At 59.7% G+C, this 45,866-nt stretch carries 42 protein-coding genes and 2 pseudogenes; 26 read left to right on the top strand and 18 right to left on the bottom strand.

Going from position 1 to position 45,866, the window contains the following annotated elements; all coding sequences use genetic code 11:
* Positions 1-35: 35 nt before the first annotated feature.
* The gene (locus EXQ56_07985) at positions 36-980 is read right to left on the bottom strand and encodes a magnesium transporter CorA (protein MSO20391.1); all 945 of its coding nucleotides are present in this window, start codon (positions 978-980) and stop codon (positions 36-38) included.
* A gap of 193 nt (positions 981-1,173) precedes the next feature.
* Between EXQ56_07985 and EXQ56_07980 the strand changes: the two genes are divergently transcribed.
* From EXQ56_07980 to EXQ56_07965, 4 genes are all read left to right on the top strand, one after another.
* A complete protein-coding gene (locus EXQ56_07980; protein ID MSO20390.1) occupies positions 1,174-2,616 on the top strand; it encodes a hypothetical protein in 1,443 nt (480 codons plus the stop codon).
* Between the two features lie 244 nt (positions 2,617-2,860).
* Positions 2,861-3,058: a hypothetical protein gene (locus EXQ56_07975; protein MSO20389.1), complete on the top strand. Its 198-nt coding sequence runs from the start codon at positions 2,861-2,863 to the stop codon at positions 3,056-3,058.
* Positions 3,059-3,082: 24 nt separating this feature from the next.
* Positions 3,083-4,942 (top strand): hypothetical protein, encoded by a 1,860-nt coding sequence (locus EXQ56_07970; protein ID MSO20388.1) that lies wholly within the window; start codon positions 3,083-3,085, stop codon positions 4,940-4,942.
* A 153-nt stretch (positions 4,943-5,095) separates the two neighbouring features.
* Positions 5,096-5,686 (top strand): hypothetical protein, encoded by a 591-nt coding sequence (locus EXQ56_07965; protein MSO20387.1) that lies wholly within the window; start codon positions 5,096-5,098, stop codon positions 5,684-5,686.
* Between the two features lie 554 nt (positions 5,687-6,240).
* Here the strand turns inward: EXQ56_07965 and EXQ56_07960 are convergent.
* Complete coding sequence (locus EXQ56_07960) at positions 6,241-6,813, bottom strand: NUDIX domain-containing protein (protein ID MSO20386.1); 573 nt, start codon at positions 6,811-6,813, stop codon at positions 6,241-6,243.
* A 263-nt stretch (positions 6,814-7,076) separates the two neighbouring features.
* Here EXQ56_07960 and EXQ56_07955 point away from each other — a divergent pair, with 263 nt between their 5' ends.
* From EXQ56_07955 to EXQ56_07910, 10 genes are all read left to right on the top strand, one after another.
* The gene (locus EXQ56_07955; GenBank protein ID MSO20385.1) at positions 7,077-7,343 is read left to right on the top strand and encodes a hypothetical protein; all 267 of its coding nucleotides are present in this window, start codon (positions 7,077-7,079) and stop codon (positions 7,341-7,343) included.
* An 82-nt stretch (positions 7,344-7,425) separates the two neighbouring features.
* On the top strand, positions 7,426-7,890 hold the full coding sequence (locus EXQ56_07950; protein MSO20384.1) for a carboxypeptidase regulatory-like domain-containing protein: 465 nt from the start codon (positions 7,426-7,428) through the stop codon (positions 7,888-7,890).
* 117 nt (positions 7,891-8,007) lie between these two features.
* Positions 8,008-8,745, top strand: a complete 738-nt coding sequence (gene purQ, locus EXQ56_07945; GenBank protein ID MSO20383.1) for a phosphoribosylformylglycinamidine synthase subunit PurQ — start codon at positions 8,008-8,010, stop codon at positions 8,743-8,745.
* Positions 8,746-8,885: 140 nt separating this feature from the next.
* Positions 8,886-11,201: a phosphoribosylformylglycinamidine synthase subunit PurL gene (gene purL / locus EXQ56_07940; GenBank protein MSO20382.1), complete on the top strand. Its 2,316-nt coding sequence runs from the start codon at positions 8,886-8,888 to the stop codon at positions 11,199-11,201.
* Between the two features lie 52 nt (positions 11,202-11,253).
* A complete protein-coding gene (locus EXQ56_07935) occupies positions 11,254-12,723 on the top strand; it encodes an amidophosphoribosyltransferase (protein ID MSO20381.1) in 1,470 nt (489 codons plus the stop codon).
* Between the two features lie 160 nt (positions 12,724-12,883).
* Complete coding sequence (locus tag EXQ56_07930) at positions 12,884-14,077, top strand: Fic family protein (GenBank protein MSO20380.1); 1,194 nt, start codon at positions 12,884-12,886, stop codon at positions 14,075-14,077.
* A gap of 17 nt (positions 14,078-14,094) precedes the next feature.
* Entirely contained in the window at positions 14,095-15,132 is a 1,038-nt protein-coding gene (locus tag EXQ56_07925; GenBank protein ID MSO20379.1) for a phosphoribosylformylglycinamidine cyclo-ligase, read from the top strand.
* A 138-nt stretch (positions 15,133-15,270) separates the two neighbouring features.
* Positions 15,271-15,876 carry a phosphoribosylglycinamide formyltransferase gene (locus EXQ56_07920; protein MSO20378.1) on the top strand — a complete coding sequence of 202 codons (606 nt, stop codon included), beginning with the start codon at positions 15,271-15,273 and terminating at the stop codon, positions 15,874-15,876.
* A gap of 249 nt (positions 15,877-16,125) precedes the next feature.
* Complete coding sequence (locus EXQ56_07915) at positions 16,126-16,572, top strand: hypothetical protein (GenBank protein MSO20377.1); 447 nt, start codon at positions 16,126-16,128, stop codon at positions 16,570-16,572.
* Entirely contained in the window at positions 16,569-17,111 is a 543-nt protein-coding gene (locus tag EXQ56_07910; GenBank protein MSO20376.1) for an N-acetyltransferase, read from the top strand. Before EXQ56_07915 ends, EXQ56_07910 begins: the two co-directional genes overlap by 4 nt.
* Positions 17,112-17,144: 33 nt before the next feature.
* On the opposite strand, the gene EXQ56_07905 is transcribed toward EXQ56_07910, so the two are convergent.
* Together EXQ56_07905 and rlmB are read right to left on the bottom strand one after the other, a co-directional pair.
* A complete protein-coding gene (locus tag EXQ56_07905) occupies positions 17,145-18,158 on the bottom strand; it encodes an ABC transporter substrate-binding protein (protein ID MSO20375.1) in 1,014 nt (337 codons plus the stop codon).
* A 67-nt stretch (positions 18,159-18,225) separates the two neighbouring features.
* Complete coding sequence (gene rlmB / locus EXQ56_07900) at positions 18,226-18,954, bottom strand: 23S rRNA (guanosine(2251)-2'-O)-methyltransferase RlmB (protein ID MSO20374.1); 729 nt, start codon at positions 18,952-18,954, stop codon at positions 18,226-18,228.
* Between the two features lie 115 nt (positions 18,955-19,069).
* Between rlmB and EXQ56_07895 the strand changes: the two genes are divergently transcribed.
* Both EXQ56_07895 and EXQ56_07890 read left to right on the top strand, forming a co-directional pair.
* Entirely contained in the window at positions 19,070-20,401 is a 1,332-nt protein-coding gene (locus tag EXQ56_07895) for an MFS transporter (protein ID MSO20373.1), read from the top strand.
* Between the two features lie 306 nt (positions 20,402-20,707).
* On the top strand, positions 20,708-20,905 hold the full coding sequence (locus EXQ56_07890) for an AbrB/MazE/SpoVT family DNA-binding domain-containing protein (GenBank protein MSO20372.1): 198 nt from the start codon (positions 20,708-20,710) through the stop codon (positions 20,903-20,905).
* Here EXQ56_07890 and pyrE read toward each other — a convergent pair.
* The 3 genes from pyrE to purS form a co-directional block, all read right to left on the bottom strand.
* On the bottom strand, positions 20,874-21,443 hold the full coding sequence (gene pyrE / locus EXQ56_07885) for an orotate phosphoribosyltransferase (GenBank protein MSO20371.1): 570 nt from the start codon (positions 21,441-21,443) through the stop codon (positions 20,874-20,876). The genes EXQ56_07890 and pyrE overlap by 32 nt on opposite strands.
* A gap of 62 nt (positions 21,444-21,505) precedes the next feature.
* Positions 21,506-23,377, bottom strand: coding sequence for a glutamine--fructose-6-phosphate transaminase (isomerizing) (glmS, locus tag EXQ56_07880; GenBank protein ID MSO20370.1), 1,872 nt, complete (start codon positions 23,375-23,377; stop codon positions 21,506-21,508).
* A gap of 118 nt (positions 23,378-23,495) precedes the next feature.
* Positions 23,496-23,741: a phosphoribosylformylglycinamidine synthase subunit PurS gene (gene purS, locus EXQ56_07875; GenBank protein ID MSO20369.1), complete on the bottom strand. Its 246-nt coding sequence runs from the start codon at positions 23,739-23,741 to the stop codon at positions 23,496-23,498.
* Between the two features lie 201 nt (positions 23,742-23,942).
* Between purS and EXQ56_07870 the strand changes: the two genes are divergently transcribed.
* On the top strand, positions 23,943-25,175 hold the full coding sequence (locus EXQ56_07870) for an iron transporter (protein MSO20368.1): 1,233 nt from the start codon (positions 23,943-23,945) through the stop codon (positions 25,173-25,175).
* A gap of 3 nt (positions 25,176-25,178) precedes the next feature.
* On the opposite strand, the gene larE is transcribed toward EXQ56_07870, so the two are convergent.
* From larE to gyrA, 3 genes are all read right to left on the bottom strand, one after another.
* Positions 25,179-26,006: an ATP-dependent sacrificial sulfur transferase LarE gene (gene larE, locus EXQ56_07865; protein ID MSO20367.1), complete on the bottom strand. Its 828-nt coding sequence runs from the start codon at positions 26,004-26,006 to the stop codon at positions 25,179-25,181.
* Positions 26,007-26,174: 168 nt separating this feature from the next.
* On the bottom strand, positions 26,175-26,372 hold the full coding sequence (locus EXQ56_07860; protein MSO20366.1) for a DUF2283 domain-containing protein: 198 nt from the start codon (positions 26,370-26,372) through the stop codon (positions 26,175-26,177).
* 73 nt (positions 26,373-26,445) lie between these two features.
* Positions 26,446-28,980 (bottom strand): DNA gyrase subunit A, encoded by a 2,535-nt coding sequence (gyrA, locus tag EXQ56_07855; GenBank protein MSO20365.1) that lies wholly within the window; start codon positions 28,978-28,980, stop codon positions 26,446-26,448.
* Between the two features lie 313 nt (positions 28,981-29,293).
* Between gyrA and EXQ56_07850 the strand changes: the two genes are divergently transcribed.
* On the top strand, positions 29,294-30,013 hold the full coding sequence (locus EXQ56_07850) for an orotidine-5'-phosphate decarboxylase (protein ID MSO20364.1): 720 nt from the start codon (positions 29,294-29,296) through the stop codon (positions 30,011-30,013).
* Between the two features lie 226 nt (positions 30,014-30,239).
* On the opposite strand, the gene gyrB is transcribed toward EXQ56_07850, so the two are convergent.
* The 3 genes from gyrB to dnaA form a co-directional block, all read right to left on the bottom strand.
* Positions 30,240-32,717 carry a DNA topoisomerase (ATP-hydrolyzing) subunit B gene (gene gyrB, locus EXQ56_07845; protein ID MSO20363.1) on the bottom strand — a complete coding sequence of 826 codons (2,478 nt, stop codon included), beginning with the start codon at positions 32,715-32,717 and terminating at the stop codon, positions 30,240-30,242.
* Between the two features lie 83 nt (positions 32,718-32,800).
* Positions 32,801-33,937 carry a DNA polymerase III subunit beta gene (locus tag EXQ56_07840; GenBank protein MSO20362.1) on the bottom strand — a complete coding sequence of 379 codons (1,137 nt, stop codon included), beginning with the start codon at positions 33,935-33,937 and terminating at the stop codon, positions 32,801-32,803.
* Between the two features lie 261 nt (positions 33,938-34,198).
* Positions 34,199-35,536 (bottom strand): chromosomal replication initiator protein DnaA, encoded by a 1,338-nt coding sequence (gene dnaA / locus EXQ56_07835; GenBank protein MSO20361.1) that lies wholly within the window; start codon positions 35,534-35,536, stop codon positions 34,199-34,201.
* A gap of 345 nt (positions 35,537-35,881) precedes the next feature.
* On the opposite strand from dnaA, the gene EXQ56_07830 reads away from it, so the two are divergent.
* The 6 genes from EXQ56_07830 to EXQ56_07805 all read left to right on the top strand — a co-directional run bounded on the left by EXQ56_07830 (position 35,882) and on the right by EXQ56_07805 (position 40,119).
* Positions 35,882-36,328, top strand: coding sequence for a hypothetical protein (locus tag EXQ56_07830; protein MSO20360.1), 447 nt, complete (start codon positions 35,882-35,884; stop codon positions 36,326-36,328).
* On the top strand, positions 36,328-36,840 hold the full coding sequence (locus tag EXQ56_07825) for a hypothetical protein (protein ID MSO20359.1): 513 nt from the start codon (positions 36,328-36,330) through the stop codon (positions 36,838-36,840). Before EXQ56_07830 ends, EXQ56_07825 begins: the two co-directional genes overlap by 1 nt.
* A 71-nt stretch (positions 36,841-36,911) precedes the next feature.
* A complete protein-coding gene (locus EXQ56_07820) occupies positions 36,912-37,199 on the top strand; it encodes an AbrB/MazE/SpoVT family DNA-binding domain-containing protein (protein MSO20358.1) in 288 nt (95 codons plus the stop codon).
* Positions 37,196-37,624: a PIN domain-containing protein gene (locus EXQ56_07815; protein ID MSO20357.1), complete on the top strand. Its 429-nt coding sequence runs from the start codon at positions 37,196-37,198 to the stop codon at positions 37,622-37,624. Before EXQ56_07820 ends, EXQ56_07815 begins: the two co-directional genes overlap by 4 nt.
* A gap of 537 nt (positions 37,625-38,161) precedes the next feature.
* The gene (locus EXQ56_07810) at positions 38,162-39,169 is read left to right on the top strand and encodes a DEAD/DEAH box helicase (GenBank protein MSO20356.1); all 1,008 of its coding nucleotides are present in this window, start codon (positions 38,162-38,164) and stop codon (positions 39,167-39,169) included.
* Positions 39,166-40,119, top strand: a complete 954-nt coding sequence (locus EXQ56_07805; protein ID MSO20355.1) for a serine/threonine-protein phosphatase — start codon at positions 39,166-39,168, stop codon at positions 40,117-40,119. Before EXQ56_07810 ends, EXQ56_07805 begins: the two co-directional genes overlap by 4 nt.
* A 16-nt stretch (positions 40,120-40,135) precedes the next feature.
* Here the strand turns inward: EXQ56_07805 and EXQ56_07800 are convergent, their stop codons facing one another.
* The 3 genes and pseudogenes from EXQ56_07800 to EXQ56_07790 all read right to left on the bottom strand — a co-directional run bounded on the left by EXQ56_07800 (position 40,136) and on the right by EXQ56_07790 (position 41,095).
* Positions 40,136-40,603: a VOC family protein gene (locus tag EXQ56_07800; GenBank protein MSO20354.1), complete on the bottom strand. Its 468-nt coding sequence runs from the start codon at positions 40,601-40,603 to the stop codon at positions 40,136-40,138.
* 63 nt (positions 40,604-40,666) lie between these two features.
* Positions 40,667-40,893, bottom strand: a pseudogene (locus EXQ56_07795) (addiction module toxin, HicA family).
* Positions 40,886-41,095: a type II toxin-antitoxin system HicB family antitoxin gene (locus EXQ56_07790; protein MSO20353.1), complete on the bottom strand. Its 210-nt coding sequence runs from the start codon at positions 41,093-41,095 to the stop codon at positions 40,886-40,888. Before EXQ56_07790 ends, EXQ56_07795 begins: the two are co-directional and overlap by 8 nt.
* 149 nt (positions 41,096-41,244) lie before the next feature.
* Between EXQ56_07790 and argG the strand changes: the two genes are divergently transcribed.
* Complete coding sequence (argG, locus tag EXQ56_07785) at positions 41,245-42,588, top strand: argininosuccinate synthase (GenBank protein MSO20352.1); 1,344 nt, start codon at positions 41,245-41,247, stop codon at positions 42,586-42,588.
* Between the two features lie 24 nt (positions 42,589-42,612).
* Here argG and EXQ56_07780 read toward each other — a convergent pair whose 3' ends face one another.
* Positions 42,613-42,933 (bottom strand): GYD domain-containing protein, encoded by a 321-nt coding sequence (locus EXQ56_07780; GenBank protein ID MSO20351.1) that lies wholly within the window; start codon positions 42,931-42,933, stop codon positions 42,613-42,615.
* Positions 42,934-43,131: 198 nt separating this feature from the next.
* Positions 43,132-44,407, bottom strand: a pseudogene (locus EXQ56_07775) (site-specific DNA-methyltransferase).
* Positions 44,408-45,163: 756 nt separating this feature from the next.
* On the opposite strand from EXQ56_07775, the gene EXQ56_07770 reads away from it, so the two are divergent.
* Positions 45,164-45,673 carry a hypothetical protein gene (locus tag EXQ56_07770; protein ID MSO20350.1) on the top strand — a complete coding sequence of 170 codons (510 nt, stop codon included), beginning with the start codon at positions 45,164-45,166 and terminating at the stop codon, positions 45,671-45,673.
* Positions 45,674-45,866 lie beyond the last annotated feature (193 nt).

Genomic DNA, 45,866 nt, shown 5'->3' with positions numbered 1-45,866 from the left:
CGCGCCACCGGTGATCCGGGCACCCCTTGCTCGAGCTACAGCCAGTCCATGCGCTTGAGCAGGGCCAGCAGGGCGGCGGTGGTGGTGGCCATCAGGGCGATGGCCAGCCAGCCGCCGAGGGGGTGGTCGGCCCAGGGGAGGCCGTGCAGGTTCATGCCATAGATGCCGGAGATGGTCAGGACGGGCAGGGCGATGGTGCCCAGGATGGTCAGAACTTTCATCACCTGATTGGTGCGCTGCGCCTGCGAGGAGAGATAGATCTCCATCGCCCCGCTGAGCAGATCGCGCTGGACTTCGACCGTGTCCAGATTGCGCGCCACGTGGTCGTAGATGTCGCGCAGGAAGGGCCACAGATCGCGGCCAATTAAATCGCTTTCGGTGTGTTGCAGGTGCAGGGCGACGTCGCGGGTGTTGGCCAGCACGCGGCGCAGCTCGATCAGGCTGCGCTTGGCTCCGAAGATGCGGTCCAGCGCGCCGGGCGAGGGGTCTTGCAGAACCTCTTCATCGAGAGAATCGCTTAGGTCATAGAAAAAATCGAGGGCGGGCAGGTAGGCATCCACCACGCCGTCGGCGATGCGGTAGAAAAGCTGATCGGGGCGCGATGCAGAATCTCCGGCGGGAACGTGATGCGGACGCAGCGCCAGGCTGGGGTCAGGCTGCTGCCCGTGAAGGGAACTTGGCCGGCCTGCGGCGCTGTGCAACTGATCGAGTAGCGTGCGTACCGGCTGGCACGCCGACTCCTGCACGGTGATCAGAAAATCGGGACCAACGAATAGATCGAGATCGGAGAACTCCAACTCCCCCTGCGCGCCGATCTCGACGGGCTTCAGCACGACGAATAAATAGCCGGGCTGCTCTTCGAGTTTGGCATTCTGCCCGCCGTGACGGCAGTCTTCAATGTGTAGAGAGTGCAAACCGTAGCGCTCGGCCAGCCGGTCCAGCTCCGGGTCGTTCGGGTCGCAGATGTCATGCCATTCCATAGTCGGCTATTCCCTGGCGATCCTCTCAGCAAATGCTCGCGTCAGTATAACCCAGCCACGGACGGACCGTTGCCTGGGAACGAAATTAGGACAACTTGGAGATGGTAAATATGGTCTAAGATATTGATGCCCCGCGCGCACCATCGGCAAACTGCATCCAGCCGATTGTTGTCGGGTCCGAAGGAGCGAACCAATGAGCGAACCAATGTCCCGACTCACCCGGAATCATCTTCGCCTGAATCCACCCCCGCAGGGCGAATCCGCCGGACGCGCGGCGGTGGCGGTCTTCATGGCCGGCGTGATGCTGCTGACCACCGCGCTGCCCGCCGAGGCGCGGGTAAACATCAAGCCGGGATACAACTCCTTTTCGCCGGACCAGGATATCGAGATGGGTCGCGAGGCAATCAAGGAAATCGAGAAGGAAATCGAGCTGGTCAATAATGCCGAGTTGAATGATTACATCAATCGGCTGGGACGCAAGCTGGTGGGCTTCGCTCCAGGACACAAGTTTCCATACACCTTCAAGCTGGTCAACAACAAAGAGCTGAACGCCTTCGCGCTGCCCGGCGGACCCATCTACATTCACACCGCCATCATCGCCGCCGCCAACGAAGCGCAACTGGCGGGCGTGATGGCTCACGAAATTTCGCACGTGGCCATACGGCACTCCACCAATCAGGCGTCCAAAGCCATGCTGGCGCAGGCGCCGCTGGCCATCCTCGGCGGCGTGCTCTCCGGCGGTGGAGTCGGCGGACAATTGGCGGCGATGGGCATTGGCTTCGGGCTGCAGTCCACGTTTCTGAAATTCTCACGGGGCGCCGAGAAGCAGGCCGATGAGCAAGGCGCGCAGATTCTCTACGATGCCGGGTACGACCCGAAAGCGATGGCCGACTTCTTCGCGGTGCTCGAACAGCAAGGCGGGCGCGGCGGCCCGGAGTTTTTCGCGAGCCACCCCAATCCGGGCAACCGCAAAAACGATGTGGCCAAGTTGGTTCCTTCACTGGGAGCAGCGAAGCAATTTGCGTCCGACAGCCCGGAGTTCGCAACCATCAAAGCGCGGGTGGGTGGACTGCCCGCTCCGGCGGTTCGCCCGCCCACCGCTCCCGCGGCCAATACCAACGGAGCGCGGCCCGGCGCGCCCTCCAAAAAGCTGCGCGCGCTGAACACGGAACAGTTCAATCTGCAGTATCCCGATAATTGGCAAGTCTATGGTGAAGGAACGTCGACCATCACGCTGCTGCCTCCGGAAGGCGTGGTGCAGGCCGGCCCCAACTCGCAGCCGGCACTGGCTTACGGCGCGCTCATCAGCATCTTTGAGGCTACTCCCGAGGCCGGGCGTCGTCTGACTCTGGAAGCCGCCACGGGGCAGTTGGTGCGCGATCTGCAAAAGAGCAACGCCGACTTGAAAGTGGTCGGCAAGCCGCGCACGTTCCGCGGCAATGACAATCAGGAGATGATGTCGGTGAGCGCAACAGGCCGTTCGCCGCTACAAGGGGAAAATGAATCAAACTTGATCGTTACCTCCTTCCGCCCGGAAGGCCTTTGGTACGTGGTCTTCATCGCGCCGGAATCGGATTACAAAGCCTGGGAGCCGAGCTTCCAACAGATGCTCAGTTCGCTGCGCTTCCCGCGCTAGCGCGGCGAACAGGTCTTTTGCAAACCGAGCCGCGTTGGGACATCCGGGACACCCCGGCTCTGTTTGCCTCCTCCCCACGCTAGTAACCTATACATTACACGCGGAAGATCGGGGTCTAATGGGCCTTGGCGGGATGTTGCAGTAGCATTATCTTCGTGTTTGACTAGCGGGATACTCTACTTGTGTTTCTAGTGAGAAATCAGGCCTTGGGACAAAATTCGTGGCCACTTCGAGGGAGAAAGCAATGCGCAACCCATCATGGTTGAGTGCGGTTTTGGCGGCAATACTATTCGTAGGCGTGGCCCAAGCTCAGAGCGGGCCTAACGTCGGTAGCGGCGGGGTGCTGAACGCAGCCAGCCTGGCCTCCGACCCCACGAATGTGGCGGCGCCCGGAAGCATCATTACGATATTTGGTCAGGGCCTGGGCAACACCACGGCTTAGGCGGGCAGTTTCCCGCTGCCGACGGTGATCGGCAACTCGGCCGTGCTGCTCGGTGATAGCTTTATCCCACTGCTGTTTGTCTCTCCCAATCAGATCAACGCGCAAGTACCTTTCGAGACTCCCACGAATGGCCCGTCCCAAATGACGGTCTGGGTGGGAGGGCAGCCGAGCGCAACGGTATTCGTTACCGTTCGACCGACAGCGCCTGGCGTGTTCACGGCCAACTCTTCCGGTGGCGGGGCGGCCTTGGTTTTCAACACAGCCAACAGACTGATCAACAGCACCAATCCGGCGCAGATCGGTCAGGAGATACAGGTACTGACGACCGGCCTGGGAGCCACGATCTCCGCAGGCGGAGTCGCGCTGGTAACCGGTGGACCGGGCGGCGATCAGCCGACGCTGTTCGTCCCCACAGCCAGCATCGGCGGCACCCCGGCAGCTGTGGTATCCGCCCGCGCGGTAAGCGGACAAGTGGGACAATACATGGTTCGCATGATTGTTCCTGATGTTCCCGTAGGAGACCATGTGGTCAGCATCACTTCCGATGGGCGGTCCTCACGCGCCTCCACCACGGTTCGCGTCGGCCTCTCCGAGACCAGCAGCCCCATCAGTCCGTTGATCTTTACTGGGCAAGTTTTGAATGGCGCCAGCTTGGCTTTGTCTCCGGACAGGACCGCCGCGCCGGGCAGCATTATTTCCATCTTCGGCAGCAATCTGGCTTCGGGCTCCGCCGTGAGCGCAGGCGCTCCGCTTCCCCGGCAGCTTCTAGGCACCTCGGTAACCATTGGAAATATACCGGCTCCCTTGCTGTTGGTTTCGAGCGGTCAGATTAACGCTCAGGTGCCGTTTGAAATTCAACCCGGCTCGTCCGTGAATATTGTGGTGCGGACCGAGAACGGAATCAGCAGGGCCGAGCCTTTGCAAGTGGTGACGGCTGCCCCGGGAATTTATACCGTGGACGGCGGAGGAGCAGGTTCAGTGCTGGCATTTCACGCCAATGGAACCCTCGTGGGTGAGGCATTTCCCGCACTTCCTGGTGAGGCGATCAGCATCCTGGTAAACGGCATGGGAGCGACACTTACTTCCGCTACCGCTGGCACTCTGGCCTCCGGCGAGAACGGTGGCGGACAGACAACGATCGTTTCCGCTAGCGTTTCCATCGGCGGTTCAGTGGCCCGCGTCCTCTCCTCGGTAGCCGAGATTGGCGCAGTGGGACGGTACCGGATTACGGTCTCCGTGCCGGATCTGAATGCCGGTGAAAAAGCCGTGGTGGTCTCGGCGGCGGGTAAGTCGAGTCAGTCCGCAGGGTTGAGCGTAGGCTTCCTGTTCCCCCAACCTCCGACTTTCTTCCAGGCCAATTTGGCGGGAAGTTATGTCGCCAGCTTCGGCTTGAAGGTCAAGTCGCCCAATCCGGCGGCGGCGGGCGAGGAAATTGAAGAGATCGCATTCTTCAACCAGTTGGTGGGAGGCGCGGGTTGCACCATCGCCATCGCCGGCTCGGTTGGACCGACCTACTCCGGGCAGGTTCATTGCCAGGATTACTCCAATCCAGCCAGCCTGATCGCCATTCTCATGGCTTTCAAAGACGGACAGTTCGTGGATAACAAACTGATCTTCACCATCAGGCAGCCGGCTGGCGTCAACCAATTCTTCTATGTAGGCAGCGGCGCTTCCCCGACTCGCACGGTAACGGCTACCATCGCCGCACCCATCACGGGCGGAGCGGTCAGCATTGATTTCAAGCGTCCGGATTTTGCGGTGGGCGATTCCATCGTGGGAACCATCCACGCGACCATTGCTGTCGGAGGAAGCGGGACCACCCCGGCCCAGTCCGTGCAGTTGGGCGGCAGTTTCGTGACCACCATTACAAACGTTCGGCGGTAATTGTACGCCAGCGGTTGGCCCCCCGTGCGGGCCAATTTTGACGAAGCAGAATACCAGCCGCGGTGCGGGTCATCGCACAACCGGATTTACCGGCATACGCGAGGCCTGCGGACAGTAACCGAATTTTGACGATATCCTTAGGAGGATCGACCCATGCGTAAGATGTTGTTAACCGCAGTACTGCTCATGCTATTGCCCGCTGTTGGCCCCGCTGTTGGGAAGGCCCAGTCCGTGCCCAAGGGCGAGGTCTTCGGTGGCTACGCCTACTCGCGCAGTGAAGGCGTCAATTTCAATGGCTGGAACGTGAACGTAGCCGGAAACCTCAATGAGCACCTGGGCATCGTTGTCGAGGCCGCGGGTGGGTACGGGAAGGAATCCTTTTCAACGGTTCTTGGCGATACGGATATCGATACCAGCGTGCATACCGTTCTGATTGGCCCACGCATCACGGACCGCTCCACCAAGATGTTCACTCCGTTTGTCCACGTGCTGATGGGTTATGCGCGCATTAACGAAGAGATCGCCAACGTGGGTACTGCCGCCACCTCATTCCAGTTTTCCGGTGGAGTGAATGGTTTCGGCCTGGTGGCCGGCGGCGGCGTGGACATCGGCAACGAAGGCAAGTTTACTTACCGCTTGATTCAGTTCGATTACTTCCTGCTGCGTGGCCAGGAATCCAGAAAGGTGCAGGGCGCGCGCATCTCCACTGGATTTGTTCTGCGTCTAGGCGAGCGTGCTCAGTAAGTTTTCTCTGTCATCCATGAATTGCTTCCCAAACGCCCCGCCCCGCGGGGCGTTTTTATTTGGCCCACCGCCATCCCCGGTCATCCGCCTGCCATCCTGAGCGCAGTGAAGAATCTGCTTTTGTTATTCGGTGGAGTGAACAAGTTCCGCGCCCGCCGTGCCCCACTTTGCACACGGCTTCCCTCCACGCAAACTTTTCTTGACACGCTCCGCCGTCCGACATTACGATGCAGTCACACAGGAAAGGAGGTGGTCCGTGTTGACAGAAGACAAAAGACCTAGTGAGGTGGCTGAGGCTTAGGCGCTCGGCTCTTGAGCTGACCGGGTTTGCCGCTGCAAGCGGTGGCTCAGTTCGTGGTCGCGCCCAGCCGGATCGATTTCGACCTTTTAATCGTTCGGCTCGGCGATCATTTTGACCATTGAGTTGACCGCCTCAGCAAATCTCCACAGCATACCGATTAGGGGGAGCGCCCAGCCGCAAGGCCAGGCACCCCCCCTTTTTGCTTCTCGTGTCATTCGGGATTCGCGCCGGCTGGCTGGATTTTGCCACAGTCTCAATCTAAGCTCTTCCCAAGCACACGCAGCAGCGCGGGGTGCAGCCAGTACTGGCTTAGCTCTTCACGTAATGCCCAGCGAAGTTCGGCGGCGTCCGAGGAGGCCTGGGCATGCGCTGGCAGCGAATCTTCTTCGAGGCGGCAAACGTAGTCGATGATGACGTAGTGATACTGCACGCGGCGCGGATCGGCTGCGGTATGCGGCTCAGCGGACGAAGGCGAACCGGCAAGCTCTTCTCCGGTCCTCTGCATCATCTGCTTCATTTGCATCCTCTGCATCGCATCTCCAACCAAAATGGGCGCGCCGTCCTCGTCTTGATAGATAATGCGATCCAGGACTTCGATCATCTTGATGACCCGCACGCGCAGGCCCGTCTCTTCGCGCACTTCGCGGATGAGGGCTTGCTCGAGCGTCTCGCCGACTTTCACCAGTCCGCCCGGAATGGACCATTCGCCCAGCGACGGCGCGCGACCGCGGCGCGCCAGCAGCACCCGCGCCGAGTTGCCCACGCCGTCAACTATGGCTGCGCCGACGCCCACCAGCGGCCGTTCCGGATACTCGCGTGCGCTCATCGTTTGGCCTTTCTCTGCTCTTTCATCATACTCGCATCCCCGCGGCCCACTTGACACCGCGCGATAATGCTGTTCTCTTGGCGGGCACTCCACAATTCTTTTCACCTTGCTAACGCGGATAGCGATACTATAATTTCCCTTGGCGCTCATCTTCGCGAACTCTGGGGCAAGTGCGCGGAGAGTCCCGCGAAAGCGGTGTCGCGTGTGAAGCGAACTATGCCGGGGCTAGTAAATTTTCCGTGTGGGGAATGATTGGAGGTCGCATGGCGCAGTGTCCTGAATGTGAAGCGATGATTGATATCGATCCTGATGAAATCGAGGAAGGCGAACTGGTGAGTTGTCCCGACTGCGCCGCCGAGCTGGAGGTCATCAGCACCAATCCGCTGGAGTTCAATCTGGCCAAGGACGAGGATGCTATTGATGATGATGATGATGAAGAGGATGATCCCGACGACGAGGATGAGGATGACGATGAGGACGACGACGAGGACGACCCTTACGGCGACGACAAAGACGACGATAAGGAGTAGCCGACTTGTTTCGGCGGGTCCTTGCCAAGCACCGTTATTGAGGCCAACTGCGTGAGACGTGGTAGCATCTAAGTAGACAGTCATGCATAGTATTCGCAAAATCGAGTTCTCAGGAAGTCGCGGAGTGTTTTCTGGAGTGGCGCGGGCGTGCGCCATTGCGCTGCTGGCCTCTTCTGGCTTCCTCGCTGCACCCATGGCGCTGGTTGCGCAGAACCGCGGAACCCCCAACGTAACCTTTCCCGGCCCGTCCAAGCGCGAGCAGCAGGTCATGAAGAACCTCTCCGGCCAGGTGGTGCAAGCCGGGCCAAATGACCAGAAGCTGGGCGTCGCCCAGGCGGTGGTGCATCTGAAGAATAAGAAAACCTCCGAGGTTCGCACGCGCATCGCGGGAGCGGAAGGCCGCTTCGTGATTCGCGGCCTGGATCGCGACACCGACTACGAAGTTCACGCCGAGTTTCAGGGCGGCGTCAGCGACAAGAAAACTGTCAGCTCCTTCGACGACCGTGACGAAGTCCAGGTCACGCTGGAACTGAAACCCGCCAACTAGATTTTCTTTCCCTCCTCGTTCCCTTCCCGCTGCATGATCCTTCGCCGCCGTGATATAATTTCTTCTTAACTCCACTCGACATCGTTTTCAAATCGGTTCAACTATCCGCGGGGGCTCATGAAATTCGGGGTAGTGGTATTTCCGGGCAGCAACTGCGACCACGACGCTTTTCATGCGGTCCAGGACGCCCTCGGGCAACAAGCCGCATTCTTGTGGCACCAATCAACTGACCTCGAGCGCTCGGACGCCATCATCCTTCCTGGCGGATTTTCCTACGGCGACTATCTGCGCACGGGCGCCATCGCCCACTTCGCGCCCATCATGGAGTCGGTGAAAAAGTTTGCCGCGCGCGGTGGGCTGGTGTTGGGCATCTGCAATGGCTTTCAGATCCTGCTCGAATCCGGCATGTTGAAGGGCGCGATGCTGCGCAACCGCAACTTGCGTTTCATCTGCCGCCCCGTGCATCTGCGCGTCGAGAATGTCGACACGCCCTTTACCAACGCTCTGCGCCCCGGCCAGGTGTTGTCCATTCCCATCAACCACGGCGAGGGCAACTACTACGTCGATGACGAAACGCTGGAAACCCTGCAGCGGCGCCGGGAGATTGTCTTCCGCTATTGCGAGGCGGATGGCGGCTTGTCGGATCGCGCCAACCCCAACGGTTCGCTGCATCACATCGCCGGCATCTGCAACCGCAGCGGCAATGTGATGGGCATGATGCCGCATCCGGAGCGTGCCTGCGAGGCGCTGCTCGGCTCCACCGATGGGCGCACCATTTTTCAATCGGCCATCAACGCAATTAGCGGAGCGTATGCGCGGCCCAAGGCTACAGAGGCGGTTGCGCCGCACCGCTAAGCCGCGGCGGCGGATTGGAAGTTTTGTGCGAGGCACGGGTAGCCACGGTGAGCGGTTTTCTCGCCGTGGGCTTTTGCGAAGCGAACCAAAAACCCACGGCGAGAAAACCGCTCACCGTGGCTACCAAGGCAGAAGAACCCTTGTCGACCATCACGCCAGAGTTGATTGAGCAGCATCAGATCACGCCGGAGGAGTATTCCCGCGTCCTGACCTTGCTGGGCCGTGAGCCTTCGCTCACCGAGCTGGGCATCTTCAGCGTGATGTGGAGCGAGCATTGCAGCTACAAGAGCTCGCGCATGCATCTGAAGCGGCTGCCCACGCGCGGCGCTCGCGTGCTGCAAGGCCCTGGGGAGAACGCCGGCGTGGTGGACCTCGGCCACGGCTTGGCCTGCGTCTTTAAGGTGGAGTCGCACAACCACCCCAGCTTCGTCGAGCCATTTCAGGGCGCGGCCACTGGCGTGGGGGGCATTCTACGCGACATCTTCACCATGGGCGCGCGACCCGTGGCCATCATGGACTCGCTGCGTTTTGGTCCCATCGTCGAAGACCGCACGCTTTCCTTGCCAGGTGGCGTACCCGTGAAGATCACCCAGAACCGCCGCATCCTGCGCGGCGTTGTGGGCGGCGTCGGACATTATGGCAATTGCTTTGGCGTGCCCAACGTGGGCGGCGAAACGGTCTTCGAAGCCTGCTATCAGGACAACCCGCTGGTGAACGCCTTCGCGCTGGGTCTGGCCCGCAAGGACGAACTCTTCTTCGCCAAGGCGGAGGGCGTGGGCAATCCCGTAATCTACGTCGGCGCCAAGACGGGTCGCGACGGCATTCACGGTGCCTCGCTGCTGGCATCGGCGCAGTTCTCCGGCGCGGACGGCCAGCAGAAGCGCCCCAACGTGCAAGTGGGCGATCCGTTCCTGGAGAAGCTTCTGCTGGAAGCCTGCCTCGAAGCCATGCACTCCGGGCGCGTGCTGGGCATTCAGGACATGGGCGCGGCGGGACTGACCTGCTCGACGTGCGAGATGGGCGGACGCGGCGGCGTGGGCGTCGAGATTGAAATGGACCTTGTGCCGCAGCGCGAGACCGGCATGACCGCTTACGAGATTATGCTCAGCGAATCGCAGGAACGCATGCTCCTGGTTGCCGAGCGTGGGCATGAGCAGGAAGTCATCGGCATCTTCAAGAAGTGGGGACTCGATGCCGTGGAGATCGGCACGGTGATTCCCGAGCCGGTGATGCGCGTCAAAGAGGGCGGCAAGGTGGTGGCCGAAATTCCCAACACCGCGCTTACCGACGAAGCTCCCGTGTACGACCGGCCCTGGGCGCCGCGGTCGCGCCTGGAGCCGCTCGATCCGCCCGCCGCGGTAAAGGCGCAATTCGATCATGCGCGCAGCGGAGAGGATCTGGCCCTGGACCTGGTGCGTCTGCTCGCCGCACCGAATATCTCCTCGAAGCGCTGGATCACCGAGCAGTACGACAGCATGGTGCGCACCAACACCATTACCGGTCCCGGCGGAGATGCGGGAGTGATCCGCATCAAGGAGACGGGCCAGGGGCTGGCCATGGCTCTTGACGGCAATGGCCGCTACTGTTATCTCGATCCCAGGCGCGGCGCGCGGCTGGCCGTGGCCGAGGCGTCGCGCAACGTCAGCGCCACCGGGGCCGAGCCCATTGGCGGAACCAACTGCCTCAACTTCGGCAATCCGGAGAAGCCCTCGATCCTGTGGCAGTTCAGCGAAGTCATCGACGGCATCACCGAGGCCTGTGAGGCGCTGTCAATTCCCATCACCGGAGGCAACGTCAGTTTCTATAACGAGACGGAAGGCCGCGCTATCTATCCCACTCCCGTGATCGGCGTGGTCGGCTTGCTGGAGAAGGCTGAGGCTCATGCCACGGCGTGGTTCCGCCCCACGGGCAGTCACGCCGGTCGCAGTATTATCGTGCTGGGCGGCGTAACCACCACAGATGAGAGTTTCGCGGTGAGCTTCGGCTCGTCGCAATATGCGCAAACGATCTTAGGAGAGTTGTGGGGCTTGCCGCCGTATGTGGAGATGGCTTATGAGCAGCGCGTGCAGGCCTGCTGCCGCCATCTGATTGCGGAAGGCCTGGTCGAATCCGCGCATGATCTGAGCGATGGCGGCCTGGCCGTGGCGCTGGCCGAGTGCGCGTTGTCGAGCGGCGTCGGCGCGAGCGTCAAGCTCAATCAAGCAGATGATGCCCGCCGATTATTGTTTGGCGAGGACGCCTCGCGCATATTGCTTTCGGCGACGAAGGAGTCGCGCGCGCGGATCGACCACATCGTTTCGCAATATAATATCCGCGCCGATGAGATCGGCGTTACGGGCGGCGAGGCGCTGGTCGTCTCGCAACAAGGCCATAAACTATTCAGCGTTTCTCTGGAATCGCTGCGGTCGGCCTACGAAGACATTTTCCCGGCTACGATTGAAGAGGTTCGCGTCTAGACGTTTGTTGCAACGTTTCTGGTGGGTCCCCCCGCGGGGAAGGAGATTACGGATGTTTCAGGAACAAGCCGCAAAAAAGAATGTGATCGACGACGACAAGTTTCACGATGAGTGCGGCGTCATGGCCGTCTATGGCCATCCGGAGGCCGCCAATCTTTCCTACCTCGGTCTTTATGCCCAGCAGCATCGCGGGCAGGAGAGCGCCGGAATTGTCTCGAGCAACGGGCGCCGTATCTGGCATCACAAGGGCATGGGACAGGTCGCCGAAGTTTTTCCAGAAGACAAGATGCGCGAGTTGCGCGGCTGGCTGGCCATCGGACACACCCGCTACTCCACGGCGGGCGACACTGTGCTGCTCAACGCCCAGCCTCTGATCGCCGGCTTCAACAAAGGCACCGTCGCGCTGGCGCATAACGGCAATCTCACCAACGCCCGTCAGCTCCGCCGCCAACTCGAAGACAGCGGCTCGATCTTTCAGACCACCTCGGACACCGAAGTCATTCTCCACCTCATCGCCCGCTCGCTCAAAAAGGACTTCGAATCGGCGCTGGCTGAGTCGCTGGCGCAGATTGAAGGCGCATTCTCCATCGTCCTGCTGCATGGCGACCGCATCTTCGCGATGCGCGATCCGCGCGGCTTCCGTCCGCTGGTGATGGGCGTGATCTCACGCAGCGAGAATCTTCCGCTGGGCCCGGAGCTGGGCCGGGAAGAAAGTTACGTCTTCGCCTCCGAGACCTGCGCCTTCGATCTGATCAGCGCGAAGTACGTCGGCGAAGTTGCTCCCGGCGAAATTGTTCGCGTGGACGCCGCCGGCCCGCATCGCTTCCGCTTCGCGCCCGAGGCGCAGCATTCGTTCTGCATCTTCGAGCATGTCTACTTCGCGCGTCCCGACAGCATGTTGTTTGGCCGCTCCGTGAATTCTTCGCGCGATGCTCTGGGGAGGCAACTGGCGCGCGAGGCTCCCGCTGACGCTGATCTGGTGGTTCCCGTCCCGGACTCCGGCGTGGCCGCGGCCATCGGCTATGCGGCTGAATCCGGCCTGCCCTTTCAGTTCGGGCTTATCCGCAATCACTATGTTGGCCGCACCTTCATCGAGCCCGAGCAGAACATCCGCGACTTCGGCGTGCGCCTGAAACTCAATCCGGTGCGCAGCTTGCTCGAGGGCAAGCGCGTGGTGCTGGTGGATGACTCCATCGTGCGCGGGACAACCAGCCGCAAGATTGTCCGCATCATGCGCGAGGGCGGCGCGCGCGAGGTGCATCTGCGCATCAGTTGTCCGCCCACGGTCGCGCCGTGCTATTACGGCATCGATACCCCCAACCAGAAAGAGTTGATCGCGGCCAATTACAGCGTCGATGGCATCCGTGAATACGTGGGCGCCGACAGCCTGGCCTATCTCTCGCTGGAAGGACTGCGCAACGCCGTCAACGACAAGGCCGGCGAGTTCTGCACCGCCTGCTACACGGGCAACTACCCGACCAAGCTGACGCCCTCCAATCTGGAGGCCTTGCATCGGCGCTAACTGCAACGCCCTTATCTTCGATCAGGATGCAATTGGGGCGGATACATTCTGGAAATTATATGGAAATTTATGTACAAAATAAGTTTGTAACTATATAATAAATAACGAAATAAATTGGAAATTATTGGTATTTGTAGTTGGAATTTAGTATGATTATTTCGTGCATATTTCTTACCTTGAACCCAGAGGCTGGCTACGCTATCAGCCGGACCAATTAATGGTTGCCTTGGCGGAAGCCAAGGCTGCGGTGCTATCGTTACAGACCGTTCCATACCAGCGCGAGTGGGTGGAGGATTTGCAGGAGCTGCAACTAAAGCGGGAGGTTGCGGGCACCTCGCGCATTGAGGGCGCGGAGTTCACCGAGCAGGAGCTCGACGCCGCGCTGGCTGACTCCCCAGGACAGCATTTTACCCGGTCGCAGAAACAAGCCCGTGCCGCGCAATTGGCTTATAAGTGGATTCGTGAGATTCCAGTTGATCGACCGATCGATCAGGCGTTAATTTTTGAGATTCATGCCCGCATGATCGCAGGCGCGGATGATGATCACCGCCCCCCGGGTCGGCTGCGTGGTCCAGATCAAAACGTAACTTTTAGCATTCCCTTGCATCGCGGCGTAAGCGGGGGAGAGGAATGCGAGAGAGTATTTGCAAAGCTATGCCGTTCCATACAGCAGGAATTCAGGGATCATGACCCCCTAATCCAGGCTCTGGCCGTGCATTACCATATCGCTGCGATGCATCCGTTTCTGGACGGCAACGGTCGAACGGCTCGCGCAATGGAGGCGCTATTGTTGCAGCGGGCGGGACTGCGGTCGATCTGCTCGATACCAATGTCGAATTACTATTGCGATGAAAAAGAGAGCTATCTGTCGACGCTCGCAGGCGTGCGCGCAGCAGATCATGACCTGACTGGATTTCTGAAATTCGGGCTTAAGGGCATCGCGGAGCAATCGCGCCGCGTGCTGGCCGATATCCGAGTGAACGTGCAGAAGGCGCTGTTCCGGAATTTGATGTTTGATCTGTTTCAACGTCTCCGCACCCCGAAACGCCGCGTGATCGTAGAGCGACAACTTGAAATATTGAAGCTGCTGCTGAAGGAGTCGATGCAGTTATGGCCGCTGATCAATGCTACTCTTCCTTTGTACAATTCTATGAAGGCGCCAACAAAGGCCTTTGCCAGAGACTTGACCGAGCTCGTGTCGCTGGAGGCAGTGACATCCGCCTCTGGAAATCCACTCCGCGATGGCCCTCTACTTTCAGTTAATTTGGACTGGCCCACGGAGATAACAGAAACCGAGTTCTTTTCACGCATCAAGCATCTTCCGAAGGCAAGAACTCACAACATGTTTCAATAGGAAGATTTGTGGGCGGAATGAAAACGAAAACTATTACTTACGCCGACTCCGGGGTCAATATTGACCGCGCGGAGAAAACCAAGAAGCGCATCGGGGCGCTGGCCAAGCGCACCTTCACGCCGCAGGTGCTGGCGGGCATCGGCGGCTTCGGCGCGCTCTACGGGCCCAATCTAAAGGGTCTCAAGTCGCCCGTGCTGGTCTCCAGCGCCGACGGCGTGGGCACCAAGTTGAAGGTGGCGTTCGCCACTGGGCGGCACCGCTCGGCGGCGGCGGATCTGGTCAACCATTGCGTGAATGACATCGCCGTGCAAGGCGCGCGTCCGCTCTACTTTCTCGACTACATCGGCAGCGGGCGCATCGAGCCGTCGGTAATCGAGCAAATTGTTTCTGGTCTGGCCGACGCCTGCCGCGCGCACGGCTGCGCGCTCATCGGCGGCGAGACCGCCGAGATGCCCGGCTTCTACGCCGACGGTGAGTACGACCTCGCGGGCTTCATCACCGGCATCGTGGACAAGAAGAAAGTGATCAACGGCGCGGGCATTCGCCCTGGCGACGTGCTGCTCGGCCTGCCCAGCGTGGGCCTGCACACGAATGGCTATTCGCTCGCCCGCAAGCTGCTGCTCGAAACCGCTGGATATAAGCTTGATGAGTTCATCCCGCGCCTCGGCTGCACCGTCGCCGATGAATTGCTCAAGCCGCACCGCAGCTACGCCAAGGCGATTTTCGCGCTAAACGACGCGGGGCTGCTGAAGGGCGCGGCGCACATCACCGGCGGCGGCATCACCGGCAACCTGCCGCGCATTTTTCCCAAAGGAATCGAAGCTCGCATCACGCGCGGAAGCTGGCCGGAACTGCCGCTCTACGGCCTGCTGCGCGCCATTGGCAACGTCCCCGAAAACGACATGTCGCGCACCTTCAACATGGGTATCGGGATGATACTCGTGGTAGCCGCGAAGGATTTGGCGAAGACCACCGCCGTACTGAAGAAGGCCAAAGAGAAATGTTTTCAGATCGGCACCACGGCCAAAGGCACCCGCGAAGTTGTCTATCTGTAGCCGTTGCGGTGCGACTCGGATCACTTGCGTTGTCATTTCGAGCGTAGCGAGGAATCTGCTTTTCAGCCTTCGCGCGCAACCAAAAGCAGATTCCTCGCTACACTCGGAATGACAACTAATAAGGCTGCAAGAGGACTCATGGCAAAGAAACGTATCGGTATTTTGCTTTCCGGGCGCGGGTCGAACTTCATGGCCATTGCGGACAATATTGCCGCGGGCAGGATTGACGCCGAGGTTGCGGTGGTCATCTCGAATCGCGCGGCGGCGGTCGGCATTGATGAAGCACGGCGGCGCGGGCTGGACGCGCGCGTGATTCCCTCGAAGGGCCTCGAGCGCGAGGCGTACGACCGGCAGGTCGTTGCGGTGCTGAAGGAGAAGCAGGTGGACCTGGTTTGCCTGACCGGCTTCATGCGGCTGATCAGCCCGTACTTCGTGAGCGAATTTCCGCAGCGCATCCTGAATATCCATCCATCGCTGCTGCCGTCGTTTCCGGGGCTGGAGGCGCAGCACCAAGCGCTCGATCACGGCGTGAAGATCACCGGCTGCACGGTGCACTTTGTGGACGAGAACCTCGATGCCGGGCAGATCATCCTGCAGGCCGCAGTGCCGGTGGAGGATGCCGACACCGCCGAAACTCTTTCCGCGCGCATCTTGAAAGAGGAGCATCGCATCTACTCCGAGGCGATTAATATTGTATTGTCGGACCGCTGGCGCATTGTGGGCCGTCGCGTGCTGTCGAGTTAGTTTTGCTCACTACACTGTCCTTCCGAGCGTGGCGAGGAATCTGCTGTTGCTGACGGGTCCGCTTGTTGACGCGCGCGGCTCTGTGAAGGAAACAACAAATTCCTCGCTTCCCGATTTGTCGGGACAGGCCGCTAGGAAAGACAAGCGATCTTTATTCTAGAGGATGCGATGCAATCCAGCCATTTCATATCTCGGCACTTGCTTTGGGTGACGCTCCTTCTCGTTGCGTTTTTCCTGCACACTGCATCCGTGCTTCACGCCGAACTCGACGACGCGGAAGCCGAGGAGCGGGTGAGAAAGCTTCCCGCCTCCGCACTTGATGCCAAGCTTCCCAAGGAGCCGTTCGGCGCATGGCTCCCGCGCGTGGCCGGCCCCCAAGCCAAAATATTCTTGGAAGTCAACGATTGCGGCGAGCAGACTGGCGACCCTTCCGTGGATGAGGGGCGCGACTTCCCCGCCTGCGTGCAGGTCTCCGCATTCCTCCCGGACGGTCGTGAATTCGGCGTGTTGGTGGCTGTGGGAGCGTGGGAAAAGGGATTCGTGGGCAAGCCGACCGTGCGCCAGGTTTATTGGGCCGAAGGCCAGCAGACTCACGATCTGGAGCGGTTGAGCGATATTCCCGAAGAGATCAAGAATGGTCCCGCCGACCCCGCCGACGGAGAAGAAGCCCCCGCCACATCTCCGGCAACACAATGACCCAGAGCATCACCTCGTTTGAGACCTCCCGCCTGCGCGCCGTGCAGGTTTTCGATCATCATTTCGACGACCTCTGTAGCCTATGGCGTGAGGAGCAGGTCATGGCTTGGTCAGGAGGTGTCCAGTCAAGCGAGCAATGCCGCGGGATGTTCCGCGCCGCTGTTGAGCACTGGGATCAATATGGTTTTGGCCGCTGGGTGTGGTTTGAAAAAGACGGCGGCGCGCTCGTTGGCCTGGCGGGGTTTCGCTGCATGACGGTTGACGATTGGCCGGAAGTAACGCTCGGCTACCTGTTAAAGCCCGGCTATTGGGGCCAAGGCTACGCGACAGAGATCGCCGGCGCATTGGTTGGTCTGTCGTTTGCACGCTTAGGGATGGAAAGCATCATCGCGCTGACTGCGCCGGGAAATGCCGCCTCGCGCCGCGTTCTGGAAAAGGTTGGCATGAAGTACAACCGCGAAGGTATGTACGAAAACCTGCCGCACGTAATCTACGAAATCACTCGTGCTGAGTGGGCCGCAGCACATTCCACGAAGTAATCACAAGGCGTTGTTGGTCTGCTACCTTCCAAACTACTTGTACAAGCTGTCGATGTAGCCGTTGTCGTCAAGCTCCTTGATGAAGCTCGCGTCGAAGAAGTCCTCCGGCTTATGGCGGCGCATCTCGTGCGAGTCGTAGATCTGCATGGTTGTCTTGATGCCCTCGATGGACGGATACGGTTTGCGCGGCAGCGTGGCGGCGTCGGCGTACATGGCCTTCAGCTTTTCTATATCTGTAATGCCCCACCACTTCTTCATGGACTCGTAGGCGACGTTCGGGTCTTTCTTGAAAAGCGCGATCGCTTCCACCATGGATTTGGTAAAGCGTCGCGCCGCCTCGCGATTCTCGCGCACCCAGGTCTTCGTCGTGCGCACGCCGGAGCCGGCGATGGGCATCTTCCATTCCGTCAGATTGAATAGCACGGGAAAGCCCGCCGCGCGCGCCATGGTGCCATGCAAGTTATCTCCGATGATGGCGTCCACGCGCCCGGTTTGCAGGCCATCGACGGTCAGCGCGCCGGCCATCATCGACACATCGAAGACCGGATCCCAGCCCATGCGCTTGCACAAACTCAGCGCGATGTAATGAGTCATTGCCCCGACGCCGGAAAATCCGATGCGCTTGCCCTTCAGATCCTCCACGCGCTTGATGTCGGGCCGCGCGATGATCGACCAATGGACCACCGGGTCCGTGGTGGCCAGAATCACGCGGTCCCAATTGCGAATGTCAGTAACCACGCCGACGGTTAGGGGCGTGCCTCCCGAGATGAGGATCGCCGCTTCATCGCTCTTCACCAGGTTCGCTGGGACATTCACGCCGCTGCGCCGCGCAAAATCCGCCGCGCCCGTGGTGTAGAACACGTCCGCGTCGAGGCCGTTCTTCGCGTAGATGCCCTGATCGAGCGCGATCTGAAACGGAACTTTCTGAATCTCGACATCCCCGAGCGCAATTTGAATAGGGATTTTCTGCTGCGCGCGGGCCACCGCACAGATGCAGAGGATGGCCGCTACAACATGAAGTGATACTAACCGTCGTCGTAGTCTCATGAAAGTCCTCCTACAAATTCTTCTGTTGCAGATTCTACACTTGCTCCCTCGCGCTGTCAGCAGCCATTCAGCGACGCTGCTTCGCCGCTTCAAACAGCACGATGCCGGTGGCCACGCTGACGTTGAGCGTCGAGATTTTTCCGGGCGCGGGAATGCTCACCAGAAAATCACAGTTCTTGCGCGTCAATTCGTGCAGGCCCTTCTCTTCTCCGCCCGCAATGATGGCCGCGCGACCGCGATAGTCCACCTGGTCATAAAACTTTTCGGCGCGCTCATCGAGGCCGATGGTCCAGAAGGATTCTTCCTTCAACCGCTCCATGGCGCGCACCAGGTTTCCCACTTGGACAACGGGAAGATGCGCCAGCGCGCCGCTGGCGGCCTGCACAACGGCTGGCGTCAGCCCGGCGGCACGACGTTCCGGGATGACCACCGCGGCGGCACCGGCGGCGCACGCCGTGCGGATTAACGCGCCCAGATTGTGCACATCCTGCACGCCATCGAGCAGCAACAGCAGCGCTTTTTCGGGTAACTTTGCGATGACGTCTTCTAACTCCGCGTAGCCATAGCCGCCAATCACCGCCACCGCTCCCTGATGATGCGCACGCCCTGCCAGCCGATCGAGCGCAGCACTCGGCTCGAAGCGCACGGCGATTCCGCGCTGGCGACATAGCTCCACTAATTCCTGCAATCGTGAATTCGGTTTCTGCTGGCCTTGGAGCACATGCAGACGCTCCACGGTTTGAGTCCCGCTTTCGACTGCTTCGCGCACGGAATGGATTCCGCAAATTTTATCCATAGCCCTTATCACGACCAGCCGAGCACAGTGTTCAGGATTCACCAATCTATCACAACGATGGCCCCCGCTAAACGAACCACGGCGCACGACCTGCGCATATAATGGAGAGTAGGCCGTGCTCGGAGGAGAGCGTTTTTTGTCATTTCTGAACTCATCTTCACATTCCGATTCCACCGCGCCGGCGGGCTCCGTCCCTCCCTCCCACGATGACGTGTTCGCCCGCCTGCGCGTAACCACCCGCGCCTTGAAGCATCGCAATTTCAGGTTGTTCCTCACGGGCCAACTGCTCAGCGTGATCGGCACATGGGTGCAGTCGGTGGCGCAGAGTTGGCTGGTCTACAAACTCACCGGCTCGACGGTGATGCTGGGGCTGGTGGGATTCGCCTCGCAGTTTCCTTACTTATTCTCGCCCATCGGTGGCGTGCTCGCCGACCGCTTCAATCGTCGCAAGCTGCTGATCCTTACCCAAACGCTGATGGCTGCGCAGGCCGTGGTGCTCGCCTGGCTGACGCTCAATGGCCGCATTGAGCACTGGACGGTTTTTTATATGGCGCTGGCGCTCGGCGTCATCGGCCTGTTCGAACTGACGGCGCGGCAGTCGTTCGTAGTCGAGATGGTGGGCAAGGAAGACCTGATGAACGCCATCGCGCTGAACTCCAGCATGTACAATCTGGGCCGCGTCATCGGGCCGTCGGTGGCGGGCATTCTGCTGGCGTCCATCGGCGAGGGCTGGTGCTTCGCCGTCAACGCGGTTTCTTTCATCGCCGTCATCATCGGCCTGCTGATGATGCGTCTGCCGCCAACGCCGCCGCGCACGAACCATAGCTCGCCGGTCGCGCAACTCCGCGAGGGAGCGAATTATGTCCTGCAAAGCAAGCCCACGCGCGCGCTGCTCATCAACCTGGGCATCCTCAGCGTCTTTAGCTATCCGGCCATCGTGCTGATGCCCGTCTTCGCCGACCGCCTGCTGGGCGGCGGGCCTAAAACGCTGGGTTACCTGCTGACCAGCTTCGGCGCCGGTGCTATGGTAGGCGCGCTGATGATGGCCTCGCGCATCGACCTGAGCGGCATCAGCCGCCGCATCGTGCGCTCCACGCTGATCTACAGCGTCGCACTGCTCGGCTTCGCCTTCGTAAGCTGGCTGCCGCTGGCCTGCCTGCTGGTGGCCATCACCGGCGGCGGCATCATGACCCAGATCGCCTCCACCAACACCGCGCTGCAATCCATCACGCCCGATCACCTGCGCGGGCGCGTCGTCGGCTATTACGGAATGATGTTCCTCGGCATGGTGCCCATCGGCAGCCTGATAGCCGGGTGGCTCGGCGACTGGATCGGCGTGCGCTGGACCGTCGCGCTTACCGCCGCCGCTTGCATCATCGCCGCACTGATCTTCGACCGCCGCCGCGCCGTCGTGGTGGACGCCATCCGGCAGCTCGGCCGGGCGTAGCCCATTTTAATAAATGGTGTGGAGTTTCCGAATTCCAACCGAGCCCCGGTAGGGGTGATAGAAAGTGAGAAGAAAACTCTTTCGCCCCTGCCGGGGCTATTTGTTATTTACGTTTGTAAGCCCCTGGCTCACGCCCGGGGCTACTTTATGCCGCCCCTACGGGGCTGAGAACTTCTCTACAGCAATCCTGAGAGTAGCTTAGACTGGCACCGTTGGTGCCGTCCCCTGAACACCGTTTGAGCTGTGAGCGTAATTAGGAGAAAATACATGTCGATCGTAAAGGTCCAGAAAAATTTCTAATTAACTATCCCTTCGCCGTTTCGCGATCAGGCCAAGATTAAGGTCGGAGATGTGGTCGAGGTCAGGGCAGTAGGCAGAGGGATCACAGTAAAGCGCGCGAAGGCTGCCGATCAGAAGAAGTTTGGTCGTGTTCGCGCAACGAGGACTGTTCGCGCTTCGCGTGCCCCTGCGACTACTTTGCAGCGACCAGCTCGCGCGCGGTGAACAGCGCGTAAAACGGGCACAACGGCTCGATGGCCTCGCGGCCGCCTTCTTCGCGGTCCACCAGGCAGACCGCCGCCACGACGTTCCAGCCAGCGGCCTTGGCGTGTTCAATGGCCTGAATAGCCGAGCCGCCTGTGGTACAGGTGTCCTCCGCGATCACCACGGGCGAGCCTTCCGGCCCGCGCCAGCCCTCAATCAAATTCTGCATGCCGTGCTTCTTGGTCTCCTTGCGCACGATGAACGCCGAGACCGGCGCGATGATCTTCTTCTCGGCATGGTGCAGGTGGCTCATCGCCGCGACCGCCGCCACGATAGGGTCGGCGCCCAGCGTCAGCCCGCCGATGGCCAGCGGATACGGCTTCAGATGCTGCAGCACTTCCAGCACGCTCAGCGCGGTGTAGTACGCGCCTTCGGCATCGAGCGTTGTCGTGCGGCAGTCGAGATAAAAGTTGCTCTTCTTCCCCGACGACAGCGTGAAGTCGCCGAGCTTCACCGACTTCTCGCAGAGGATGTTCTTTAATCGTGTGCGGGTATCCATCGTTTGTGATTCCTTCGTGGGGGTCCGCTTGCTGACGCGCGCGGCATTGTGGGATTTATCACTTATTCCACCGTGACGGATTTGGCCAGGTTGCGGGGCTGGTCCACGTCGCAGCCGCGGCGCACGGCGATGTGATAGGCGAGCATCTGCAAGGGGACTACTTCGAGCAACGGCGTGAGCAACTCCGGTGCGGGCGGGACTTCGATAACGTGGTCGGCGATGCTGCGCGCGTCGGTGTCGCCTTCCGTCACTACGGCGATCACGCGACCGGCGCGGGCCTTCACCTGCTCGATGCCGCTCAGCACTTTTTCGTAGCCCAGCTCGCTGACCGCGTTGCCGCGCTCCTGCGTGGCGATCACCACCACGGGCATCTCTTCATCGATCAGCGCGATGGGGCCGTGCTTCATCTCGCCGGCGGGGTAGCCCTCGGCGTGGATGTAGGAGATTTCTTTCAGCTTCAGCGCGCCTTCGAGCGCGATGGGGTAATGAATGCCGCGGCCGAGATAGAGGAAATTGCGGCTCTTGAAGAAGACGCGCGCCAGTTCGTCAATCTGCTGATTGCGCGCTAAGGTCATCTCGATCTTGCCGGGAATCTTGGCCAACTCTTCGATCAGCCGGAGCGACTGCTCGGGCGATACCTGCCCGCGCTTCTGCCCCATGTGCAGCGCCAGCAGCAGCAGCGCGGTGATCTGCGAGGTGAACGCCTTGGTGCTGGCAACGCTGATCTCCGGACCCGCATGCGTGTAGAGCGTGCCGGCGGCCTCGCGCGTGGCCATGCTGCCCACCACGTTGCAGATGGCCAGCGTCTTCGAGCCTTTCTGCTTGCTCTCGCGTTGCGCGGCTAGCGTGTCGGCGGTCTCGCCGGACTGGGTGATGACGATGGTCAGAGTCTCGGCGCCGACGATGGGATCGCGATAGCGATACTCCGAGCCGTAGTCCACCTCTGTCGAGATGCGCGCCAGCCGCTCGATGAGCACCTTGCCCACCAGCCCCGCATAATACGACGTGCCCATGCCGACGATCTTCACCTGCTGAAAGCGGCGGAAATCTTCGGCGGTGAAATCCCAATCGTCGAGAATCACTTCGCCTGTGGGCAGGCTCACGCGTCCGAGCGTGGTGTCGCGCACGGCCTGCGGCTGCTCATAAATTTCCTTGAGCATGAAGTGCTTGTAGCCGCCCTTCTGCGCCTGCACCGGGTCCCACATCACACGCTGCGGCTCGCGGCGAATTTCGTTGCCGGAAAAATCGGTGAGCTTCACCCCGGCAGTGGTGATGACGGCCAGCTCGCCGTCAGCGAGGAAAAGCATGTCGCGAGTGTGAAACAGAATGGCGGGAATATCGGAGGCGACAAAATATTCCTTGTCGCCGATGCCCACGACCATCGGCGGCCCCAGCCGCGCGGCGACAATCTTCTTCGGATCGCTGGCGGCGATCACCACGATGGCATAGACGCCCTTCATCTGCGCGATGGCGCTCGCGACAGCCAACTCCAAGCGTTTCCCGCCCGCAGGCAGCGCAGCCATTTCTTTTTCGATCAGGTGGGAGATGATTTCGGTGTCGGTCTCGGTTAAGAACTTGTGGCCTTCGGCGGTCAGTTGACGCTTCAACGCCAGATAATTTTCAATGATGCCGTTCTGCACCACAACAATTTCGCCGGTGCAGTCGCGATGGGGATGGGCGTTCTCTTCCGTGGGCCGTCCGTGCGTGGCCCAGCGCGTGTGGCCGATGCCGTAAGTACCATCGAGCGGCTGTGCTGCCACGACCTTCTCGAGATTACGCAGTTTGCCGGAGGCGCGGCGGACATCGAGTTTGCCCTGAGCGTCCACCACGGCGATACCGGCCGAGTCGTAGCCGCGATACTCAAGGCGCTGCAACCCTTCTAGGATCACCGGCACAACTTTCTTTTCACCGATGTAGCCAACTATGCCGCACATAATTTTCTCCGGGCGTGTAGCAATTTGTCATTCCGCGGAGCACCGCGACGAGGAATCTGCTTTCCCAGAGTGGTAGCAAAGCAGATTCCTCGCTACGCTCGGAATGACAATCATTCGATTAGCTGCCCATGCTGATCTGATACTCTTCGATGACCGGGTTGGTGAGCACTTCGCGCGCGATCCGGTCGGCCTCCGCGCGGGCCGCATCGGGACTCAGCGAAGCGTCGAGGTCGATGGCGAAGTATTTGCCCTGCCGCACGCCCTCCACATGTTGAAACCCGAGTCCGCGCAGCGCGGACTGAATGGTCTGCCCCTGCGGGTCCAGCACTGTCTTTTTTAAACTCACGTATACGTTGGCGCGAATGGTTGTTTTTTCTGCGGTACTCATTTTTGTTGACACCCACCTGTCTGCCTCATGGGCATTCGTTCGGGCGCTGCAAATTCCTGCGGGACCCGCGGATGCGAAACACTATGTTACCATTGCTCGGCAACGAGATCGCCAACGAGGTCTTTACTGATGAGCGGTAAACACAAGCTACCCTGGATGGCCATTATCGCGCCGGGAATTCTGGTGGCGACAACTGGGGTCGGCGCGGGCGACCTGCTCACCGCCAGCATTGCCGGGTCGAAGGCTGGCCTCGCGATTCTGTGGTCGGCGGTGATTGGCTCGTTTATGAAGTGGACGCTCAACGAAGGCATCGCGCGCTGGCAGATGGCCACCGACACCACGCTGCTGGAAGGTTGGGTCACCAAGCTCGGTCGTTGGATTCAATGGGTGTTCATCGCCTATTTCCTGCTCTGGACTTTCTTCGTGGGCGGAGCGCTGATCACGGCCTGCGGCGTGGCCGCGGCGTCGATTATCCCGCTGGGCGATCCTACCACGTCGAAAAATATCTGGGGCGTGGCCCACTCCATCGCGGGACTGGCGGTGGTCTGGCTGGGCGGCTTCGCCATCTTCGAGAAGGTGATGCAGACGTTCATCGCTTTCAAGTTTGTCGCCGTTCTGGTAACCGCATTCCTGCTTGTTCAGAATTGGGGAGCGGTGGCGCACGGGTTAATCGTCCCGAGCATCTCGTTTGAAACACTGCCGTGGATGCTGGGAGTGCTGGGCGGAGTGGGCGGAACAGTCACGCTGCTCTCCTACGGCTACTGGATTCGCGAGAAAGGCCGCACCGGCGAAGAGGGCGCGCGCATCTGCCGCATTGATCTTGCCGTCTGCTACATTCTGACTGCGATCTTCGGCGTGTCCATGGTCATAATCGGATCGCGCATTCAGCTCGAAGGCTCCGGCATCCGCCTCGCCGGACAACTCGCCGAGCAACTGGAGATGGTGCTCGGCCCCTCGGGTCGCTGGATATTTCTCTTTGGCTTCTGGGGCGCGGTATTTTCGAGCCTAATCGGCGTATGGCAGAGCGCGCCATACCTGTTCGCCGACTTCCTCTCGCTGCGCAAGCACAAGGGCGCCGCGTCTTCTGTCGAAGTAGTCGCAACGCTGCGCTCCATCGACCTGAAGAAGACCGGCGCGTATCGCGGCTACTTGATCGCCATCGCGCTGGTGCCCATGGCCAACCTGTTCATGACAGTCGAAAAAATTCAGCTCGCCTACGCCGTGATGGGCGCGATGTTCATGCCCATGCTGGCGCTGACCCTACTGGTGCTGAACAATCGCACCCGCTGGGTGGGCGCGCGCTTCCGCAACCCCTGGTGGATCAACGCCACGCTGGTCGCCACCGTCCTGCTGTTCGCCTACGTCGGCTACCTGCAACTCAGCGGCAAGATGATCTCCACCGGCGGCTAGGCGCTAATCCGCTTTCAGGACTTCGTTGAGGGAGCCGGAGCGGAAGCCTTCCATGTCCAGCGTTATGTACTTATAGCCTAGCGCCTTGAACTTCTCTGCGAGAATCTGCGCCATCTGCGGATTGAGCGCGCGAGGCAGTTCGTCCGCGGCGATCTCGATGCGCACCAGCTCGCCGTGGTGGCGCACGCGGAACTGGCGGAAGCCGAGCGCGCGGAGAGAGTCTTCGCCGTGGTCGATGGTCTTCACGGTTTGAATTGTAACCGGAGTGCCGTAAGGGATGCGCGAAGAAAGACACGGCGACGCCGGACGATCCCACACCGGAAGGCCGACCTCTTTCGCAAGCTGACGAATCTCCGCCTTGGTCAATCCCGCATCGAGCAGAGGCGAACACACGCCATGCTCAGCGGCGGCGCGATGCCCGGGGCGGTAGTCGTGAACATCGTCCGCGTTTACGCCGTAGGCAATCGCGGCGTATCCGCGCGCGCGCGCCAGGTCCGACAATTTCCCAAACAACTCATCCTTGCAATAAAAGCAGCGGTCCGGCGCGTTGGCGATGTAAGTAGGATTATCAAACTCCGCCGTGCGGATAATCTCCAGCGGAATATCGAAATCGCGGGCAAACGCGATGGCGTGCTCACGTTGCGACTCGCCAAGGCTCGGCGAATCAGCCAGCACCGCAAGCATCCTGTCGCCCAGCGCCCGCCGCGCCGCCCACGCCAGGTAAGCCGAATCCACCCCGCCGGAATAGGCCACGAGTGCGGATTGCAGAGCTCCGAGTTTTTTCTCCAGCAATTCTGCTTTTCCTGCGATTTTGTTGGCGCCCATTTTCATTGGGATACTGTCGCGGTCGGATTGGCTGTCACAATTGGTGACCTCCAATTTTCAAACTTTTCTTCGGGATAATGAAACATTACGCCGTGCGACAACAGGCAGCGGATATTTCGCTTGGATGCGATCAGGTATTGTGATCACCTTTGTCAACTCGCAGCAGGCGCACGGCTAGGCCGGGATCTGCTCGAAGGAGAACTGCGTAATCTCGGCGCGATCTTTGGCGTGCTCAATCGTGAACCCGCAGATATTGCCCTGCGAATCCAAATCCAAAAGGGTGTTTTCGTCGAGGTCCCGGGTCTCCGCCACTTCAACGGCGCGAGGCTCGATGCACAGGGTATCCGTATCCTGAAAATATTTAATCTTCATAGCGCAAATGTCCGGTCGAAAAAGGCGTTGTGAACCGTTTCGCCATTCGGCAACAGTATAGCGCGCAAATACCTTACTGGATCAGCGGCGGCTTCTCTTCCTCTTCGCCGTTATCTTCTGACGGCGGGATGAGGCAGGTTGAAGCGATCTGGTCGCCTTCGTCGGCGCGCAGCAGGCGGACGCCTTGCGTCGAGCGGCCGGCGGAGCGGATGGCGTTGGACTCCAGGCGAATGATCTTGCCTTGCTGGGTGATGATCATCACTTCGCTGTCTTCGCTGACGTTCATGATGCCGATCACTTTGCCCTTTTCCGGCGTGGTCTTCAGGTTGATGATGCCTTGTCCGCCGCGGCCCTGCACGCGGTACTTGCCGAGTTCGGTGCGCTTGCCGTAGCCGTTTTCGGTGACGCTCATGATCCAGCCATCTTCCTCCACCGCGGCCATGCCCACGATGTAGTCGCCTTTCTTGAGCGTCATGGCGCGCACGCCGTGCGCCTGGCGGCCCATCGCGCGCACCTCTTCCTCGAGGAAGCGGATCGCTTTGCCGTCGTGCGTGCCCAGGAAAATAAACTGCTTCCCGTCGGTCTGCTCGACCGCAATCAACTCGTCGTCCTGATCCAGGGTGATGGCGATGATGCCGCGCGCCATCGGATTATCAAACTGCGAGAGCGAGCATTTCTTGATCACGCCTTCGCGCGTGGCCATCACCGCAAACTGGTCCTCGGCGAAATCCTTCACCGCCAGCACCGCGGTTACGCGCTCGCCCTGATCGAAGTTCACCAGATTGACGATGTTCTTGCCGCGTCCGGCGGTGCCGACATCGGGAATTTCATAGACCTTCAGCCAATATATCTTTCCGCGATTGGTGAAGATCAGCAGATAGCTGTGCGTGGAGGCCACGAAAAGGCGCTCGACGAAATCCTCCTCGCGCGTCTTCATGCCGATGCGGCCCTTGCCGCCGCGCCCCTGATTTTTATAGGTGTCGACGGGGGTGCGCTTGAGGTAGCCCTGGCGGCTGACCGTTACCACCACGTCTTCCACCGGGATCAGGTCCTCGAGATGAATCTCGGCCTGCTCCTCGATGATCTCCGTGCGGCGGTCGTCGCCGTAGTCTTTGGAAACCTCGCGCAGCTCGGAGATGATGATGCCTTTCAATTTTTTGTCGCTGGCGAGAATCTCTTCGAGTTCCTTGATGCTCTCGCGCAGCTCTTTCATTTCGTCGGCGATCTTCTCGCGCTCGAGGCCGGTCAACCGCTGCAATTGCAAGTCCAGGACGGCGCGGGCCTGAATCTCCGACATCTCGAAGTTGGCGATCAATCCTTCGCGCGCCTCGGCGGGATTTTTCGATGCGCGGATCAGCTTGATCACCGCATCGATATGATCGAGCGCCTTCTGGTAACCCTCTAAAATGTGTTCGCGCTCGCGGGCCTTGCGCAGATCATACTGTGTGCGCCGGCGCACCACCTCGACGCGGTGGTCGATGAAAATCTTCAGCGCCTCGGCCAGGCCCAGCTCGCGCGGCTGCCCCTGATGCACGGCCAGCAGGATCATGCCGAAGCTGGTCTGCATCTGCGTCTGCTTGTAAAGATTGTTCAAGATCACTTCGGCCTGCTCGCCGCGCTTCAGCTCGAAGACGATGCGCATGCCCTGGCGGTCGCTCTCGTCGCGGATATCGGAGATGCCTTCGATCTTCTTTTCCTGCACCAGCTCGGCGGCCTTCTCAATCAATCGCGACTTGTTCACCTGATACGGAATCTCGGTGACAATGATCTGCTCGCGATCCTTGCCCATTTTCTCAATGGCGGCGCGCGCGCGCATGATGAAGCTGCCGCGGCCGGTCTTATACGCATTCAGAATGCCGGCCTTGCCGTAGAGAAACCCGCCGGTGGGGAAATCCGGGCCGGGCACCAACTCAATTAATTTCGCCAGTTGCGTGTTGGGGTGCTCAATCAACTGAATGGTCGCGGCGATGATCTCGCGCAGGTTGTGCGGCGGGATGTTGGTGGCCATGCCCACGGCGATGCCCGACGAGCCGTTCACCAATAGATTGGGAATGCGTGTGGGCAGGCACACGGGCTCTTCGCGACTCTCATCGTAGTTGGGACGGAAATCGACCGTCTCGCGCTCAATATCGTCGAGCAGGCGCTCGGAGATCGACGACAGCCGCGCCTCGGTGTACCGCATGGCGGCGGGCGGGTCGCCATCGACAGAACCAAAGTTGCCCTGACCGTCCACCAACTCGTAGCGCATGGAGAAGTTCTGCGCCATGCGGACTAATGCGTCATAGATGGGCGAGTCGCCATGCGGGTGATAGTTACCCATCACTTCGCCGACGATTTTCGCGCATTTGCGATAGGGGCGGTTGGCGCGCAGGCCAGCCTCGTACATGCCGTAGAGAATGCGGCGATGCACGGGCTTCATGCCGTCGCGGGCGTCGGGCAGCGCGCGGCCGATTATCACGCTCATGGCGTAATCGAGATACGACTTGCGCATCTCGTCTTCGATGTTTACCGTGGACTGATTCTTCGGCAGCGGCAGCTCGGATTGCTGTCCATCGCCAGGCAGGTTGCCGCCAGGATTAGTCGGGGGATTAGTAGGTTGATCCGCCATGCGTTATCGTTTTCCTTCAGGGATTGCGGCGTACCGGAGGGCTGCGAACGGCCCTCGCAGCCAAAGATTTATTATACTTCGTGCAGCGTTGAGATTGCGCTCCCCGAACAGGATCTGTGCAAGAATTTTTGCCGGGGTGGGTCGCGCCAATCACATCGCTCCGTGGCCTTCCAATTTCCAGCACACCATCATCGGGATTGTTAGGGGTATTGTTGGGGGCATTGTTTGGCGGGCGCAGGACAGGTACACTGTTCTGCTGGCCTAGTCCTGAGCTTTGAGTCCTTCGTTTGGAAACTCGGTCGCCCTTTACCCTATGTCTGATCTTTCCTCCCTCGCCGCCAGCGACCGCTTGATCGTCGCGCTCGACTTCCCTTCCGCCGTGCAGGCCGATCAACTGGTTGATAAGCTGCTGGGCGTTGTCTCCTTCTACAAGGTGGGACTGGAACTATACACGGTGATCGGGCCGGACTACATCCGCTCGCTGCTGGACCGCGGCAACAATGTTTTTCTGGATCTGAAATTTTACGATATCGGGGAGACCGTCCGCCGCGCCACGCGTCAGGCGGCCCGGCTGGGCGCGACTTTCCTCACGGTGCATGAGGCCGGTAGAACCGTGTCTGCCGCCGCGATGGGATGCGCCGGCTCCCACTTGAAGATATTGGCCATCACCGTGTTGACCAGCATGGGAGCGGAGGATCTGGCGGAGATGGGCCTGCGCGGTTCCGTGGAGGACCTGGCGATACAGCGCGCCGAGCACGCTATCGCCCAAGGCTGCCACGGCGTGGTGGCCTCCGGTTTTGAGGCGCGCGCCATTCGCCGCATGGCCGGCCCTGGTCCGATTATCGTAACACCCGGCATCCGTCCCGCCGGTGTCTCGGAAGACGACCAGAAGCGCGCCACCACTCCGGCGGCTGCGATTAAGGCCGGCGCCGACTATCTCGTCGTGGGCCGCCCCATCCGCGACGCCAAAGACCCCACCGCGGTCGCCGTCTCCATCATCGAAGAAATAAAGACCGGCATGGCCGTGCGCTAGACGTCCAACTCATTCCAGTTTGTTTTGGGAAATAAAAGAAAACGAATGGGGCGGCGGCGCTGGCGCTACGGCCGCGCCTCGACTTACAGACCCATGAAGTGCTCGAAACATCCTTCCACTTCTCGCACCGTGTGATCAAGAAGCACACGCTGCCACGTTAGGATTTGATCAAGGGTTTGCTCGTTCAGTTCCATGGCTGGCGATTATAAATCAAATCCGGCGTCAATTACACGTCGAGGTTTTTCACGTCCAGGGCGTTGTCTTCGATGAATTTGCGGCGGACTTCCACGTCTTCGCCCATGAGCGTCGAGAAGATGGTCTCGGCTTCGGCGAGGTCGTCCAAGCGGACTTGCAGCAGCGTGCGCTTCTCGGCGTTCATGGTGGTTTCCCACAATTGCTCCGCGGACATTTCGCCCAGGCCCTTGTAGCGCGTAACGGTGAAGTCCTTCTTGCCCTGATCAATTACGAAATCGAGGAGCGCGCGCGCGCTGACGTGGCTCGGCGCAGGCTTGTCTCCGGGCTTTTCCGCAGCCTTCTGCTCCACCGTCGGGACCAACACGAAGGGCGGCTTGTCGAGCGGCACGATGTCCTTCGATAGTGCGCGCAGGCGCTTGTACTCGGGCAGCGAAGCCAACTCCCAGTTGATGCGCTTCTCGGCGCCCGAACCATTCACGAAGATCAGTTCATGCAGGCTGTGTTCCTCGTCGAAGACCACGCGTGTCTTCGCGCCCAAGGCATCAATGCTCCTGGCCAGAGTCTCCAACTTGGATTTTTCCGTGAAGTCGGATTTTTTTTCGAGGTCCGACTTGGCTACCAGATCCACCACGTGCTTGTTACGCAGACGCTTGTCGAGCTTATCGAAGAACGTCTCGTACTCTGCCAGGTCCGCCAGAAATTTGGTTAGACGGCGGCCTTCCAACTGATCCTTGTCCGCGTTCAGCACCGCGCGCTCTTCGGTGGCATGGCGCATGATCTCGCGGTTGAATTCCGCTTCATTTTTGATGTATCGCTCGGAGCGGCCCTTCTTCAGCCGATAGAGCGGTGGCTGCGCGATGAAGACGTGGCCGCGCTCGATCAACTCTTTCATCTGCCGGAAGAAAAAAGTCAGCAGCAGCGTGCGGATGTGCGAGCCGTCCACGTCGGCGTCGGTCATGATGATGACCTTGTGGTAGCGCAGCTTGGCCACATCAAAGTCATCTTTGCCGATGCCGGTGCCCACGGCCGTAATCATGTTGCGGATTTCCTCGTGGCCGAGCATCTTGTCGTAGCGCGCTTTTTCCACGTTAAGGATTTTGCCCTTGAGCGGCAGGATGGCTTGATACTTACGGTCGCGGCCCTGCTTGGCCGTGCCGCCGGCTGATTCGCCCTCGACGAGAAAGATCTCGCACTTCGAGGGATCGCGCTCCTGGCAGTCGGCCAGCTTGCCGGGAAGCGAGCCGGAATCGAGCGCTCCCTTGCGCCGCGTCAGATCACGGGCCTTGCGCGCCGCTTCGCGAGCACGGGCGGCTTCGATGGCTTTCTGAATAATTTTGCGTGCCACGCCGGGAGTCTTCTCGAAAGCCTCGCCCAGCTTCTCGTTCAAGAAAGCTTCCACCAGGCCCTTGATGTCGCTGTTGAGCTTGCCCTTGGTCTGGCCTTCAAACTGCGGCTGCGGCAGCTTCACGCTGACCACTGCGACCAGGCCTTCGCGCACATCGTCGCCCGAAAGATTTTCCTTTACATCCTTGAACAGCCCCGCCGAAGTGCCGTAAGCGTTGATGGTGCGCGTGAGCGCGGAGCGAAAGCCGGACAGATGCGTGCCGCCATCGACGGTGTTGATGTTGTTAGCGAAAGCGAAGACCGTCTCCGAGTAGGAGTCGTTATATTGAATGGCGATCTCCATCTCGACATCGCCGATGGAACCACCGGAGCCGGACAGACCCGCGTTGCGCGTGCCTTCGAAATAGAGCGGCTTGTCGTGCAGCACGGCCTTGCCGCGATTCAGGTGGCTGACGAATTCGCCGATCCCTCCGTTGTAGCGGAAGTTGTGGCTCTTGTCGCTGCGCTCGTCTTTCAAGTTGATGGTGAGGCCCTTGTTCAGGAAGCTCAGCTCGCGCAGTCGTTGCGACAGCGTGTCGAAATTGAAATCGAGAGTATCAAAAATCTGCGCGTCGGGACGGAAGGTGATTTTGGTTCCGCGCTTGGCGGTCTTGCCCGCTTTCTTGAGTTCCGTGGTGGCTGCGCCGCGCGAATACGACTGCTCCCAAGTGTAACCATCGCGCCAGATTTCCAGCTCCAACGCCTCCGACAACGCGTTCACCACCGAGACTCCGACGCCGTGCAGGCCGCCGGAGACTTTGTAGCTGTTGGTGTCAAACTTGCCGCCGGCATGGAGCACGGTCATGACCACTTCGGTGGCCGACTTGCCTTCGCCCTTGTGAAACTCGGTGGGAATGCCGCGCCCGTTGTCCACCACGGTTACGGAGTTGTCAGAGTGTATGGTTACGTTGATCTCGGTGCAGAATCCGGCGAGCGATTCATCGACAGAGTTGTCCACGACTTCATAGACCAGGTGATGCAGGCCGCCGGGGCCGGTCGAGCCGATGTACATGGCCGGACGTTTGCGCACCGCCTCCATGCCGCCCAGTACTTTGATGCTATCCGCGTCGTACGCTTCTTCGTGCCCGGTGCCGTGCTTGCCTGGTTCCAGATCTTTATCACTCATTCAGATTGCGTTCTCCCGATACTGCCATCTCTTCATTTTCGCACGTTTCGCAAATACGCGGGGTTTTACAGAGCCGCGCCTGCTCACACGCGCATGGGCATGACCACGTAGCGGTACTTCAGTTTGCCCTCAGCCGCGGGCCGTATCTGGCCGGCGCTTTGCTCGTCTTTGAATTCAAAGGAAACCTTGCCCGCGCCGACAGCGGCGAAAAAATCGAGCAGGTATTGCCAGTTGAATCCGATGGTGAACGACGGTCCCTGATAAACCGCCGGCAAGGCCTCCTCTGACTCTCCGGCCTCCGAGCCGGTTGCCGTGATCTTCACCTCATCGGTATTCAATTGAAAGCGGATGGAATGTGATCGCTCGTCGGAAAACAGCGCCACGCGCCGCACCGCCGCCGCGATTTCATCTTGTTCCAGAGCAACCGTGCGGTCGTTGCCTTTGGGCAGCACGGCTTCGTAGTTGGGGAATTGTCCACTGAGCATCCGGCTGATCAGCAATCGTTGGCCCATGCGAAAGAATAGGTGATTGTCGTCCTTGCAAAAATCCACCGTGGTTCCGTCCGCCACCTCGCCCAACAATTTGCTGAGTTCGGTCATGGCCTTCTTGGGGATCAGCACGCGCAGCTCGCCGCTCACCCCGCCATAACCGTCCTGAGCCACGGAGTCATCGCTTTCGATATGCGCCAGGCGATGGCCGTCGGTGGCCACCATGGTCATGGTTTCCGGCTTCAGGATGAGCAGTGCCGCATTCAGCGTGTAGCGTGATTCTTCGCTCGATATGGCGAAGATGGTCTTGGCAATCATCTGCGCGAGAATGGCCGGCGGCAGCGCCGCCATTTTGCTGGCCATGTCAGGCAGCACTGGAAAGCTATCCTTGGCCATGCCTGCCATGCGCACATGTGAGCGGCCACACGTTACCTGAAGCGATCCGCCGCCGGCCGTCTCGCTCAATTTAAATTTAATCTCATCGTCGGAGAGTTGCCGAACATAGTCGAGCAGCTTTTTGGCGGGGACCGTGATCGATCCGCCCTTCTTCACTTTTGCCGGACAGGAGCTGCGAATGCCCAGTTCCAGATCAGTCGCCGTAATGCGCACGCTGTCGGTGAGCACTTCCAGCAGAACATTGGAAAGAATTGGAATGGTGGTCTTGCGTTCCACTACACCTTGCGAGAGAGCAAGTTCCCTGAGGAAGTCCGTCCGCTGCACGGAAAACTCCATTGCGTCACCTCTTTCAAAATTAGCCTGTGAAAGTTAACTCTCTATTTTATGATAGTGAGCGTCTCAAAAACGTGAAAAAATAAACCAACTCCTATTTACAGAGCAGGAACCGATGTGAAAAACAATCCACAGTCAAGGGCCATTCGGAGGAGCATTGTGCATAAACCGGCCACTTGCGCCGCACACCAGAAAATAACCCTCCGCACCCCACAGCTTATCCACCGCGAATTTCAAGCTTCCCGCTGGAAATCACGCCATTCGTCAACGCAGAGAATCAGTTAGCTTGATGATAAGGCGATTTAATTCTTTCTCACTCTTGCGCGCTTCCTGAATCTTGTCGACCGAGTGCAACACCGTGGTGTGATGCTTTCCGCCGAAGGCGCGGCCAATCTCCGGCAACGACGAGCCCACCAATTCGCGGCATAAATACATGGCCACCTGCCGGGGATACACTATCTTTCGCGAATTATCTTTCGCTTTCAGGTCGGTCGGCTTCAAACGAAATTCATCCGCCACCACCTGCTGGATGGCCTCGATGGTTGTTCTGCGCTCCTGCGACTGGAGCGTTCCCTTGAGCAACTGTTGAGCCGTGCCCAGATTTATTTCCCCGCCGGTGAGCGAAGACCAGGCCAGCAGGCGCGTCAGCGCCCCCTCCAGCTCGCGCACATTGCCGTGAATTTTGCTGGCCATCATCATTGCCACATCTTCGTCCAGAGTAATGCCCTGGGCCTCGGCCTTGCGCAGCAGGATCGCCACTTTCGTCTCTAGGTCCGGCGGCTGGATGTCCACCGCCAAGCCCCATTCCATGCGCGAGCGCAAGCGCTCCTCCAGGTGAGGAATATCGCGCGGATGCCGGTCGCTGGTGAAGACGATCTGCTTCTGCGATTCATAGAGCGCGTTAAAAGTATGGAAGAACTCTTCCTGGGTGCGCTCTTTGTTGCTGACGAATTGAATGTCGTCCACCAGCAGCGCATCGACGTTGCGATACTTATCGTGGAACGAGATCATTTTGTCGTACTTGATGGAATTGATCATCTCGTGAACGAACTGATTGCAGTTCACGTAACAAAGGCGCAGCCGCCGCTGCGAGGCGATGCCGTGCGCGATGGCCTGCAGCAGATGCGTCTTGCCCATGCCCACGCCGCCCCACAGGAACAGCGGGTTGTAGGCCTTCGAGGGGCTGTTGGCCACGGCCACCGCCGCGGCATGGGCGAACTGGTTGGACGGCCCCACGATGAATTGATCGAAGGTGTAGCGCGGATTCAGCAGCGCCAGTGGCGAATCAAAATCAAACGACGGCTGATCGGACTTGCCATCGTACTTCGCGGCCGTGCCGCGCGAGGCGGCTGCCTTGCGACTGGGCGCGGATGCGTCCACAAACTCGATGCGGTCCATCTCTGGAGCCGCGGCGCCCAAGCTTTGCTCCAACACCGGCCCGTAGTTCTGCGCGATGAAATCGCGGAAGGTGCGATTGGGGACGGTGACAAAACACACGCCGCCCTCGGCGTGGCTGAAGCGCGCCGGCTCGATCCAGGTCGAATAATTTTGCGGGCTGAGCACCTTGCGCAGCTCACCCTGAATGCGTTCCCAAGGATTCATCGCGGCATCGTATCCCTGCAGAGTCCTAAATAAAAGGATGGGCCTTTCCAATCGAGGAGCAGTCATCCTACCAGACCTGAGAGGAAATTCTCAAGGCCCGAGCAGTTCGATTCAAGATGTGCCTGATTGTGGAGATTTGAAACGGTCGGATGCTGCTGGTCAGCGGTAATCAACCCGCAGATTCATGCCTTCGATTTGGATATGAAGTCAGCCGGCGGCGCAAGCCGCGACCTTCTTGCGTCGCGCGGGACCGTGCAAGCTGGTTGCGCCTCCATGGGCGTATAATTTCCGGGTGCGCCGTGATCCGCGAGGTGTGAGCGATCCGGCGAGGGAACGGGTAGAGAGCTGGTAAAATTTGCCGTGAAAGCCATAACCCATCCCCCAACGTGGAAGACTCTGTTGGCTTTCGCGATTATCTATTTTGTGTGGGGCTCCACATTTTTGGCAATTCGAATTGGCGTCCGCGAAGTTCCGCCATTCCTTCTTGCGGCGATGCGTTTCTTGGCTGCCGGACTCGTTCTCTATGGCTGGATGATTGCAAAGGGCGAGCGCTCACCGAGCCGGCGTCAATGGATGTCAGCATTCTTACTCGGGCTGCTCATCTTCGTCCTCGACTACGGACTGTTGTTCTGGGCCGAGCAGCGTGTGCCTTCGGGCATTGCCGCAATCATGATGGCCACGATCCCGGTGTTCACGGCGCTGTCGGAAATCATTTTCCTGCGAACGCAGAGGCTCACCGTTCGCCTGGCAATGGCGCTCTTGATCGGGATGGGGGGGGAGTGGCAGTGCTGATGAGTCAATCGTTGAACCTCGGCGGGGCGTCAATCGACGGGGCGGGCGCCGCGGCGCTAGTCATTGCATCGATGAGTTGGTCGGTGGCGTCTGCGCTTATGCGCAAGCTGCCGCTCCCGTCGTCCAAATTGATGAGCGCGGGGGCGCAGATGCTTGCCGGAGGAGTGTTGCTGGCTCTCACGGCCGCCGCGCTGGGAGAATTCCGTAATTTTCATCCGTGGGCTGTCTCACGCGGAGCGTGGCTCTCATTGCTCTACCTGATTGTCGCGGGCTCCATTATCGCGTTTACCGCCTACGTGTGGCTGATTCATCATGAATCGCCAACAAAAGTCGGAACCTACGCGTACGTGAATCCGGTTGTGGCCGTACTGGTTGGATATTTTCTGGGCGGCGAAACGCTTGGCCTGCGCACGATTCTGGGGGTTATGTTTGTTCTGATTAGCGTGGTGGTGATCACGACCACGCGAGCGAAAAGACCGGCGGCGATACCGGCAGTGGAGGATATGGAGTAACCCTACGCTGCTGCCGCTGGGTTTTATAAATACCATTTCCAAAATGGGCGCACCCACTGCATAATGGGATTATGGGCAGCAAAGTTACCCTTGATCGAGCGGGCCGCGTCGTCATTCCCAAGACACTCCGGGACGAGTTGCACCTCTCGCCCGGCGACACCCTCGACCTCACGGTCAAAGACGACGAAGTGACCCTGCGGCCCAGGCGCAGCGCCACGCCCTTGCAGAAGGAGCGCGGCATCTGGGTGTTCCGCACCGGCGAGCCTCTCACCGCGGACGAAACGGACGAAACGCTCCGCAGCATACGGGCGCAACGCCACCGCCAAAATGCCGGCCAGAACGCCGGGGAGGGGCGGTGAAGGCGTTTCTCGATACCTCCGTGCTGGTCGCCACGTTTTGCGCGGATCATGAGCGCCATCCGCCCAGCATCGACCTCTTCCTGCGCTTCGGGAAAAAAGACGCCTGCTGCGGCGCGCACAGCCTTGCCGAGGTCTACGCCACCCTGACCGGCATGCCGGGCAAGCGCCGCGTCAGCGGCCACGAAGCGCTGCTGTTCCTGGGCGACATCCGGGAGCGGCTGACGCTCGTCGCACTCGACGAGCAGGAGTATTTTCAAATGGCAGAAGCCGCCGCCGCGGCCAATCTCGTCAGCGGCGCGATTTACGACGCGATCCTCGGGCACTGCGCTCTTAAAGCCGGGGCCGAGGTCATCTACACATGGAACACCAAGGATTTTTTGCGCCTGCCCCAGGCCATCGCCGGTCGCGCGAGGAATCCCGAGTAACCGTGAGTGCTCCCGGTAAAGCCGTCCGCTGGCGCGTAATTTGTCTCTCGCCGCGAGCAAAAGAGCCTTCCGCTAGAACCATTTTCCGCACCTGCAACAATATCGCCGCGATCCCAGAAAATCTGTGCTATACTCAATTTGCGCTTAATTCCGCGGCGAGTCGCATGTCGATGTTGGCGCCCTTGGTTTATGAAATAGCAGATCAGGTGGCGGCCATATGCTGGGTTTGTTGGGTTGGGATCGCAAGTACCCGCTCTGATTAACTCCGCCTTCTGTCCCTCCGTTAGTCTTCAGCGTAAATTTAACCAATGGCTAGTCACGCCTGATCGCGTGCCCGTTGATGTGTATGCAACGCCCCTTTTTATGAGGGATGGCGGTGCGCACGCCAGGGGTTTCGCGGGGCCGGACTAAGCTTTAAGGACAATATACGTGCAGAATTTTTCAGAACTACCCATTTCACAAGAGTTAAAGGACCGGCTAGTGGCGTTGAAGTTCACCACGCTCACACCGGTTCAGGCGGCTTCGCTCCCTCCGGCCATGGAAGGCAAAGACGTTCTGGCCACCGCGCAGACCGGCACCGGCAAGACGCTGGCCTTTCTCATCCCGGCCATCGAGCGCATGTTGAAGAACACTACCGAGCGCGGCCCCTCCGTGCTGGTCTTGACGCCCACGCGCGAGCTGGCCATGCAGATCATGGCTGTGTATGACACGCTGCGCGGCAAGAAGCTGGGCTCCGGCGCATTGATCGTCGGCGGACTGGCCGAAGGCCCGCAACGCGAAGCCATCAAACGCGGCGCGCCACTGATGGTGGCCACGCCGGGCCGCCTGGAAGATTTCATGACGCGCAAGCTGATTGATCTTCGCCGCGCCCGCTTGTTGGTGCTCGACGAAGCCGACCGCATGTTGGACATGGGCTTCCTGCCCTCCATCCGCCGCATTGTCACCGCGCTGCCCGCCGGGCGCCAGACGCTGTGCTTCTCGGCAACCATGGAAGGCGCCGTCGGTCAGGTCGTCAAGAGCTACATGGTGGACCCCGTACGCATCGCCATCGGCTCGATCAGCAAGCCTGCCGAGAACGTTCGCGTGCAAGCCATGGAAGTTACCTTTGATGGCAAGCACAGCGCGCTGACCCGCCTGCTCAAAAAGGAAACGGGCCGCTGCCTGGTCTTCGCGCGCACCAAGCGCGGCACCGAGAAGCTCGCTAAGAACCTGCAACGCGACGGCTTCAAATGCACCAGCATCCACGGCGACCGCACCCAGTCGCAGCGCATTGACGCGCTGGAAGGCTTCCAGGCCGGACGCTATCGCGTGATGGTGGCCACTGATGTCGCTTCGCGCGGCATCCATGTTCAGGACATCGCGCATGTCATAAACTATGAGTTGCCCGACGTGGCCGAGAACTTCATTCATCGCGTAGGCCGCACGGGCCGCGCCGGCAAGAAGGGCATCGCCTCCACTTTGTACACCAGGGATCAGCGCAACGAGATCAAGTCGCTCGAGCGCGCCCTGGGCATTCGCATGGAGATTATGCGGGAGACTACTTGAGTAAATTCGACGACTGGTCGCGGGAAGAATTGATCCGGGAACTGGAGCATGTGCAGAGCCTGGCGTCTCTTATTCTGCCCCGCAGCGACCGGCTGCCGACGCTCAAGAACATTGACTATCACGCCGCCATCGAGCCGCTGGCCGGCTCGGTGAGCGGCGACCACCTGATCGTTGTCAACTTCGCCGAGTACCACCTCAACGAAAAAATCGCGAAGGCCAAAGCGGAGGGCGACGAGCCGCTCGCCATCCGACTCCGCAAAAACTTCGACCGATTCGGCATCCTCATCGCCGATGCCGCGGGCCATCGCATCGGCGACTCCATCACCGCCAACTTCCTGCACGGCGCCTTCAAGACCGGCGTGGCCTATGAACTAGCGCGCAACGGCGTGATCACGCGCAGCCTGTTCGAGATGCTCAACACAATTTTCTACAACAGGATGCAAGAGCAGGGCGCGCACGACGGTCCGCCCCAGATCATGACGCCGGACGTTCCGCCGTACCTGACGCTCATCTACGGCGAGGTGCGCAACGACGGCCGCTTCCGCTATCTCTCCGCCGGACACCCGCCGCCCATCGTCTTTTCACAAAAATTCGACCGCATCGTCACGCTCTATGACGACCGCACGCGTGCTTCCATGCCGTTGGGAATATTTCCATCCGATTATCACGTGGACATCGAGCACTTCGGTCCCTCCGCCATCACCAAGAAACGCTACTCGGTGAACGAGATCAACCTGCTGGGCGAGGGCGACATCATGCTGCTCTACACCGATGCTGTCACCGAGCACGAGAAAGACAACGTGCTGTTCAAAGACGCGCGCCTCGAACAAGTCCTGCGCAAAACCAAGAGCGGCACGGCCAAGGAAATCTACGAAGCCATCGTCGCCGCCATGCGCGCCTTCGCGCCCATCGAGGACGACTTGACCATCGCGGTGATCAAAAAAATGTAACGCTGGCTTTCAGCGACTATGTTTTGTGCATTGCGGCGAGGCGCTTCCCCATCTCTTCGGGCGAGACGTCTTCGATGTGCGTGTGGATATACCAGGAGTGGCCGAAGGGGTCGGTGACCCCAGCGGAGCGGTCGCCGTAGAACATGTCGGCGGGCTCGCGGACCACCTTGGCTCCCGCGGCCACGGCGCGCTGGAAAACGGCGTCGATATTCTCGACGTAGATCAGCAGCGTTACCGGCGTGCCGCCCAGAGTCTGAGGACTTTTGTTGGCGGCCTCGTCGCATTCGTCGGCCAGCATGACCATCGAGTTGCCGATCCTGATTTCCGCATGTCCCACAAGCCCGCCGGGCGACGGCATGCGCACTAGCTCCTCCGCGCCAAACGCCTTCTTGTAGAATTCAATGGCCGCCGCCGCGCCGGTGATCATCAGATACGGCGTAATGGAATGATAGCCCTCCGGAATTGCCAGAACTTTGTTTGCCATGCGTTCCTCCTTTACTGCGACTCGACGAGATTATACACCGGAGCCGGTTGTGTGCCAGTGCCGCTATAGCTTCGCCGCGAATTCGTCGCGGGAAACTTTGGCCAGTTTGAAAATGCCGTGAAGCGTGCCGGTGGCGAGTTCTGGATGCAGCGGGACAACGCAGCCGACATCACCGTCTGGAAGGGATTTACGCAGTACCACGTGGCTGCCGTTCTGACGCATGCGCCGAAAGCCTAGGTGCTCCAAAGCGTGGATTGTCTGCTCCCCGAGACGCGAGGAAGCTTAGGCATGGGAGGCCTCGAAGGTGGTTAGCAGCACACGGGAGACTTCCGGCATGGGGAACTCTTCGAGGTAAAGTTCAGTGGCTTCCTTCAGGTTGGCCACGGCTTCTTCGATACTAGTTCCTTGGCTGACCGTACCAATCTCTGGGCACTCGGCCACATAGAGCGTATCTTCCTTATGGATGACTGCAGTAAAAGTATGATTGGTCATCACGCCTCTGGTGTACTAGTGGAGCAATTATCGCACAATTGTGTTCCATTGGCCCGCTTGCTGACGCGCGCGGCACTGTCGCGCCCTGGAGTTGTCGTTGATGCCGAGGTGATGCGATAATCAGCGCTTGTGATTTGAGAGCGAATGACATGAGCAACCACGGACATATCTTGAATAGTCTTCCCGCGGGGCGCAAGGTGGGCATTGCGTTTTCCGGCGGCCTTGACACCTCCGCGGCGTTGCACTGGATGCGCGCCAAGGGCGCGATCCCATATGCTTATACGGCCAACCTCGGCCAGCCCGATGAGTCGGACTACGACGCCATCCCCAGACGCGCCGTGGAATACGGCGCCGAAAAAGCCCGGCTCATCGACTGCCGCGCGCAGCTTGTGTCGGAGGGCATCGCGGCGTTGCAGTGCTCGGCGTTCCACATCTCGACAGCCGGCGTGCCTTACTTCAACACCACGCCGCTCGGTCGCGCCGTCACCGGCACCATGCTGGTGGTCGCCATGAAGGACGACGACGTCCACATCTGGGGCGACGGCAGCACCTTCAAAGGCAATGACATTGAACGCTTCTATCGTTACGGCCTGCTGGCCAATCCCAGTCTGCAAATTTATAAGCCGTGGCTCGACCAGCAGTTCATTGACGAACTGGGCGGGCGCAAGGAGATGTCCGAGTATCTGAACAAGGCTGGCTTCGGTTACAAGATGAGCGTCGAGAAAGCTTACTCGACTGACTCGAACATGCTCGGCGCCACGCATGAAGCGAAGGATCTGGAGTTCCTGAACAAGGGCGTCAAGATCGTCGAGCCGATCATGGGCGTGGCTTTCTGGCGCGAGGATGTGGCGATCAAGCCCGAGACGGTGACCATCACGTTCGCCGAGGGCCGGCCCGTCGCGCTGAATGGCAAGACGTTTGATGACGAGGTCGCGTTGCTGATGGAAGCGAACCGCATCGGCGGGCGGCACGGGCTGGGTATGAGCGACCAGATCGAGAACCGCATCATCGAGGCCAAGTCGCGCGGCATCTACGAAGCGCCGGGCCTGGCGCTGCTCTACATTGCTTACGAGCGGCTGGTAACCGGCATCCACAATGAGGACACCATCGAGCAGTATCGCGCCGAAGGGCGGCGGCTGGGGCGGCTCCTCTATCAAGGCCGCTGGTTCGATCCGCAGGCGCTGATGCTGCGCGACTCGATGCAGCGCTGGGTCGCCTGCGCCATCACCGGCGAGGTCACGGTCGAGCTGCGCCGCGGCAACGACTACACCATTCTGGATACCACCAGCCCCAATCTGACGTATCACCCCGAGCGGCTGACCATGGAACGCGGCGAAGCTTTCTTCACGCCCGCCGACCGCATCGGCCAACTCACCATGCGCAACCTGGACATCATCGACACGCGCGAAAAGCTGATCACCTACACCAAGAGCGGCCTGCTCTCCACCGGCGAAGGCTCGCCGCTCCCCAAGCTAACCGACGGCAAAAAGTAGCGGCACCGTGACGGAAACCCGGCGCTACTTGCCAGCCGCGCGATACGTTACTTTCTTTCGTGCGGCGGCATCAATCTCTTCCGGCTCCAGTAACGCAGTGGTGCGCAGCGACGCGGTTCCGCTGGCGCTGACCTGCAGCGAGAGAGCGGCGGCGGCCGCCGCGTTGGGCATGTCCGCCACTACGACACCGTCATATTCTCCAAAGGTAAAGTGGAAACTCTCCATCTTCCCGCCCACGCTTTCGATGCCTTTCTTAACTACGGCGCGGCGCTTGGTTCCGCCATCCTTCAGTACTCCCTTGGTTCCCGCTTGCGTGTAACGAAACTGAATCAGATATTTGGGCATGAGAATATAATCCTCCGGGTAGGCGTGGCGGAGATGCGCACGCCATGGCAATGACATCGTTCCTGTAAGGAACGATGTCATTATACTCCCGCGAAAGTCCAGCATCAGCAACGGAGGCAATAGACTTTTTCTAAAACCTGACAGGCCACGGGCCTGTCCGCACAAGGGGCGGGCAGGCCCTGCAAAGAGACGCCCGCCCTACCTGAAGTCAAATTCGTCGTTGGAGGGTTTAGTGGGGCGCGACTTCGGCGCTTTCTTGAAGGTTACGTTTTCGTGCGGGAACTCGACCGTCTTGCCAGTCAGCAATTCTTCCACGGTGAGCAGTTGCAGCTTGGGAAACTTGTTGCCCCACGGCGCTTCGTAGAATCCAGCGGAGGCGGCTTCGGAGCGCATCGGCTGCGTGGGCTGCTCCATCGAGATCAGCACGCCCATCTCGGCTTTTTCGCGCTGGATCACGCCGCGCAGGTCGCGCACATGCGCCGCTCCGGTGTGCCCCGCCTTCACCGAGAAATGGATCAAGCACCACATCGCCCGCATTGCTGCTCGCCTTAATGATCCGCTGTAGCAACGCTTCGGGCTTTTGCGTGGGATATCCCATTCGTTCCTGCGCGCGCGAATTAAAGGGGTCGATATCCGTCCAGACATTGCCAGTGAGAACTCCTTCCATCTCGTCCAAATAGCGCTTCCGTCGCGGCCTTTTTTCTTTTGAATCGGGATACCAAATGCGACCTTCTCGGTCGAGTGTCGCCATAGTTTCTTTTGAGCATCTCCAACCGAGAGTTGGGGAGGAGTTCCCTTTCCATACATACACCATGTTTGGTCGTGGCTTCGGGCTCGTCATGTTGTCGAGCATGTACCGACGGCCGTCTTCATCGGTGAAGCGGTACTTGTCTGCGATATAAGTCTCGCTATGCGGCTCATGCAGCGAGTTCCTCGTTGCATTGTCTCCCTTGGCATAGTGCAAGATGATATCGGCGACCGGACTCCACCGTTTTGCATCACTGTGTGTACCCGTTCGCTTCCACGTAATTTCCGCGCGGTAATTTCGAGGGTTGAATATCGCGTCCATCAGCAGCTTCAAGTAGTGGCTGGCGGTGGGGTCGCAGTGCAGGTAGATGCTGCCGGTGGGCTTGAGCACGCGGCGCATCTCGACTAGGCGCGGGGCCATCATCGAGAGATAGGCCAGAATGTCGTTATCGCCGAGAAATTTGCGGAAGGCTTGCAGCGCGTCGGAGACTTTGCCGCCCTGCTCGACCACTTCGGTGTAGGCACGTGAGGCGGATTCGTCCCAGCGCCAGGTGTCGCCGAAGGCCTTGAACTGCGCGGCGGAGCGGGTGCCGTCGCGCTCGGCGAAGAGCACGTTGTAATCCTGATTGGAGTTGAACGGCGGGTCGAGATAGACCAGGTCCACCGACTCGTCGGGCAGGTAGCGGCGGAGGATGTCCAGATTGTCGCCGTAATAGAGTGTGTTCATCGCGCGTTATCGGAGATGGAGAATTCCGAGCGCCGGTTGTACCACGGTCAGGCTGCCCGGGAATTTGATCCGAGCCGCGACAGTTATGGAGCGTCCACGATGCACAGCACCAAAATGCGTGGCAAACGATGCGCGGCAGAAGATGCGTGACAGTATGGGAGACCCGCCATGCGAAAGGGGCCGATGCGAATATCGCGGGTAGCATCTCGGTTACAGGTTTGGCTTCTTTCCTTATTTCAATTTCGGGTTTGCGAATAGAGTGGGCGCTCCTGAACGCCATCAATATGGCGTTCAGTGTCGCGGCTCGGATCCGGCGGCGCATATTTCCGGCGAAGTTGGAATAGTTGAAAAAATTGGAAAATGGAGGAAGACCAATTGTTTGCAAAATTTTCCAAATAATCCAAAGATTTCAAATTTTGTGCCGCGTAGATGCGCGTCGGCCTGCCACAAAAGCGAACAAACAACGAATTAAAAACGAACACAATGCAAATTTACGGAAATTGGGAGGGGACCGTGGCCGGGTGGGAGTGGCCTTGCGTTAGGCAAGGGCGGCAGGCGGAATCTGGACAGAACCGTGAAAGTGTGCACGTTGGGCAGGGCCGCAAATTTCGCGAATTTGTCATTTTACGATTGGGCTGCCAGCAGGTAATGAGCGAGCCGTGATCGGTGATGGGGCAGGTGGGTTTTCTGTCGTCCCGTGCGAGGGTGAGTCCATCTGGAAAATGCACGAGGAGTGCAAGTCCGCCGCGGGCTATAATGACCCTTTTCCGGATCGCCGGAGTGGTTGAATCGAAGAGCGGCAATGGGAGAGGAACTTTTGATTGGATTAGGCGGCGCGCCGCGGAAGTTCGGAACGATGAGCGCAACGAGCACTGGCGGGCGCACAAGGCGCGTGTGATAGAGTCGCACTCGCACGAGTTTTTCGCCGCGCTGACCGCGCTGATGGTGCAATCGGTGGCTGCGGTCAATGCCGAGTTTGTTGACGACGCTCGCGCCCCCGTGGTCATTGAGAAAAGCTTGAACCGCTTTGTGCTGACGCGCACGGCCCCGTCGTCCGTGCAGATGGAGTGCCGGCTCGACTATGCGGCGCATGCCGTCCGCTATCGCCTGGTGCGCCATGCCCGTGTGGGCACCAAGACGTTCACCTACGAGAGCGAGTTGGCGTTTGATATGAACCCCAAAAATGAAGTCCTGCTGCTTTCGCCCGATGCCGTGCCCATGAGCCTGGAACAAACCACGCAGTTGCTGCTTGAACCATTCTTCTAGGGCGCGCGCGTCGCTGCGCCGCGCCCTGCCCTGCCCCCCGTAAACCTAAAAGGAACAACCGTCCAATCAGGCCCAGCGGTTCATTGACTCAATTGAATGGGTATGGCCCAATTGCCGGTGAATAGCTGTTGCAGTGCTTCGTGGGCCCAGTGTCTTTTGAAGAGGTGTCGGTATGCTGATAGATGATCTTCTC

The organism is Acidobacteriota bacterium (assembly GCA_009691245.1).
GTDB lineage: Bacteria > Acidobacteriota > Terriglobia > 2-12-FULL-54-10 > 2-12-FULL-54-10 > SHUM01.
The sequence above is the reverse complement of the archived record's forward strand: the minus strand, read 5'-3'. Positions and strand labels throughout refer to the sequence as shown.

Excerpts from the sequence above, each read along its gene's own strand:
- EXQ56_07985 (MSO20391.1), bottom strand. The coding sequence starts at position 980 with ATGGAATGGCATGACATCTGCGACCCGAACGACCCGGAGCTGGACCGG.
- EXQ56_07980 (MSO20390.1), top strand. The coding sequence starts at position 1,174 with ATGAGCGAACCAATGTCCCGACTCACCCGGAATCATCTTCGCCTGAAT.
- EXQ56_07975 (MSO20389.1), top strand. The coding sequence starts at position 2,861 with ATGCGCAACCCATCATGGTTGAGTGCGGTTTTGGCGGCAATACTATTC.
- EXQ56_07965 (MSO20387.1), top strand. The coding sequence starts at position 5,096 with ATGCGTAAGATGTTGTTAACCGCAGTACTGCTCATGCTATTGCCCGCT.
- EXQ56_07960 (MSO20386.1), bottom strand. The coding sequence starts at position 6,813 with ATGAGCGCACGCGAGTATCCGGAACGGCCGCTGGTGGGCGTCGGCGCA.
- EXQ56_07955 (MSO20385.1), top strand. The coding sequence starts at position 7,077 with ATGGCGCAGTGTCCTGAATGTGAAGCGATGATTGATATCGATCCTGAT.
- EXQ56_07950 (MSO20384.1), top strand. The coding sequence starts at position 7,426 with ATGCATAGTATTCGCAAAATCGAGTTCTCAGGAAGTCGCGGAGTGTTT.
- purQ (MSO20383.1), top strand. The coding sequence starts at position 8,008 with ATGAAATTCGGGGTAGTGGTATTTCCGGGCAGCAACTGCGACCACGAC.
- EXQ56_07935 (MSO20381.1), top strand. The coding sequence starts at position 11,254 with ATGTTTCAGGAACAAGCCGCAAAAAAGAATGTGATCGACGACGACAAG.
- EXQ56_07925 (MSO20379.1), top strand. The coding sequence starts at position 14,095 with ATGAAAACGAAAACTATTACTTACGCCGACTCCGGGGTCAATATTGAC.
- EXQ56_07920 (MSO20378.1), top strand. The coding sequence starts at position 15,271 with ATGGCAAAGAAACGTATCGGTATTTTGCTTTCCGGGCGCGGGTCGAAC.
- EXQ56_07910 (MSO20376.1), top strand. The coding sequence starts at position 16,569 with ATGACCCAGAGCATCACCTCGTTTGAGACCTCCCGCCTGCGCGCCGTG.
- EXQ56_07905 (MSO20375.1), bottom strand. The coding sequence starts at position 18,158 with ATGAGACTACGACGACGGTTAGTATCACTTCATGTTGTAGCGGCCATC.
- rlmB (MSO20374.1), bottom strand. The coding sequence starts at position 18,954 with ATGGATAAAATTTGCGGAATCCATTCCGTGCGCGAAGCAGTCGAAAGC.
- pyrE (MSO20371.1), bottom strand. The coding sequence starts at position 21,443 with ATGGATACCCGCACACGATTAAAGAACATCCTCTGCGAGAAGTCGGTG.
- glmS (MSO20370.1), bottom strand. The coding sequence starts at position 23,377 with ATGTGCGGCATAGTTGGCTACATCGGTGAAAAGAAAGTTGTGCCGGTG.
- larE (MSO20367.1), bottom strand. The coding sequence starts at position 26,006 with ATGAAAATGGGCGCCAACAAAATCGCAGGAAAAGCAGAATTGCTGGAG.
- EXQ56_07860 (MSO20366.1), bottom strand. The coding sequence starts at position 26,372 with ATGAAGATTAAATATTTTCAGGATACGGATACCCTGTGCATCGAGCCT.
- gyrA (MSO20365.1), bottom strand. The coding sequence starts at position 28,980 with ATGGCGGATCAACCTACTAATCCCCCGACTAATCCTGGCGGCAACCTG.
- EXQ56_07850 (MSO20364.1), top strand. The coding sequence starts at position 29,294 with ATGTCTGATCTTTCCTCCCTCGCCGCCAGCGACCGCTTGATCGTCGCG.
- gyrB (MSO20363.1), bottom strand. The coding sequence starts at position 32,717 with ATGAGTGATAAAGATCTGGAACCAGGCAAGCACGGCACCGGGCACGAA.
- EXQ56_07840 (MSO20362.1), bottom strand. The coding sequence starts at position 33,937 with ATGGAGTTTTCCGTGCAGCGGACGGACTTCCTCAGGGAACTTGCTCTC.
- dnaA (MSO20361.1), bottom strand. The coding sequence starts at position 35,536 with ATGAATCCTTGGGAACGCATTCAGGGTGAGCTGCGCAAGGTGCTCAGC.
- EXQ56_07825 (MSO20359.1), top strand. The coding sequence starts at position 36,328 with ATGAGTCAATCGTTGAACCTCGGCGGGGCGTCAATCGACGGGGCGGGC.
- EXQ56_07820 (MSO20358.1), top strand. The coding sequence starts at position 36,912 with ATGGGCAGCAAAGTTACCCTTGATCGAGCGGGCCGCGTCGTCATTCCC.
- EXQ56_07810 (MSO20356.1), top strand. The coding sequence starts at position 38,162 with ATGGAAGGCAAAGACGTTCTGGCCACCGCGCAGACCGGCACCGGCAAG.
- EXQ56_07800 (MSO20354.1), bottom strand. The coding sequence starts at position 40,603 with ATGGCAAACAAAGTTCTGGCAATTCCGGAGGGCTATCATTCCATTACG.
- EXQ56_07790 (MSO20353.1), bottom strand. The coding sequence starts at position 41,095 with ATGACCAATCATACTTTTACTGCAGTCATCCATAAGGAAGATACGCTC.
- argG (MSO20352.1), top strand. The coding sequence starts at position 41,245 with ATGAGCAACCACGGACATATCTTGAATAGTCTTCCCGCGGGGCGCAAG.
- EXQ56_07780 (MSO20351.1), bottom strand. The coding sequence starts at position 42,933 with ATGCCCAAATATCTGATTCAGTTTCGTTACACGCAAGCGGGAACCAAG.
- EXQ56_07770 (MSO20350.1), top strand. The coding sequence starts at position 45,164 with ATGACCCTTTTCCGGATCGCCGGAGTGGTTGAATCGAAGAGCGGCAAT.